A 57,671-nucleotide genomic window follows, 5' to 3' on the forward strand; every position below is an offset into this window, starting at 1 on the left:
CGGCGCCGCGAGGGCACCGTAGGGAAGCAGCAGGGAAACGATGGCCAGCGCGGCCAAGAGGTGTCTGGCTCGAAGAACCTGCACGCACGCTCCGGGGAAGTCGGCGGCCATTATGGGGAAGGGCGCGAAAGCACGGCAAGGGAGAGGGGGTGCGGGAGTCCACGGTTGGGCGCTCGCTCTACCGCCAAGTGGAAATTGGCGACCCTCACATGTGGACTTCTTTTCACTGCGGTCCTCTCAACGCCCAAGATGCCGATAACACCTGGGCGCATCATGAGGGGTGCCCCTGACAGCCGTGGAGGAAACTTCGATGAGAGCGGTGGTGCAGCGGGTGCTGGAGGCATCAGTGACGGTGGACGGGCAACGGGTGAGTGACATGGGCCCCGGCCTGCTGGTGCTCCTGGGCGTGGGCAAGGGCGATACGGAAGCGGACGTGGCGTGGATGGTGGAGAAACTCGCCACGCTTCGAATCTTCGAGGACGCCGCCGGGAAGATGAACCTCTCCCTGGAGGACACCTCCCGTCAGCTCATCGTCGTCAGCCAGTTCACCCTCTACGGAGACGCGCGCAAGGGCCGGCGCCCCAGCTTCATCGACGCCATGGAGCCCGCTGTCGCCAAGGCCCTGTACGAGCGCGCCTGCGAGGGCTTGCGTCAGCGCGGCCTCACCGTGGGCACCGGCATCTTCGCGGCGGACATGAAGGTGGCGCTCGTCAACGACGGGCCCGTCACCCTCCTGCTGGACAGCCCGGCGCCAGCGCCGCCCAAGCCCTAGATTCGGACGGTGCTGCCCTTGGTGACGAGCGCGGCCAGGCCCTGCTTGGCCATCGCCGCCTGGCGGATGTGCGTGGTGAGCGCGCCCAGCTCCCGAATCCAGCTCGCCGCGCGCGGCCCCAGCCCGGAGAAGGCCACCGTCAGCGGCGGCGGCTGAGGCAGCTTGCCCAGCCAGTAGCCAAGCACCTCGTCCTTCTCCGGCAGCGACGGCAGCTTCATGCGCTCCTGCTCGCGGGCGATGAGCCGCTCCAGCTTGCGCGGCAGGTTCACCTGCCAGTGCGCCACCGCTCGGGCCGGGCGCCAGGCCCAGTCGGCGAAGGCGAAGCGCTCAGTGGGGAAGTACTCGCCCCGGCCCTGGGTGACGAAGACGCGGTCCGGGGGGAACTCCGGGAAGGGGTCCCAGTGCCCCGCCAGCAGCGACGCCAGCCCCATGTCCGCCAGGGGCCTGAAGCGGAAGCCGTCGCGCACCTCGCGCGCGCCCTTCGAGTCCCAGTACGGGTAGTGGGGCTCCTCCAGCATCAGCGACAGGTGCAGCGCCTCGTCCCAGGCGTCCGCGTAGCCGGCGTGCTGCGTGCCCACCTCCCAGCCCGCGGGGCCTTCCTTCCAGGGGAGGAAGGCGAGCCGGTCCACCAGGTCCGACCAGGGGTCCGTGTCCACCGAGCCCAGGCCTCCGGGCACCGCCGTGGCCAGCATCCGCTCGCAGAGCATCCGCGCCTGCCCGTCGCCCAGCGTCTCCAGGAGCGACTCCAGGGCGCCCGTCGCATCGCCCATGGCGCGCGCCAGGAACGGGAGCACCTGCTCGTGGAAGAACCGGTCGTTGATGGGCCGCAACACCACGTCCATGGGGTCCCCCCTGAGGACAGCCCCTCAGGGCCGTGCGTCTTCCTGGATGATGAGCTCGTGGATGGCCGCGGCCGTGGTCGCCTCCAGGATGGAGGCCCGGAAGCGGGGATTCTTGAAGAGGCGGGAGATGCGAGCCAGCGCCTTGAGGTGCACGCCCGCGCTGTTCTCCGGGGCCACCAGCGCGAAGAACAGGTGGGTGGCCTTGCCGTCGATGGCCTCGAAGTCCACGCCCGCCCGGGACACGCCGAAGGCCGCCTGGAGCTGCGACATGCCCTGCAGCTTGCCGTGGGGGATGGCCACGCCCTCGCCGATGCCGGTGCTGCCCAGCTTCTCCCGCTCGCGCAGCACCTCCACCAGCCGGTCTTCCTGAAGCAGGGGGTGGGCTCGCACCAACGTGGCGCTCAGCTCGCGCAACACCTCCGGCTTCGTCCGCGACTGCATGTCCGCGATGACGGCTTGGGGGCTGAGGAACTCGGCGATTCTCACTGACGCTCCCGCGCTGGCGCTCCTGAGATGGCGGCAATTACTCCTCACCCTCGATTCGCGCAAGGGTCGCCTGTCGTCCTGGCCCCACGGCCGCTCACTGCGCATCAGGGCCCGGGGGGCCTTGGGTTCGTCCCCAGGCCACCCTCCCCGGTCGTCCCTGGGGGCGATATGCGGCCGCGGGGCCGCCGTTTCCCGCCGTGAATCCTCGAATCAAAGCAGAAAGGGAGCGACCGCCATGAAGCGAACTCTGTGCTCGAGCCTTGTCCTGATTTCGGTGTGGGCCACCGGCTGCGCCACCACCGCGTCTCCAAGGGGCATGGCCCTGGGAGACGCCGCCGAGGAGTCCCTGCTCCTGCAGGGCGACGCCATCACCGGCCCCAGCTCCACGCTGAGCATCTCCGCCAACTCCATGCACGGCCGCTACCGCAGGGACCCTGTCTCGCTCGAATGGGACTACCAGAAGCTGACCGGCGCCGTGGGCCACCGGGCGACGCGGCTGGAGCTGGCCGAGGGGGACGACACCCGCGTCTGGGGCACCTTCGGCGGGCTGGCGGTGGACCTCACCGAGGACGGCACGTACCTGCACGGCCGCGTGGGGCCCTGCGCCTACGTGCTGAAGCGCCAGGGAGACACCCTGGCGGGCATGCGCGAGTGCGGCAGCGCGCTGGAGAAGGACGTCACCCTGGCCTTCCCCGCCGCGCTCCACCAGCGCCCCCTGGGAGAGCGGGCCGCGCTGATGACGCTGGCGCTCGTCAACGCGCGCGCCCCCCTGGCCTCGACCTCGATAACCGTCGCCAGCATGGCGGGTGATGCTCGCAACGAGCAGAAGCGCATCGCTTGCAAGAAGTTCTACTGACGAGCCGCCGGGCGCATGTCGCGGACCAACGCCCAGGGCGCGCTCCATCCCCCGGGGGAGGGGTGGAGCGCGCCGTCTTTTTCCGGCCGATATGCCCTTCGCGCGCCGTCGTTCTTGGCGACGGATGCGCCAGCCGCCATTCCGGGTGGCTGGGGGGACACCAGTGCACGTGGCCGACCACGGGCGCCGGAGACAGCATCCATGAAGGAACGGCAACGCCCCCGTCACACACCGGACGGGGGTGTTCGCGCTCCGCCTCCTCGAGGGGGGTGGCGGAGCGCGACTCTTCCTCACCGGACTGGCGGACGGACTCAGGTCCCCACTGCGACGGCCAGGGCCGGCGGCTCGTGGGGCTCGATGAGGCCGTACTGGCCATCCTTGCGCCGGTAGATGATGCCCAGCGCGTCCGACTCCACGTTGTGGAAGACGTAGAAGTCGTTGTTCATCAGGTTCATCTGCATCACCGCCTCGTCCACCGAGAGCTGCTTCACGGTGAGCTGGGTGGCGCGCACCACGCGCGTCGCGGCGCTCGCGGCGGTGTCGACAGGGTCCGCGGCTGTCGTCGTCGTGGACGGCTCCGCCGTGGACTGCGCGGCGATGGCGGCCAGCTCCTCCACGTCCGGCACCTCGAAGACGGCGTGACGCACCTTCAGGTTGTTCACCAGGTCCTGACGGTGGTGGACGCGTTCGCGGCCGTGATGCGTCTTCAGCTTGTCCCGGTAGCGGCGCAGCTGGCGCTCGATTTTGTCCATCGCCAGGTCGATGGACGCGTACATGTCATCGCTCTCCGCCCGCCCGCGCAGCACCCAGGCGCCGGATTGGATGGTGATGTCCGCGTGGTGGACGTAACGCTCCAGGTACAGCACGACGTGTGCCTCTCCTGCTCTGTCCAACAGCTTGTTCACCCGTTCGACCTTCTCGCGTGCGTATTCCTTGAGAGAATCCGACGCCCCGAAATGACGGAAGGTGATGTTGAACTGCATGCGTGGCTGCCTCCTAGGGTGAGGGGAGCTGCGTGACAGATCAGAAACTTCTGACCCCGGGAAAGCAACCCGTCCCCCCACGTTGCCTCTTCCCGAGCGCACCACGCGTCCGGGGGCTGACAACCCGGCGTCGCTGGCCCGCATTGATGCGGGGCACCAGACTCTTCAACCCCTCGAAATCACGCGTCGGTATCACGCGCCGCGCCATGCGCCGGGTATCTTGAGACACGGGCTCAGGCGAGCAGCCTGCTCACTGCACCGCCACCACCTGCTCTTGCGAGTGGAAGTAGGAGCCCCGGCAGGAGGCCACGCCCGTGCACTCCGTCACCTCGCCCTGCACGGTGCCGCTCAAGGTCAGCAGATGCGTGGCCGCGCCCAGCTGCGAGGGAACAGTGAAGGTGATTTTCCCGCCCTCGCGCGTGACGGTCATCCCCGCGGTGACGGTGCCGCCCTCGGGCAGGAGCGTGGCGGCGGCGCCGTTGAGCGACTCGGTCGTCGGGGTCCACTGGAACGAGTACGTCTGGCCCCGCAGCAGTCGCGTCGCCGTCCCCGTGAAGGTGCGCTTCGCCTGCCCCTCCTTCATCGTGAGGGTGACGGTGGCGCTCGCGTCCTGGAAGACGATGCGCGCATCCGTGGGCGGCAGCGCAGCCCAGGCATCGGGGTCGAAGTCGAAGAAGGCCCGCGTGGGCAGGCACACGTCGCGGCCCGCGGTGGCATCGACACCGCCCTGCTCCAGCTGCATGACCTGGCCGTTGAACGTCGCGGTGGCGCCGTCGTTCAGGCGGGTGCAGCGGTCTCCATCCGCCTGGGAGAAGGTCACCGTGACGCGGTGGGAGCCCGGGGCCTGCTCCACTTCGAACAGGTCCACGTCCGCGTGCGCGTACGTGAGCGAGCGGTCCGCGAGCCCCGCCAGGTCCACGGTCTCCGTGGTGAAGTCGTCACCACAGCCCGACAGCAACCCGAGCGCGACCAGGACTCCCGACACCGCGCCAAAAGGGAAACGAGAGGAAGAGTGCATACGGGTCGCACCCTATACCCACCGCCCCGCCCCACTGGGGGCAGAACGGCGCCGGGCCGTCACCTTTCCCACCCCCACGCCTGCCCGCCTGTCTGCTAGCCCGCTTGCTGGAGGAAGCCCTCCAGCCGAGCTTTCACTTCCGGCCACTCCGTGTCGATGACGCCGTAGTACACGCTGTCGCGCACCACCCCGCCGCGCACCAGCACGTGGTTGCGGAGGATGCCCTCGAGCTTCGCGCCCATCCGTTCAATCGCCGCGCGCGAGCGGGCGTTGCGCCGGTCCGTCTTGAGCTGCACGCGCATGACGCCGAGCGTGTCGAAGGCGTGGCTCAGCAGCAGGTATTTGGCCTCGGTATTCACGCGCGTGCGCCACACCCGGCGGCCCAGCCACGTCCAGCCAATCTCCAGCGTCCGGTGCTCTCGCTGGATGTCCAGGTAGCTGGTGGTGCCCACGACAGCCCCCGACTCGCGCTCCACGATGACGAAGGGGCGCTCCGTGCCCCGCTCCGCCGCGCCGAGCGCCCGGGTGATGAAGCGCTCCACGTCCTCCAGCGAGCGCAGCACCACCGAGAAGTTCGTGAAGATGTCGTCCTCGCACAGCGCGGCCAGGGCCGGGGCGTGCCCGAGCGTCATGGGCTCCAGGCGCACCGTGCGCCCCTCCAGGACGACGGGCGGCACGACGAGGGGCACGAGCTCCCGGCGGGGGGCGTCGGCATCCGAGGGAAAAGAAAAAGGGGCGCTCATGGCGCCCCCGAATCTCATCCCCCGGCAGGCCCGGGGAAAGAGCCACTTGTCACGGACTCAGTAGTACCGCTTGCGCTTGCTGCTCGGGAGGATGCCCAGCACCTCGCGGTACTTGGCCACCGTGCGCCGCGCGATTTCGGTGCCCTGCGAGCGCAGGAGCTCCACAATCTTCTGGTCCGAGTACGGGTTGCGCGCGTCCTCCTGCGACACGAGCTGCTTGATGTGGTGCTTCACCGCCTCGCTCGCGGTGTCCTCGCCGGACACGCGGGAGATGGACGAGTTGAAGAAGTACTTCAGCTCGAAGATGCCCTGCGGCGTGTGCACGTACTTGCTCGTCGTCACGCGGCTCACCGTGGACTCGTGCATGCCGATGTCCTCGGCCACGTCCCGGAGGATGAGCGGCTTCAGGTGGGCGATGCCCTTGTCCAGGAAGTCCTTCTGGAACTTCACGATGCTCTCGGTGACTTTGTAGATGGTCCGCTGCCGCTGGTGGATGGAGCGGATGAGCCACACCGCGCTGCGCAGCTTGTCCTGGATGAAGTCCTTCGTCTGGCCCGGGCCCACCGCACCCGTCTTCAGCGCGTTCCGGTAGGTGCCGGAGATGCGCAGCTTGGACAGGCCGTCGTCGTTGAGCACCACCGTGTACTCGTCCCCCATCTTGTAGACGAAGACATCGGCGGTGATGTACTGCGCGTCGTCGCCGCTGAAGTTGCGGCCCGGCTTCGGGTCCAGCTTGGGGAGCAGCTTCACCGCCTCCACCACCTCTTCCAAGGTGACCTTCAGGTCCTTGGCGATGGCGGGCAGGTTCTTGCTCTCCAGGTACTTCATGTGCCGCTTGATGATGAGGCCCAGGAGCGGCGCGTGCGGCTCCTTCATCCCCTGCAACTGGATGAGCAGGCACTCCTGCAAGTCGCGCGCGCCGCAGCCGCGGGGCTCCAGCATCTGGATGCGCCGCAGGGTGCGCTCGGCCACGTGCATGGGCACGTCCGCCTCGTTGCACAGGCGGATGAGCGGGTCGCCCTCCACGTCCGGCAGCTTCAGGTAGCCGTCGTCATCCAGGTTGCCGAGGATGAGCATGGCGACGCGGCGCTCGGCGTCGTTCAGGCGCAGCGTGCCGAGCTGCTCCTGGAGGTGGTCGACCAGGTCCTCCTTCTTGACGAGGTTGGCCTCGAACGACGGAAGGTCGTCCGTGGCCACGTTCCCCTTGTTGGAGGCGGTGGTCTGCTCGTTGAACTGGTAGCTGTTGAGGTACGCCTCCCAGTCGATTTCCGGGGGGCCGTCGCCGTCCGCCTTGAACTCCGTGGCCGTGTCGCTCGTGGCCGCCGGCATGTCCCCGTCGCGGGGCATCTCGACGTTGTCCGCCTCCAGCGACGCTTCCCCGGGCTCCTTGTCCCCCACGTCGCCCGGTGCCTGCTCGTCCGGCTGTTCCAGGAGTGGATTCTGATCCATCTCCTCGCGGACCTGCTCCAGCAGCTCCATGCGGGAGAGCTGAAGCAGCTTGATGGCCTGCTGGAGCTGGGGCGTCATCACCAGCTGCTGCGCAAGCTTCAGGCTCTGTTTGAGTTCCATCGCCATGAGACAGGGTCTCCCCGAGTGATTCAGCCCCTACACAACACGGGACCAATCAAAGACCGTGCCAACGTAACAAGGCACCCTGACGCCGTCTAGTGGTGCAATCGTGGTCCCTTGCTTGCATATTCAAAATTCCACAAGGAAACCAACAGCTTACACGCACTGAGCGTGATTCGGCCGTGTTGACCGGACGACGCAAAAGCGAGGCCAACGCAGTCTATGCATTCGGTTGGCCGAAGGCCAGTCGTCCTCACAAGGGCTGCTGGAGGCGGAACCGTTCTCCCAGGTAGACGGCTCGGGCTCGGGGAGAGGCGGCAATCTCGGCGGGCGTCCCCTCTTCGAGGATCTGCCCCTGTGTGATGATGTAGGCGCGGTCACAGATACCCAGGGTGTCCTGGACGTTGTGGTCGGTGATGAGGACGCCCAGTCCACGCTCGCGGAGCAGGAAGATCTGCCGCTGCAAGTCGCCCACGTTGATGGGGTCCACGCCGGCGAAGGGCTCGTCGAAGAGGATGAAGCGCGGCTCGGGCAGGAGGCTCCGGGCAATCTCCGCGCGGCGGCGCTCGCCACCGGAGAGGGTGCCGCCCAGGGACTCGGCGACATGGGTGAGCCCGAACTCCTCCAGGATGGCGGTGGCGCGCGTCTCGCGGGCGCGCTTGTCCAGGCCCTTCTGGAGCTCCAGCACGGACAGGAAGTTGTCGCGCACGGTGAGCTTGCGGAAGACGGAGGCCTCCTGGGGCAGGTAGCCCACGCCCTTGCGAGCGCGACGGTGCATGGGCAGGTGCGTGAGGTCCTCGTCGCCGATGCGCACGCGGCCCGCGTCGGGCGTCACCAGGCCCACCACCATGTTGAAGCTCGTCGTCTTGCCGGCGCCGTTGGGGCCCAACAGGCCCACGACTTCGCCCGGGGCCACGGTGAAGGAGACGCCGTTGACGACCTGGCGACCGCGGTAGGCCTTCTTCAGGCCATCGGCGTACAGCTTGCCGTCGCTCATCGTGGAGCGGCCTCCTGCGGCTGCGCGGGCGTCGTGCGAGCGGGCGCGGCCGTGCCCTTCCGCTTGCCGGGCGCGGGGGCCGACGGAGGAGACTCGAAGATGATGACGGCGTTCTCCACGTCGAGTCGCTCGCTACCCAACGTGAGGCGCACCTTCGTCCCACGCATGTACGTGGTCCCCTGGCGCGCCTCGGGCGTGCCCGTGACGACGAGGACTCCGCTGGCCACGTCGTACTCGGCGCGCTCGCCCCGGGCCATGCGGTCGCCGTCCACCGCGTTCACTCCGCCGGTGCACACCACGCGCGTCACCACGCGCGTCGAGGCGAAGTAGGCAATCATCCGGTCGCACTTCAAATCCAGGGTGCGGTGCTTCACCTTCACGTTGCCGGTGAGCGTCGCCTGCGACTTGCCGCCCTCGATGAGGTCGGCGTTGATTTGAACCGGCTCCTTCAGGTCCACCGGCCCCAGCGGGCCCTGGCTCGGGCTGGCCGCCGTGCTACCCGCATCCGCGCTGACGGGCGGCGTCCCGCCATCCACGGGCGTGGCGGCGACGGCGGGCAGGGGCTGCGCCACGAAGAACGCCATCACGAGGAACTCAATCACGCTCAGCCGCTCCCAGCACGGTCTCCACCGAGCCTTCGAAGTTGAATGTCTCATCCGGGAAGGACAGTGAGAAACGGTCCGCCCGCAGTCGGTACGCCGGCCCTCGCACCTGCACGCCCTCGTTGCCATGCGCGCCCTTCTGGACGGCGTCGTAGGTCAACCGGGGCGTGTTCACCACCATCCCCTCACCCGTGCGGACGACGACGCCCCCCGAAGCCACCAGCTGCTTGGACGCGAGGCTGCCCTCCATATTCGGAGCGCTGATGTCCATGCCCGCCGACGTGCCCACCGACATGCCCTCCTCCGTGGTGCCCGGGGGCATGCGCAGCGTGGCATTGGTGGCCTGCACGTCGCCCCCCGCGCGCTGGTAGGTGAGCTGCTCGGCCTCGCCCGACAGCGTGAGGCGCTCGCCCTCGTAGGACATCAGCCGCGCGCCATGGAGCACCACCTGGGGCGGGGGCTGCTGCGGGGGCCCCTCCGCCGAGCGACGCGGGGAGCACGCCGCGACGAGCAGGCAGGCGGCGAGGAGTCGGACGGACAGGCGCGGCACGGGTGCCTTCTATCACCGGGCGGTGGCGTGCGCCGCCTCGACGAGCACGGGTTGAGGAGCCGCGGGCGGGCGCGTCTTCCAGCGCTGGTGCATCCACACCCACTGCTCGGGGGTGCGCCGGATGGCCGCCTCGATTCGCGCGGACAGGGCCTGGGTGAGCTCCAGCGCGGCGACTTCGCGGTCCTCGCTGACGGGCACGGGCACCTCCTCCATCGACAGCCGGTAGCCCCCACCCTCCACGCGGTGGCAGAAGCCCGTCACCACCGCCGCGCCCGTGCGCACCGCCAGGTCCGCCGCGGCGCGAGGCGTGGCCGCCAGCTCTCCGAAGAAAGGCACGAAGAGCGACTGCACCTTGGTGTCCTGGTCGATGAGCAGGCCCAGAATCTCGCCGGCCCGCAGCGCCCGCAGCATGGCCCGTGCGGCGCCGTCCTGGCCGCGCCAGATGCTGCGCACCCCACCCCGCGCCCGGAAGCGCTCCACCAGCACGGTGAGCCGGGGGTCGGTGGTCTCCTTCGCGATGCTCTGACTCGGGTAGCCCGCGCGGGCCACGCGGCGGGCGAGCAGCTCCCAGTTGCCCACATGGCCGGAGATGAAGACCACGCCCTTGCCCCGCGCCAGCGCCGCGTCCAGCACGGCCCGGTCGGCCTCGGGCCAGGCCACCAGTTGCTCCAGCCCCCTGTCCAGGGCGCCCGTGCAGGCGACCTCCAGCGCGGCGGCGCCCAGATGCCGGAAGGAGGCGCGGCCCAGGGCCTGCCGCTCCGCGTCGGACTTCTCCGGGAAGGCCACGGCCAGCGACTTCAAGGCCTTGCGGCGCTCCCCACCGGCCAGCGTGTAGGCAAGTCCGCCCAGGCGGAAGCCCAGGGAGCGCGCCCAACCCAGCGGGAGGGGTTGAAGGCACAACAGGACGCTCCGGATGAGCAGGTACCGGAGGAAACGTTTCAGGCGCTTTGCTAAGGGGGGATGCTCCACAGTCGCTCCATACCCCATGCGCGAATACAACTTCGACGGGCTCGTCGGTCCTACCCACAACTATGCTGGCCTGTCGCCCGGTAACCTGGCGTCGCAGAGCCACGTCGGAGAGCCGAGCCATCCCCGCGAGGCCGCGCTCCAGGGCCTGGAGAAGATGCGCTTCGTCTCCAGCCTGGGCGTCGGACAGGCGGTGCTGCCTCCCCAGCCGCGCCCCTCGCTGCGCGCCCTGCGCGCCCTGGGCTTCACCGGCACGGACGAGGAGGTCATCACCCGCGCCGCGCGCGAGGGCGAGCACCTGCTGCGGCTCACCTCCAGCGCCTCCTCCATGTGGACGGCCAACGCCGCCACCGTGGCCCCCAGCACGGACACCGTCGACGGCCGCGTGCACCTGACGCCCGCCAACCTGTCGCAGATGTTCCACCGCGCGCTGGAGGCGGACACGACGCACTCGGTGCTGCGCTCCATCTTCTCCAACGAGAAGCACTTCGCGGTGCACGCGCCGCTGCCGCCCGGCAGCCACTTCGCGGACGAGGGCGCGGCCAACCACACACGGCTGGCCACCCCGGGCCACCCGGGCGTGCACCTGCTCGCCTGGGGTCGCAGCGCGTGGCAGGACGTCCCCGGCCCCAAGCGCTTCCCCGCCCGGCAGACGCTGGAGGCGAGCCAGGCCCTGGCCCGACTTCATCAGCTCGACTCGCGCTGCGTGCTCTTCCCGCAGCAGCACCCGGAGGGCATCGACGCGGGTGCCTTCCACACGGACGTGCTCGCGGTGGGCAACGAGCGCTTCCTCATGCTGCACGAGCTGGCCTTCGTGGATTACCCGGGCCTGCTCCAGGTGCTGCGCGAGAAGCTGGGGCCGGACTTCCGCGCGGTGGTGGCCAGCAGCGCGGAGCTGCCGCCCAAGGACGCGGTGAAGGCGTACCCGTTCAACTCGCAGGTGCTGACGCTGCCGGATGGGACGATGGCCATTGTCGCCCCGGTGGAGAGCCGCGAGACGCCCGCCGCGCGCGGCTTCCTGGAGCGCATCCTCGCCGAGGACACGCCGGTGAAGGCCGTGCACTACCTGGACGTGCGCCAGTCCATGAACAACGGCGGAGGCCCCGCGTGCCTGCGCCAGCGCGTGTGGCTCACGGACACCGAGCGCCGGGCCATCGACGCCGACGTCTTCTACACGCCGGCCCTGCACGAGTCCCTGGCCGCCTGGGTGCGCCGTCACTACCGCGAGGTGCTGCGGCCTCGCGACTTGCAGGACCCCCACCTCGCGCGCGAGACGATGACCGCGCTGGATGAGCTGACCCGCATCCTCAAGCTGGGAAGCATCTACGACTTTCAGCAGTGAGTGACGCCAGCCCGCTTGCCTGCCCCAGTGACGGGACGGCGGGCGCCCGGCGGATGGCCCTGGTATCGAGGGGCATGGGGTGTGGTGGTCGGAACCGTCGGGGTGAGCACCTTTCTCTCAAGGAGGTGACGCCCCGTGATTCCGGCATCCATCCAGCACTATCTGCAACGCAGCCGCGTCTTCTATGAACGCTACTGGCACCCGCGCGCCGTCACGGCACAGGAGCTGGCGGAGGCACTCCACGTCTCGGGTTGGCGCGTGGCCAAGTCCGTCATCGTCATGGCGGACCGACAACCGTGGATATTCGTCGTGCCCGCGGCGGGCACCGTGAACCTGGCGCGTGTCCGCGAGCTTCTGGGCTGTCGCACGGCGAGGCTCGCCACGGAGCGGGAGTTCTCCGACCACTTCCCGGACTGCGAGCTGGGGGCTGAACCGCCCTTCGGTGAGCTGTATGGGCTGCCGGTGGCGGTGGACGAGACGCTCAGCCTGACGGAGCACCTGCTGTTCCGCGCGGGCTCCCACGAGGAGGCCCTGGAGATGCGCTTCCAGGACTTCGCCACGCTGGAGTGGCCGCTGGTGGCCTCGTTCATCCACGAGGGACTGCAGCAACCCGTCCCGTCGGTGGTTCCCATCACTCCGGTGTTCATGGAGCAGGAAGCACCGATGCCCGCCTGACCCGATGTCCGCGGGCGCTAGGGCTCCACGGGCGGCTCTCTCGGGCCGCCCAACAGGTGCTCCAGCTCCTGCGCCCTCGGGTCGTTCATCAGCTCCTTGCGACGCGTGTCCACCCGGGCCTTCTCGGCGGACTCCAGGCGCGACACCCACGCCCGCGCGGCCTCGCGGGAGTCGGGCGGCAACAGGCTCAGGCCCTCGCGCACCGAGCGCGCCGCGGCGTCATAGCGACGCAGCGTCTCCTGCAACCGCGCCACCGCGAAGTACGCGTCGGGGCTCGGCACCAGGCGCGCCGCCGTCTGTCGTCGCTCGACGGCACGCGACAGCAGGCCCTCGCGCTCCAGGCCCTCCGCCTCCATCGACAGCAGCAGTGCCCGCTGGCGGTAGTCGGAGATGAGGCCGCCCACTGACTGGAGCGTCTCGCGAGCCCGCCGCGTCAGCCCCGCCTCCATCTGCCAGGAGGCCAGGGTGAAGGCCAGCTCCACATTGGCCGGGTGACGGGCCCGCAGCGCCTCCACGGCCCCGAGTGAGGCGTCCCGCTCGCCCTGGCCCTTGAGCACCTCGGCGCGCAGCAGCGCGGTGTCCAGTCGCTCCGGCTCGCGACGCTCGACCTCCACGCAAGCGGCCTCCGCTTCCGGCAGCTCCTTGCGCTGCAGTCGCAGCCGAGCCTCGCGCGCCCAGAGCTCCGTCACGCCGGGCTGTCCCTCGAAGTGCTCGCGGGCCCAGGCCCCGTAGGCCAGCGCCAGCTCCTGCCGTCCAGGCGTATTGTTCAGCGAGTCGATGAGACGGCCCGCGACCTCGGCCGAGGCCGGCGTCATCGCCGACAGGTCCTCCACCGTGTGTGCCCGACGCACTGCTTCGCCCAGGAGCGCGCCCGTGTCTCCGGCCTCATGCGCCAGCCGGTACTCCAGGAAGCCTTGCGAGCGTCGCCCCAGGGACAGCAGCGCGCGGCCCGCCACGCGATGGGACACGGAGTCCCGAGGCGCCAGGTACAGCGCGCGGTTGACGAAGGCCAGCGTGTCTCCCGCGCCTTCACCGCCGCGCGAGGTGTGGGCCGAGGCCACCAGTCGGTACAGCAGGTAGTCCGAGGGGTGACGGTCGATGAGCTCCAGGCCCTTCGCATGCACCGCGTCCACGGGTCCCCGAGCGGCGACGAGCGCCGCCAGCTCCGCCTCCGCGTCAACGAGCCGATGCGCCCCCGGCACGAGCGCCAGCAGCCCCACGCCCGTCAGCACGGTGGCCGAGCCCAGCAACACCGGCGAGGGTGTCAGGCTGACCTGGGCCCCCTCCGTGGCCTTCCCGCGCTCGCGAGGACGTGCCACCGCGCCCAGCACGAGCAGCGTGGCCACCGCGCAGGCCGGAAGCTCCCAGCTGAAGTCGAAGAGGTTGTGCAGTCCGAGCGCGGCCACACCCGACAGCACCGCCAGCTCCAGCGCGTCCAGGTCCTCGCGGCGCAACAGCCGCACGAAGCCCCAGACGGCCACGGCCAGCAGCAACAGTCCCGGGAGCCCCAGCTCCGTCGCGGCCTGGAGCACCACGTTCTCGGGATGCGTGAGGGTGTTCGGATTGGGCTCGGACTGGTAGCGGGGGAAGGCCGCCTCGAAGGCGCCGCGTCCCATGCCCAGCACGGGGAACTCCAGCGCGGCCCGAGCCATCATCGGCCACAGCGACACCTTGGACTGGCCCAGCTTCTCCAGGCTGTCGGCGGAGCGCGCCTCGGCCCAGAGCTGGTCCGCCGCGACGTACGCGCCCACCGCCAGCACCGCCAACAGGCCCAGCAGGGCGGCGGTGCTCCGGGCCCATCGGGGCGGGCCGCCCTCGCGACGCTGACGCACCAGCCACAGCATCAACAGCGCCTGGCCAAAGAGGAAGAAGACGATGCCACCGCGCGACAACGACAGCACGACGCCCAGGCCACTGGCCCCCGCCGCCAACGCGAAGGGCAGCGCCTTCGAGCGGGGACGCGTGGTGAGTGCCAACCCCACGCCCACCGAGGCCGTCAGCCCGAGGAAGCCCGCGAGGTGGTTGGGGTTGGCGAAGAACGTCACCAGCGTGGGCCGCGCATGCACCCAGGGCCGCAACCCGAAGAGGGAGTGCACGCCGAGCAGTCCATGGCCCAGGCCGACCACGACGACCGCCGCGCCGCTGAAGGCCACCACCGCGAGCAGGCGCCGACGGCTGTCCCGGGCCCGACACACCTGGACGGCGGCGAGGAAGGTCAGCAGATAGGCGAGGTGCTTGGACAGCTCGCGCCACGTGGCCGAAGGGTCCAGCGACACCGGCCGGGCCCCCGTGAGGCCCAGCGGCTCCAGCGCGAACTCGCGCAGCGCGGCGGACTCCGGACTCAGCACTCGCAGCACACCCTGCGGCAGCGGAACGAGCTGCACCGCGCACAGCACCACGCTCGCCGCCAGGGGCACGGCCAGCAGGGGGAAGCGCGGCGATTGGCCCTGGCGACGGGCTCCGATTCCAGCCAGCAGCGCCGCCACTCCCGCGAGCCCCATCAGCGGCCAGGACACCCACCGCGCCGCGCCGCCGAGCGCCAGCGGACACACCACGACGAGCGCGGCCAGGGCCGCTTCAGCGAGCCGGGTGTACCGGGAGCAGCTGCGATGAGAGGAGGCCATTCGGGGCGAAGGGCGGTGAGTATGACACGGGCTTCGGAGGCCTCTTCTTTCCAGCCTGTGTTCCCCCTGCCTGGTGGCTGACAGAGCCGGCAGGCGCGGAGCCCGTGGGCCCACGCGCCGCGAGTCCCGGGCAGAAGCCCCCTGGGGGCGAGGGCTTCGTGGCCCCACGAGTCGAGGCCCGCACACGGGGAGCCGCCTCGGAGCGGCGCACTCCCCGAGTGACCTGGTGCTCCCTGCTTCAGCCGCGTGACTGTCGGGCGCTGAAAGCCACCCCGCCCCAGGGACTCAAGGCCCCCAGGCTCGCCAGCCCCGCCGTGCACACCCGCCGGGGCGAGCGAGCGGGCCCGCCCGGCATCCATTCATGCACGTCCGGGCCCGGAGTTGGCTTGCATCCGGAAGACCTTCTGGCATGTTCGCCGCACCCATGCGCCGCTTCCTCCTCACCGCCGCCCTCCTCTGCTCCACCCTGTCCGGACTCACCGGCTGCAAGGGGGCCTGCCGCGAGCTGTCCGAGAAGCTGTGCGACTGCTCCATCAACTCGGTGGAGAAGGAGCTGTGCCTCCAGGACGCCGCTCAGGAAGAGAGCCGCGTGGAGCCCACGCCCGAGGACGAGGTCATCTGCGAGGAGAAGCTCGCGGGCTGCGACTGCAAGAAGATTGAAACCCCCGAAGGCAAGCGCGAGTGCGGCATCGCCCGTGAGGGCGGCATCGACTGACTCGGGGTGGCTCAGGCCCCCGGCACCACGGGCCTCGTCGCGCCAGCACCGTCCGCGTCCACCCAGGGCTGAAGCGCCTTGCGCACCCTGGAGCGAAGCGGCGTCTCGACGTACCGGTGCACCAGCACGGACGCCGGCACCGCCAGCAGCAGCACCGAGCCCAACCAGCCCAGCGGCGTGTTCAGGTCCACCCAGGGCGACAGCACGCGCTCCAGCTTCATGGCCGCCTCGCCCGCGGGGTACTGGAGCAGGTACAGCGCGTAGCTCGCCGCCCCCAGGTGCACCACCAGCGGGCGTGACAGCCCCCAGCCGAGCCACCCTCCCCCACGCGCCAGCCCGTACACCAGGAGCCCCGACGCGGGCGCCAGCAGCGCGTTGTGCATCAGCGGGTAGGGAATCCGCTCCCCCGCCGCGCCAGCAGCCACCAGCAGCGCCGCGCCCAGCGAAGCCAGCACCACGCCCGAGCCCTTCGCCCCACCCGCCGCACGCTCGCGCACGAAGCACCAGCCCAGGAGCACGCCGAAGAGGAACTCCGGCAGCCGCGCCAGCGGGGTGAACTTCATCACCGACAGCCACAGCCCGCCCGAGTGCGCGTCCAGCGTGCCCGGCCCATCCGGCCGCAGCACGACGTAGAGCACCGGCGGCACCAGCCCCAGCACCCAGACCGCGCCCATCAACACGGGCAGCCGGGAGGGACGCAGCGTGGGCAGCCACCGCGCGAGCCGGGGGAAGACGGCATAGAAGAACCCCTCCACCGCCACGGACCAGCCGGGGGGATTCCAGTACAGCGCCAGCCGGGGCACCCATGCCTGCACCAGGGCCAGCGTGGCCACCGCGCCCACCGTGAGCTTCACCGCGGCGAGCTTCCAGCCGTTGTCCGTCACCGACGCCAGCACCGTGGGCGGTGCGGACAACAGGAAGGTCAGCAGATAGACGGGATAGACGCGGGCCACGCGAGCGGCCAGGAAGGCGCGCGTCCCCGTCTCCATCCGTCCGTCGACGTCCAGGTAGTTCCAGGCGAGGACGAAGCCTGACAGGACGAAGAAGACACCCACGGCGGAGTAACCCGCGCCGATGAAGTTCCGCAGCCACTCCGGCGCCGGCTCCAGGGCCGGGCGCGCGAAGTGGAACAGCACGACATGCAGGGCCGCGAAGAAGCGCAGCCCCGTCAGGGCCTCGAGTGAACCACCTCGGCTCACCGGCGGCCGATGCCGTAGTACGTGAAGCCCAGCTCGCGGATGCGCACCGGGTCGAACACGTTGCGGCCATCGAAGATGACCGGCGACTTCATCAGCGACTTCATGCGCTCGAAGTCCGGGTGGCGGAACTCGTTCCACTCGGTGACGACGAAGAGCGCATCCACGCCCTCCAGCGCCTCGTACGGCACGTTGGCGTAGCGGATGCGGTCGCCGAAGACGCGCTTGGCCGTGTGCGTGGCCACCGGGTCGTGCGCAATCACCGAGGCGCCCTTGCCGATGAGGCCCTCGATGACCTCGATGGACGGCGCCTCGCGCATGTCGTCCGTCTTCGGCTTGAAGGCCAGGCCCCACACGCCGAACTTCTTGCCCTCCAGCGAGCCGCCGAAGTGCTTGGCCGCCTTGTTCACCAGCAGCTTCTTCTGCCGCTCGTTGGTGCGCTCCACGGCGCGCAGCAGGTCCAACTCCAGACCGAACTCACGCGCGGTGGCGCCCAGCGCCTTCACGTCCTTGGGGAAGCACGAGCCGCCGTAGCCCACGCCCGGGAAGAGGAACGGGTAGCCGATGCGCTTGTCCGAGCCCAGGCCCTTGCGCACGAAGTCCACGTCCGCGCCGACCTTCTCGCACAGCGCGGAGATGTCGTTCATGAAGGAGATGCGCGTGGCGAGCATCGCGTTGGCGGCGTACTTGGTCAGCTCCGCCGAGCGCGTGTCCATGAACAGCACGGGGTTCTCGGTGCGCACGAAGGGCGCGTACAGCTCGCCCATGACCTTGCGGCCGCGCTCGGAGTCCACGCCGATGACGACGCGGTCCGGCTTGAGGAAGTCGTCCAGCGCGGCGCCTTCCTTGAGGAACTCCGGGTTGGAGACGACGTCGAACTCGATGCTCGTCACCTTGCGGATGGCGTCGCGCACCTTGTCCGCGGTGCCCACCGGCACGGTGCTCTTGTCCACGACGACGGTGTACTGCTTCATCGCCTTGCCAATCTGCTCGGCGGCGGCCAGCACGTACTGGAGGTCGGCGTCGCCCGTCTCGCCCTCGGGCGTGCCCACGGCGATGAAGACGACGTGCGCGTTGGAGACGGCCTCCGGCAAATCGCGCGTGAAGAACAGGCGCTTCTCGCGGACGTTCTTCTTGATGAGTTCCTCGAGACCGGGCTCGTAGATGGGCACCTCGCCCGCCTGGAGCATCCGAATCTTCCGCTCGTCGATGTCCACGCAGGTGACGTCGTTGCCCGAGTCCGCGAAGCAGGTGCCCGCGACCAGGCCGACGTAGCCGGTTCCGATGATGGCGATACGCATTGAAAGAGTCCCAGTGGGGAGGTGTCTTGACCAGAACTCATACGCCGGGACGCGCTCGGAAAGAAAGCCCGTCCCCGGGGCCAGGACAGCGGCCGGGCAGCCTCACTGCCCCGTGAGCAGACGGCGCACTCTTTCCAAGCCTCTGAGAGCCGAAGTGCGGCCGGGGGTGCTGACTGGACCCACCACCGTCCTGTCCAACAGCTCCCGAGTGGCCCGGCGCAGCGGAGGCAGGGCGGCGGTGGCCTCCGGAGCGGCCTCCGGGAAGAGCCGGGCGACGATGGACAGCGACGTGTAGAGGGCGCGCTCCAGGCGCCACTCCGCGGCCCGGGCGAGCAGTGCGGGGATGTCGAGCGGACGGGAGTACACGCCACCCATCCACTTGGCGCCGGTGACGAGCTCTCGCAGGTCGATGAAGGAGAGCCACGGTACGTCATACCCCTGACGTGCGTGCTCCAGGCACACGAGGAGGACGGAATCCTCCAGGTCGGCCCGGAACATGGAGGGGCCGTAGACCTTCATGGGCTTGGCGCGCTCGATGATGCCGGCGGTCTGCTCGCGGCGCTGGGGACCCAGGATGTCGGAGTAGAGGTAGATGGCGGTGCGCCCGTCGGAGACGAGCTTGCTGGCGCCGCTGTGGGAGGTGTCCGTCTCCGGCCTGAACTCGTGGTTGGAGAGGAAGCCGGCGAAGCCGTCCACGTCCATGCGGCGCATGAGGAGCTGGAGGTCCAGCACGGGGCGGAAGCCGATGTGCGGGTAGAGGGCCTCGGCGAAGGCGGCGGAGCCCATGAGCACCAGCTTGCGGCCTTGCAGCTCGTCGACGACCTGCTTGAAGTTGACGAGCTTCATCACGTTGTCGTTGACGGAGCCCTGGTAGATGGCGAGCAGCCTGTCGCGGGCCCACTCGGGCGCGGCGGTGGCGCCCAGGCGGTACTCCAGGTTGTACGCCGCCAGCGGGGCCAGGCCCTGGGCGATGGCCCAGTCGACGTACTCCTCCCAGGGCGCGCCCTTGAGGGCACCTCGCGGTGGTTCGAACGAGGCGAGGACGCGGAAGGTGTCGAGCAGGCTGAGCGGCATGGTGGCCCCCTTTAACGGGCCCACCGCATCACCTGCAATCACTGCCTGAGCCCCAGGGGACGACGGCGTGGTGGACAGAGGACAAAGACCCGTCCCTGGAGGGCCGAGGGTCACCTGTCAGGCAGGGGCCGTATCGCGGTGTCCAGGCGCCGGAGCGCATAGCGGAGCATCGCCCCCGGCTCGGGCGCCAGGAGCAGCTTCGCCGCCATCCAGCGGGGCCGGCTGCGCACCAACTCCGTCCCCAGCAGTCGTTCTTCCGTGAAGAACCTTCGAGCGAGCCCCCGCTGCCACCGAGGCGGAGCCAGGGCCTCCAGCGCGTCCGCCGGCACCGCCGCCCCCAGCAGCCGGCTCGCCACCTCCCAGCCGTGAAACACGAGCTGGGGCAGCCCCGTGCCTCGCGCGCCATCGACGACGCGGCCCCAGTCCAGGCCCCGCGCCGCCAGGAGCTTCAAGTCGAACAGCCACGCCAGGCGCTGCAAGAGGTGGTGGCTCGCGTGGAGGGCCAGGTACACGGCCTCGTCCTCGGGAGCGAGCCACCGCACCCGCTGCCCCTCCAGCGTCCCCTCCACCGCGCGAGCCACCAGCGCGTCGCCTTCCAGCGTCCGCCCCCAGCCCGCGAGGGCGCGGAAGTGCAGCTCCACCAGCCCTGCCTTTCCCTCCAGCTCCAGGTGGTGCGAGTCCACATCCGCGTGGCGCCCATCGCGCGTGGGCCGCGCCGTCAGCCCCAGGCCGGTGAGGACGCGCGCTGCCGTCTCGACGTCACCTCGGGACACGAGCAGATCCACGTCGCGGGTGGCGCGCTGTAGGGGGTCTGGATACAGCCTCAGCGCCAGGCCGTAGCCCTTGAGCGACACGGGGACGATGCCCTCGACGGCCAGCGCCTCCAGGCTGCGCTGGAGCAGCGCCTTGACCTGGAGCGAGCGGGCCGCGCCCGTCAGCGACTCACGGCGCAACAGCGCGCCTGCCTCTGGAGGCAGCACCCAGCCCACTTGCGCCACCGCGTGAGCGACGAACCCGGCGAGCCCGTGACGGACGGCGCCTCGCACGAAGGCCAGGGCCTCGTCCCCCTCGGGAGCGCTTCTCTCGGGGGGATGGGGCCAGGCGCGCAGCAGCGCGACGAGGGCACTCGACGTCGTCATCGCCGCAGGACGACGACACGCGCGGGGTCGGCGTCCGCCACCGCCAGGAGCCTCGCGGCGCGTTCGGCCACGGCGTCCGCCACCAGCTCCAGCGCCAGCTCCTCGTCCCGGTCGATGGCGCTGCGACCGTCTCTCCAGACGAGCAGCAGCGAGCCGAGCACCACTTCCTCGTCCTTCACTTCCAGGGACAGCTCGTAGGGCATGGACAGGCCCGCGGCACGCTGGGTCTCGAAGACGACGCCGTCCATGAGCCCTTCACGCAGTTGCTGGAAGCGCAGCTCCTGGCGCGACACGTCCAGCACCTCCGCGAGGACTCGCACGGCGCCCCAGACCTCTTGCAGCGACCGAGCCTCGCGCACGGCGCCGATGACGTCCTTCACCAGCGAGCGCAGGCGGATGTTGCGCTGGCGGCGCTGCTGCATGTCGCTGGCGCGCCCCAGGTCCAGGTAGCCCAGCTTGCGCATCATCACCGCGATGACCACGCCCATGCCACACAGCAGCATGGCGCTCTGCGCGCTATTGGCGAAGTGGAGGCCCAGCGCCGTCAACATGAAGAGACCGCACAGCGCGTACAGCACCAGCACGGTGGAGCGGTGGCTGAGCACCATGCGGCTCATCACGCGGTGGTGGATGTGCTCCTTGTCCGCGCTGAACAGCGGGCGTCCCAAGAGCGACCGGCGCACCACCGCGAGCAGCGTGTCCATGATGGGCAGGCCCAGCGCCATGATGGGAACGAGCATGGCCACCGTCGTACCGCTCTTGGTGCTCGTCTTGATGGCCACCGCGGCCAGTACGAAGCCGAGGAACATGCTGCCGGTGTCCCCCATGAAGATGGAGGCCGGGTTGAAGTTGAAGACGAGGAACCCGAGGATGGCGCCCGCGAGCGCCGCCATCAGCAGGCACAGCAGCACGTCGCCCCGCGACAGCGCGAGGATGAAGTTGGTGCTCACGCCGAAGAACGCCACGCCACCCGCGAGCCCGTCGAGCCCATCAATCAGGTTGAGCGCGTTGATGACGCCGACCATCCACAGGACGGTGAAAGGAAGGCTCAGCGCGCCCAGCGTCAGCTCGGGGCCGAACGGATTCGCGATGACCTCGATGCGGAAGCCCAGGTAGTAGAGCCCGAGCGCCACCGCGAGCTGCACGCTGAACTTGAGCCGAGCGCCCGCGCCCCGGAGGTCGTCGTAGAGCCCGAGCGCGGCGATGGCCGCGCCTCCCGTGAACAGGCCCGAAATCAGCTCGGTGTGGAGCCGGAAGTGGTGCCCCACGCCGGAGTCCACCAGGAACAGCGCGCACAAGGGAGTGAAGAAGCCCGCGACGATGCCGATGCCACCCAGCCGAGGGATGGGCCGGACGTGGACCTTGCGACTCGAGTTGGCCTGGTCCAGCCAACCCCACGCCAGCGCCTGGTTGCGCACGACGTACGTGAGCCCCAGGGCCACCATCAGCGAGACGAGGAACGCGACGAAGAAGGTGATCATCGAGAGGGGCCGCTCCCGCCATGCTGACGGTGAGCGTCACGGCGCGTCAATGAGCGTTCCTGTGCGACACCGGAATGTCGCCCGAGTCGTCCCCCAGCGAGCAACCGGGCGGGCTTCGCTGGGGCCTCGACGTGTCAGGGCTGACCTCGGCGCCACGCGCGCGAACGACGTGTCGCCCCTGGCCCGCTCGGGGCCTTCGGAAAGAGGACGCGCCCCGCCGACCCTGCGGACAGGCCCTTCGCTGTCCGCTGTTGACGCCCCTGGGACGGGGGACACAATGCACCCACCACCCGCATGCACCCCAGGCCTTCTCTCCCCCCACGAGCCCCCGAGCGTCCTCCCCGCGGAGAGACGCGTTGAGCTCCGCCACCGCTTCCGTGCGGCGCATGGATGGGCTGGATGTCCTGCGAGCCTTCGCCATCCTCGGCGTGCTGGTCTTCCACGCGCCCTCGTCCGTCCTGGACGCCGTGCCGCTCCCGGTCCGCTTCGCCTTCGCGCATGGGTGGATGGGCGTGGACCTCTTCTTCGTCCTCTCGGGCTACCTCGTCGGTCGGCAGGTCTTCGCCGAGGATGGCGAAGCTCCGCTGGGCTCCCGGCTGCGCGCCTTCTGGCTGAAGCGCTGGATGCGCACCCTGCCGCTGTACTTCGTGGTGCTCGCGTTCTACGCACTCAAGCCGTGGACGGTGGGCACGCCCTTCGTGGGCGGAGGCTGGCACTACGCGCTCTTCCTCCAGAACTTCACGATGCCGCGCGACTTCGTGCAGAGCTGGTCGCTGTGCGTGGAGGAGCACTTCTACGTCGTGCTGCCGCTGCTCGCCTTCGCGCTGGGGGGCCGACGCTGGCCCGCCTGGGCCTGGCTTGCGCCGGTGGTGGTGAGTGTCGTGGCGCGCTGGCTGTTCTCGCGGAACCTTCCGGCGGGCCAGCCCATGACGGACCTCGCCACGCTCGCGCCCTGGTCCACCGAGATGCACCTGGATGGGCTCGGCATCGGGGTGTTCCTCGCCCGGACCGCGCCCACGTGGAGGAGCTGGTCCAGGCACTGGCGGACAGCGTGTGCCGTCGCGGGAGCAGGCGTGCTGGCGCTGACGGTGGGGCGCTACGGCGCCATCGTGACGACGTCGAGCCACGTCTGGATCTTCGTCGGGCTGGCGGTGGGCTTCGGTGGAGTGCTCGTGGGCATCGAGTCCCTCCAACTCCCACGCGGCCTGCGCTGGGGCGTCTACCAGACCGCCCTGCTCTCCTATGGCGCCTATCTCTGGCACGGGCTCGTGTTGCGCGTCATCGAGCGGATGGATGTGCGACTGGGCGCCTGGGGGCTGGACCTGCTCGCGTTCCTGGCGCTCACCCTGCTCGTGGCGTGGGTGACCTATGTCACGGTGGAGAAACCCTTCCTCAAGCTGCGAGACTGGCTGCTGACCCGCGGGGTGCTTCCGCCGGACGTCCTGTCTCCTGGCGAATCGAACGCCTTGAGTGCGGGCCTGAACGCGCGCAAGCCCTCTGTGTAGGAACACCATGGCACGACTGAGGGACCAACTGACGTCGCTGAGCCAGCTTCGGTACCTCGCCTGGAGGGCGCTGCCGCTAGGTCGCGCTGTGACGGTGAAGCTGCGCTCGGGCGAGCGACTCTCGCTGAGGCCACCTCCCGCCGAAGACCTGGAGACGGCGTACGAGATGTTCGTGGCCGAGGTCTATCGCCCTCCCTTTCCCGTGCAGGCGGACACCACGCTGCGCATCGTCGATGTCGGAGCGAACTGTGGGCACTCGCTCTTGTTCTGGGCGCGGAACTACCCGCGCGCGCATCTCGTCGCCTTCGAGCCCCACCCTGTCCACCTGGCCATGCTGGAGCGAAACCTGACGCTCAACGCCCTGGCGCCCAGGGTGTCCCTGCACCGCGCGGCGGCGGGGGCGAGCCCCGGGGAGATTGCCCTGCTCGATGCGGAGAGCCGCTCCTCCGTCGTGGACGCGACGCAGGGGCGCACGCTCCGGGTGCCGCTGGTCGACTTCTTCGAGACGGTCGGCAGCGAGCCCATCGACCTGCTCAAGATGGACATCGAGGGAGGCGAGTACGCCTTGCTGGGCGACCCACGGTTCGCGCGCCTGCGGATACGCACGCTCGTCATGGAGTGGCATCGAACCCGGGAGCGGCCGGACGGCAAGGCCTGGTGCGAGCAGACCCTCGAAGCGCTGGGCTATGAAGTCACGCCCGGCATCTGGAGCGGCGAGGTGAACGGGCTGCTCTGGGCGCGGCCACGTGAGTCCGAGGCTCGTCGATGAGCTCAACGGGCGTCACGCTGGTCATCCCCACGTACAACGGAGCGCGGCGAGTCGAAGCGCCGCTGCGCGCATTGCTGGAGCAGACGGCAGAGAGCGACCACTTCGAGGTGGTCGTCGTGGACAACAACTCCCAGGACGGCACCGCGCGCGTGGTGGAGGAGAGCCCGGTCGTGGAAGGGCTGCGCCGTCGAGGCGTGGACGTCCGCGTCGTTCACGAGGCGCGCCAGGGACTCCTCTTCGCGCGGCTGTGTGGCATCCAGAGCGCGCGTCGGGAGGTCATCTGCTTCCTGGACGACGACAACGTCCCCGAGCCGAACTTCGTTACCGACGGACTGGCGCTCTTCGAGGACGTGAGTGTCGGAGTGGTGGTCTCACGCATCTATCCCCGCTACGAGACACCACCGCCGCCAAGCATCTCTCGGCGTGAGCACCTGCTCGCCATCAACCACCGGATGGGAGATGACCTCATCGACTTCGGAGCGGGGGCCACGCTCGCGCCCACGATAGGCGCCGGGCTGTGGCTGCGTCGCGAGGCCGTCCTGGAGTCCGTGCCCTGGCAAACGCCGGAGCAACTCATGCCGGACCGGCTCGGCAACCAGCTCCTGAGTGGAGGAGACATCGAGCTGGGCTTCCTTCTCGGCAAGGCGGGCCACCGCCGCCTCTACTCACCCGTGCTGAAGGTGTGGCACCTCATCCCGCCTTCTCGATTCGAGACCCGGTACTTCCTGCGGCTCATCGTGGGCGTGGTGCGCAGCGAGAAGACGCTTGAGGCACGTCACCTGGGGCGACGCACGGGAGCGCTCTCCCGGCTGAAGGACTGCGCGCGCCTGGTGGGAGCAGGGCTCGCGAGTCCCGCGCTGGCGTTGCGCGGCGACCCGGTGCGCGAAATCCTGTTCGTGCTGGCGAGCCGCTGGGCCCAGGTGCGGGGGCCGTATCCCCATCTCCACGAGACGCGTTGAGCAGCCCGTCCCCATGGCGCCCCAGTCTCGTCCCACATTGAGCGAGTGTCTCGAAGGCCGGGGAAACAACCTGGACTTCCTGCGCTTTGCCGCGGCCACGGGCGTCATCGTCAGTCACTCCTTTCCATTGGGAGAAGGACCCAAGGGAGGTCCCGAGCCGCTGACTGTCTTCACCCACGGCCAGGTCTCGCTCGGCCTGGTCTGCGTGGCGGTGTTCCTGGTCATCAGTGGACTCCTCATCACCCGAAGCTGGGAGCGGAGCCGCGATGTCCGAAGCTTCCTCCTGGCGCGAACGCTGCGAATCTTTCCAGGGCTGGCGGTGTCGCTCCTGCTGACCACGTTCGTGCTCGGCGCCGCGTTCACCACCCACCCGTTGGGCGAGTACTTCACCGCGCCGGACACGTACCGCTTCCTGCTGCGCAACTTCACCCTCGTCAATCCGCAGTGGAACCTGCCCGGGGTGTTCGAAGGGAACGAGTATCCCAGCGCCGTCAATGGTTCGCTGTGGACGCTGAAGTACGAGGTCGGCTTCTACCTGCTCGTGCTGGGATTGGGAGTCACGGGGCTCTTGCGCAAGGAACTGGCACTGGCTGGATGGTGTGTCACGGCGGTGCTGTCCTTCTTGCACATCGGCCGGCTGGGTTTCTGGCCGGTCCTCGGGCTCTACTTCGGAGGGGGCCTGGTGCTCTACCTCTGGCGAGAGCGCGTGAGGATGAGTCCATGGCTGGCGGCGACCTGTGTCGTGGTGCTCATCGCTGCGTCAATGGCGGGCAAGGGGTTGCCTGTCGCCATTGGGTCCTGTGGCGCGTACCTCGTGCTCTACCTCGCGTTCCTCCCGAGCAGGCTCGCGCGCTTCGGGCGCCACGGGGACTTCTCGTATGGCCTCTACATCTACGCCTTTCCGGTGCAACAAGCCGTCACGGCCTTGCTCGGTGGCCCCATGCCGTGGTGGTGGAACGCGACGCTGTCCCTCGTGGTAACGCTCATTCTCGGGATGATGTCCTGGCGGCTCGTCGAAGCGCCCGCGCGCGCCTTTGGCAGCAAGCAGCATCATCCCGAGCCGGCTCCCTCCTAGAGCACTTCCCACGCCTCACTGAATCAAGTGCTCCAGCGCAGCAGTGAGCGCATCTGACTCACGGCGGACCAACCGCCCCCCCGCATAGAAGAACCAAGCCACGCCAAGACAAACGAGCGTCACGACACCCCACGAAGCAAGGGTCCCCTTGAGCAATACGAGGGCCGCCGCCGCGGCCCCCAGCGCTCCGACGACGCAGCGCAATGCAGCTGTTCCGCGCATCTTCGTCACGAGTCGAACGCCGCCATCCGACAGCAACTCCAGACGAGACTCGATGTTCGTCCCAATTCGCGACACCAGGTACTCCCCCAAGGGAATGTCACGGCTGATGATGATCCGTTCGCCGCGCTTGCTCCCTCGGTACCATCCGCCGCCACCTGCTTGATGCGGACCTGATGGCACCTTGAAGGGACCGACCCAGCCCGCCAACCGGGCTTCCGTTTGTCCCTTATCCCCCGTGACGTGCACGGCCCGCTCGATGTGTAGCTGAAAGAGACTCATGCGCCGTGGACCTCACTTCAGAAGCGTTTGCAGCCCCACCGTCTCCGCACGGTAAGAACTCGCCCCCATACCCCATCCCTTCCCTGACCCGATAATGAGCGTCTTGGCACTGGGGCTCCAGGAATACGACACCGATATCATTGGAAGGTCGAGGTTCAAGGTGTCTGACACTCCCCCGAAATCGCTCGCATTGCTCGCCGTCGTCATGACGATTCCCATACTCACTCCCGCCGTCACGCCCACGGCCGTTGCTCCTGAGTCCTGCTCGGGGTCGCTATAGAACTCCGTAGGAGAACCATCCGTCCGGTCCGTCTTGGAGAAGATGCCTCCCGTAAAGGTCATCGCCTGCTCGGACTCCAAGGTTTGATTATCGACAAACGTCATCAACTGCCCGGAGCCTTGCCCCGAACTCTTGAGACTCAAGGTCTCATAGAGATAGTCGACGACCCATGTGAAACCCGCGCCGAACGACATGCCCAGGCCGACATTGCCGTCCGGGTCCGAGAAGCCCACGGGGTTACCATAAGCGTATGAATAGATGGGGACACTCCGTCCTGACTTGGCTTGTCCCTCGACCCATTGAGGCTCCCTCATCATCAACTCGGCGCCCAGGTACCGCCCGCTGTTCGGCTCGTAGAACCGGTTCCAGTTCTCGAAGAAGCCGGTCTCCTCGTCGTGGTACTGCCCCGGGAAGCGCAGCGGTGTCCACACGGGCGTCGCCCCCGCCTGGAACCGCCGGTACTCCACGCTCCCCAGCGCTGCATCCTGAGTAGCGCCCGAGGTCGACGCGGACTGGAATCTCACCTGCGCGGTCCCTGTGGAGCTCGGCACCACCCACCGGGAGACAGCTCCTCCCGCCGTCACATTCGACATCAGCGTCGACGGACCATCCACCCCGTTCAGCAGGGTTCCACCACTGTCCGCGAGATAGACGCCGCTTCCTCCCTGCACGTCCAGGATGGGGAACCGGGCCCGCATCTGCGTCACCAGTGCCCCCGAGTGCGGAACCTGTGCCGTCGCCATCAGCGCATCCTGCCCCGTCGCCAGCACGGGCGAGTCCGCCACGAGCGTCGTGCGATTGACGTGCCCGTAAGGGTCGTAGTCCGCGACGCCTGTCACGCGCCGATAGGAGTCGAGAGCCAGGACCGGCTTCCCCAGACCATCCGCCACCAGGAAATAGAGCCCACAAGGCGCGGGCACCCCGTTTCGAGGGCAATCCCCCTCGAAGTCCTGCATGCGCTGCCCGGCCTGGTTGAACCCCACCTTGAAGAAGCCAATCGGCTTGCCGGCAAGCCAGATGTACTCGTCATGGACCGGCTTCGCGGTGCTCGGATTGAGCGTCGTGTTCCCCCAATCCTCGAGCAGTCGCGTCCCCTCGTGGAAGTACTCGTCTTCAAGGACACCTTCCGCGGTGCAGACGTCATAACGCTTCAGGCGCCTGCGCCCCGCGGAATCATAGAAATACTCGTAGCCACGATCCTCGCTGTCCGCCACCTGGCGATAGACGGCGCCAATCGCCGCATGCTTCCCATCCGTGGTCGCATCCAGCGTCCATGCATGGAAGGGTGACGAGACGTTGTCCGTCCGGTTCTTGTAGGTCGCAATCCGGTTCACACGGCCATCCGGGTCGTATGTGAAACGCTGGGTCACACCGAGCCGGGGCGGGCAGACCGAGCCTCCACACTCCGCCCCCTCCAGGTAGCGCGAGGTCAACTGGTCCACGCGCGAACCGCCGCTCGCGTACTCCCCCTTGAAGCGCCATCCCTCCTGCACATCCAGCAGCCGGTTCCCACGCGCATCGTACTGGTAGGCCCGGCTCCCAAAGGCACCGCCCGCCGTCGCCGAGGCATTCGCGACCCGATGCGCATGCTTCAACTGCAGCCGTGCGTCGTAGCCCGATGCCCCGCTGCTCGCCTCCGCATAGCGAACCGAGGTGGGCGGCCCACTTCCCGTCTCGAGGATGCAGGTGTCCTCCTGGAGGAGCTGGTCTGCCTTCCAGGTGTAGGCTCGCTTGAAGATGTCCCCCAGCGCGCCACCCGCCTCCAAGCGAGACACGGTGAGACCGAAGAGCCGTCCCGTCGTATCACCACCGCCCGCGAACGCGGCGCTGCTGCAACTGGACAAGGGCTGGTTCGTCCCGCTGATGTGGTACTCGACCCGGGCCTTCTGCGCTCCAGCAGCCGCTTTCGGCGCGATGAGGACATAGGAACGAACCCCACCAAACGGCTCCCACCGGACATCCTCCACGATTCGCAGCGACTGGTTCCATGCCACGCCGCTGAAGAGCACGACGTCCACGGACTCAATCTGGTGGGAGCGCCCCGTCTCGCTCGAGAAATAGTTGTAGCTCAGGATGCGCCCCCCCGGATACGCCTCCGACAGCAACCGCCCCGCGTTGTCGTAGTAGCGCGCCGAGCTCGGGACCAGGCGATTGCCAGACTCGTAGCAGATGTCCGTGCGAGGCGGGATTCCGGGCAGCGGCCTGTTTCGAGCGACGTTCACGACATTGCCGTGCGAGTCATACCGGAACCAGGTGTCCCCCAATGAATCCGTGAGCGCCTGAGCGCGTCCCATGGCCTTCGAAGGCCAGGAGGGCGCAAAACCGGGGCATCCCCAGGGAGGCGTCAGCGTCCGGTCGTAGAAGTATTCAAAGAGTGTCTTCCGGGACTCGACGCTCCCCACGAATTCGACGGCCTCCGACTTCAGGAGCCGCTTCATCTGGTCATAGCTGTTCTCGACCCACTGCAGCGGGGTGGCGGCGGCCATGGCCGGCGTCTGCTTGCGGATGAGATTCCCCGCCACATCGTACTGGTAATGGAAGCGCCCACGGCCCACGGGCCCACCCACGCTCTCCGCCGGGCCCGAGCCCCAGGGTGCATCGACCCGTACGACATTGCCAAAATCGTCGTGACGGAACCCGAGCAGCGGCTGAGTACACTGGCTGCAATCCCCCACCGTTCCGCTGCCCCTCGGGCATCCCTGGCGAACACCCTCCAGGTTGCCAGCCTTGTCATAGGACAGGCACATCTTGACCGCCTCACCCGTCGAACTCGAGCCGTCCACCGGCTCCAACAACCCGACGAGTCGATTCAACCGGTCGTACGCGAAGGCCTTGCAGTGAGGACTCGCGGGCTGGCGAGGAACTCCCTCTCCCAGGCTGTTGGGGTCGAAGCCTCCACACCAGGGCGCGGGGTCGACGGCCTCCGGCTGGTAGGGCTGCCCCAACCCCACCCGGTTGCCCTGGGTGTCGAAGAGACTCGTCTGCGTATACCGGAGGTCCGACGCGAGGGCTGGTCCAGCCGCGCCCCAGGCTTCGAAGGTCTGCCGTTCCAGGGGGTCCCTGTCATAGAAGCGGGTGCGCCGTATCTGGTTCGTCTCGTCCCGGTAGGTCTCGCTGCGCAGCTTCCCCAGGTGATAGGTGTAATCGACGCGTTCGGTATGAGTCACCCCCGTTCGCCATCTGGACGTGGCCTTCCACTGCAACAGGGTCGTGAGCTGACCGCCCATGCAGCCCTGGCCGGGCAGGGTGTTCTTCCGGAAGCACAACACCTCGTAGCGCCCATCCGGATGTCTCACGTAGTCACCGTGCGTGGCGTTGTCGTCGTAGCCATACTCCGTCGTCGCCTGGAGCTGCGTGTCTCCGGCCGCGGCGATCTTCCGCACCAGCCTCCGACCCTCGAACTCGAACCGCGTCGCGGTTCCATTGGCATCCGTCATCTGCAGCAGCCGACCACGGGCGTCGTAGTCGTCATAGGTGGTGACGACGGGCGTGGACCCACAACCCGCCGGATAGACGCTCTTCGACTTCAGGTGCCCTGCACGGTCATCCACGGCGGTGGCGTCCCAGTAGTCGTAGGTGGTGATGGGGACGACCACCCCCGCCGTGCACGCCGTCGACGTGAGTCCCGCGACCCCACAAGGTCCCATCACCGTCCGGATACGCCCCTGTGCGTCCGCCACGGGCTGCGCCGCGCACACGTCATGCGTCAGGTAGTAGGTACCCACCGCGCGAGCCTCCCGGCTCCAGGAGTTCGACGCGGGAGCGACCGTCATCGTGTAGCCGCTGCGCACGACGCCCAGGAGCCGATTCGTGATGGGGTCGTATTGACGCCGCACCTCCACCTTGAGGCTGGGGTCGTCAGCACTGAAGGCGGAGGCCACCGAGTCGGACTCCACCAGTTGTTCGAAGGCACGCCGCACCGCGGGGCGGCCCGCTCCACCGTAGAGATAGGTGTACTCCTTCTCCAGCAAGGCCGAACCTCCGTCCGGAGTCGCCGCCCCAAGAAGGACCTTGCGCAGCTCCGCGGGAGGCAAGAAGGCCTTCCCCAACATGCTCGGGGCCAGCTCCTGCTGGTAGATGGTCCGTCCTCCATTGGGATGGAGCACGCTGCCCGCGGCCTCCACCGTACGCACGACGTTCACCTCGAGCGGCTTGACGTTCCAGGAAGACTGAGTGGCGGGAAACTCCACGCCAAGACAGGGGACATCACATTGAACGGTGGTCATCTGGTTGGATAGGACAACGCCCTGGTCCCCCACCGGGTCACTGCCCGCCAGCCGCGTCCTGAACCGCGACATGACCTGGTTCACGAAATAGCCACTGCCATCCCCCACGCTTCGACCATGGGTGGTGAAGTACTGGTCCTGATTCGTGCAGGACCCCGTCGCGGAGAAGACTCCCGGCGCACACCCGTTCGCCTCCGCTGTGATGAAGTAGCGATTCTTCGCGACGGAGTCACCCAGGCCATCTGAGTCCTCCAGCACGGTGCCTCGCGCCGTGAGCACCTGGTGGACGACCTGCACCCCATCCTTGCGAATGCTCCAGACGCCCGCGTCTCCCTCCCGATAGGCATATTCCAGCGTGGAGCCCGTCACGGGGCCCCCGCTCTGATCCGGCCACTCCACTCCCGACAGCAGTCCCGCCACGGGCTGGAGGCCACCATCGGTGGAAAGCGGCTCGTACTGATAGGTCACGACGGACGGCTCGACAGTGCCATCCCGGCCCACGACGTCCACCGAGCTCAGGACGCACTCGTGCGTCTTGTAAACGAGTTCGGGAACCCGGGACGGGAGGCGCTGATAACGAAACACCATCCGGGCCCCATTCGCCGCGCTCACGGACCTGAGCAACTCGGCATTCGCTCCCACGGTCTGGGAGATTTCCTGAGGGGTTCCCTGCCTGCACTCGGAGGGGAGTTCATAGGACAGGCGCGCGACGCGCCGGTGGCACGAAGCCGCAACGTCCGCACCCGCGTCCTCCACATACTCAACGGGACAGGAGGACTCATCGTATTGAAGCGACTCGATGTAGCGCAGCCGCCAGATGCCGGCCCCAGGCGGCCCGTTCGGGTCCTCCTGCATGTAGACGTAGCGCCCATCCTTGGCATGGACAATCAGGTCTCCATCCACCAGTTGAAGGCGAAAGTCCTGCAGCGAGCCATTCGAGCCAAAGCAGCCATTCTGCTCGCAGAAGTCGAACGTCACCTTCGTGCCCGCGGGTCCACCGTAGACATCCCAGTAGAAGCCTCCACAGACCTCACCCACGGGACACGGCAGGCCAAGGTCCTCCCTCAACTCGATGTGACTATGGAAGTTGTGCGTCCAGCGCAGCCTCGGCTTGACGGGATTGGAAGTGGCCGGTCCCGCGACGTTGCCGAAGGGGGAGACCACCCCGCTTCCCTCCCATGAGCCCAGGGACGGACCCGCCATGCGTCTCAGCGAAATCGAGCCGAGCGGCCCCTTGAGGGAGACATCGACGTGTGAATAGCTGGGCTTGAGCGCCCCGAGCGTGACAGGGCTCTCCACGGAAGCGCCATACTCCCCTGGACCCGCGAGCGGTGGCTGGGGACTGACGGTGAGTTCATCCACCTTGTTCGACAGTTCCTCGTCGGTCAGGACGCCATCGTCATCCACGGCCCATGCACCCACCGCCGAGAGCATCCCTCCCACCAGGACGGCTACGACTGCCCGGCGCATCCGGAATCCCCGCCAGCTCTCTGTCTTTCGCGACATCCCAACCCTCGCTCACACAAACGTTTGGAGATACTTCGCCCCACGCGCCCATTCCGGGACACGCCTCGCGTCCTCGGTCAGACGTCCCGTCACTCAGATGCCTGTGTCTTGGCGCCCTACAAGAAAGCCTGGCTTCACCCGCCGCTGGATGGAGGTCTGCAGACGGACTCCGTCGAACCCGGCACGATGCTCACGCAACGCCATCCCGACGGACACTTCACGTCCTGCTGACACCACTCGCTACAGACGCGCCCCGAGCCACCCGGTCCCCTCACCTGAATGCACACTCCACTCAGACACTCCGCACCGCCGTGCTGAGCACAATCCTCACCGAGTGTCTTGGTCGCGACCTGCTGCGTCGGAGCGGGTCGCCATTCGCGCACGACTGGGCTTGCTTCCTTCACGGCCTCTGGCTGCGGCTCAGGCCCTGAATCGCACCCCAGGAATCCCAACATGGCCAGAGCCGCCGAGGCGACCACGCCTCTCCAATGCCCACGCAGCCGCCTCTCGCAACCGACACGGCCACCGCCCGTCCGAACCATCTTCCCTCTCCCCTGAGCCCGCATTCCGTCTCTCCGCGGAATGGCCCTACGACAGCCAAGTGTTGAGCACTCTACAGGCTCATCCTGACACTGGCGATAGGGAAGACACACAATTTCTCGATGTAAGAATCATGCCGGAGCCATGAGCAAACCATGACTTGGCACGGTGCCTGCGATACGGGGGCCCAGGCCAGACAGCCTCAAGTCCGCCATTGATTCAGGAATTACCAGCAATACCCAGCCAATCAACTGGGGTTGATGGCCGTTCTCCCCCTGGGGTTGGCGACTTCATCGGCGGCTCGGCGAGCAGGGCCGCGCCAATGGCTCCCGACAGCTCTCCCAACTCCGCCATCAATACCGGGGGCTGACGCTCGGGCATGAAGATGTGGGGGCGCATGGCCTCGTGCAGCCGGTCCGCGTATTCCTCACCCAACCTCGTGCCCAGGCCGCCTCCCAGGATGACCGCATCCACGTCGGTCAGGTTGATGGCCGAAGCAATCCCCACCCCCATCATCCGCAGCGCCCGGTCGATGAGCTTCGTGGCCAGCCCGTCCTTTTCTTCCAGCGCCTTCTTCCAGATGCTGCTCGTCAGGCGCATGCGCTGCTTCTTCTTCATCAGCTCGAAGAGGACCGTCTTCTCGCCCTCCTCCTCGGCCTTGCGCGCATCGCGCTCCAGGCTCGCACGCCCGGCGTAGGCTTCCATGCAGCCCCGGCGGCCACAGCCACAGCGCGCCCCGTCTGGCTTCACCACCATGTGGCCGACTTCACCCGCCGCCCCACGGCCCCTCCAGGGCACCCCGTTCAACACCAGCCCCCCGCCCACGCCCGTGCCCCACCACACGCCCAGCACCGAGCGATAGGGCCTCCCCGCCCCCAGGCGATACTCCGCGGCGACCGCCACCTGGACGTCGTTGCCCAGCACCACCCGGCCGTGCACCAGGTCCGAGAGGTCACTCGCCATGGGATAGGGCTCCGTCCATCCACGCCCCACGTTGCTCACCCGAGCCAGCGTCCCCGCATTCGCGTCCACCGCGCCGGGCGCTCCCACGCCCACGCCCGCGAGCCGCCGCGAGGACAGCCCCGCCGTCACCGCCGCTTCCTCCAGCGTCCCATACATCTCCCGGACCACCTCCCCCGGCTTGCCCTGCACCGGCGTCGGATGGCGGGCATGGCCTATCGGCTTGCCTGTCTCATCGATAATGACCGCCTCTATCTTGGTTCCCCCCAGGTCGATGCCACCCCAAGCCTTCACCGTGCCACGGGTCGGCACTCCACGGCCCTTCTCCGTTCCCACCGAGCGAACCTCGTCCATGTCGTGCCTCCGGCAGCCACGCGCATGCGCACGTCCCCTGGAAGATGCGCAGCCTCGGCTCGACTTCCGTCACCCGCTCGCCAGGCAGGTCGTCGACATGGCGGCGGAGAGCGTACGAGCGGGCGAGGACACGGATGCCGCTTGGGAGAGCGGTCCTGCGAGTCCGCGGACTACCGCCCCGTGAGGCGCCGAAACACCTGCGTCACCGCCAGCTTCGGAAGGAAGCCCAGCAGGTACCGCCAGCGCGGCACCTCCAGGTGGAACGGCAGGCCGCGCCGATACAGGTCCAACGCGAGGTCCATTCGCCGGTGCTCGACCATCACATGCGAGACGTGCCGCGTGGCATAGAGCAACATCTCCAGTCGCTCACGCCTCCGCTCGGCCCCGCCCGGATAGCGCCCCAGGCGCTCCTGCATCAACTGGTACGCCATGCCCTGGTGGCTCGACTCCAGCATCGTCGACTCGGAGCCGTCGTGCCTGCGGTAGCCCACCATGACCGGCGTCCGCACCCACGCGAAGCCCGGCTCCGTCCCCAGCCGGAACAACAGGTCATAGTCCTCCGCGACGATGCGCAGCGGCGTGAAGCCCTCCACGCGCTTGAGCGCCTCCGTCCTCACCGCCAACACGCAGGCCGTGCGCGGAGTCCGGTCCAGCGCGCTCGCCAGATAGTCCGTGAACAGCGAGGCCCGCACGGGCTCCCGAGCCACCCGGGCCAGCTCCTCTTCATCACGGAAGGTCACCGACGTGCCCATCACCACCATCGGCGCGCCGTGCTCCTCCAGCACCTGCCGGTAGGACGCCAGCGTCCACGGGAACCACAGGTCGTCGCTGTCCAGGAACACCACGTACGCACCCCGGGCCGCCTGGATGCCCCGGTTGCGCGCGGCGCCGGGGCCCGCGTTGGACTGCTGGAGCACCCTCACCCGCTCGCCCAGCCGCGCGAGAACCTCCAGCGTGTCGTCCTGGGAGCCGTCGTCCACGACGAGCACCTCGTAGTCCCGCTCCTCCTGCGCGAACACGGAGGCCAGCGTCCGCTCCAGCAGCCGCGCCCTGTTGTAGGTGGGGATGACGACGGAGAAGAAGGGCATGTCAGAGCCGCGTCCGCAGCCCCATCTCGGAGATGCGCAGGAAGGTGGCGAGCTGCCGCCGGTACTCCGGAAGCGCCATGCGTCCGCGCAACAGCGTCTGCGTCAACACCAGCGAGTTGTACGGCAGCGTCCCCACCAGGATGGCGCGCAGCATCCACTCGCGCAGCCGGCCGTGGTGCTTGCGGAAGTAGGCCACCCGCGTGCGCCACAGCTCGATTCGCACCTTGTCAGGCCCCGTGGCGGACGGACGGAACGAGCGGCTCGTCAGGTGTGTAATCACCGCCTCCGGACAGAACGCCACCTCCCAGCCCGCCTGCCATGCCCGGACGCACCAGTCCGTGTCCTCCGTGTTGCCCAAGGGAGACAGCTCCTCGTCGAGCAACCCCACCTCCGCCAGCGTCTCCTCCCGCACGACGATGCAGGCCCCCAGCACCCAGCTCACCCGCGCATCCTCATGGCCGTACTGCGCGGGGTCGATGTCCTTGTGCTTCAGGAAGTGCAAGGGACGCGGCAGGAACACGAGGTCGAACAACTGCCCGGACAACGACATGGGCCGGAAGGTGCAGTTCTGGATGGTGCCATCCGCGTTCAACAGCCGCGCACCCGCCATGCCCACGCGCGGATTCTCATCCATGAAACGGACGAGCGAATCGAACGCGTCCTCATGGACGAGGGTGTCGTCATTGAAGATGCAGAAGTAGCGCCCTCGCGCCTGTCGCAGCACCTGGTTGTGATTGGCGGAGAAGCCCTTGCGCGCGGAGTTGAAGAGCCAGCGCACCTGGGGGAAGTCGCGTCGCATCGCCTCCACGCCGCGACCGTCCGTGGCGTTGTCCACCACCCACACCTCGAAGGTGCACTGCCGCGTCGTCTCGTACAGCGTCCGCAGGCAGTCGTGCAGCAACTCCGGGTTGCTGTGGTTGACGATGGAGATGACCAGGTCCGGCTTCGTCATCGGATGCCTCACGTCCCTCTCATGACACCGGGCTCGCCGGAACAACCCGAGCGGCCCGCCGCGCTCGGACAAACGCGAGGATGTCTCGCAACTCGCCCAGGAGCGAGAGCGTCCCCGGCAACAGCTCCCGCACGAGCACCAGCACCAAGAACACCGCCGTCCCCACCGCCCAGCCCGACAGCCCGCCATCTCGAATCCACAGGTGCACCACCAGGAAGGCCGCCGACACGAGCAGCCCCACGGTCACCAGGGGCTCCACCACCTGGAGCACCAGCCCGCGCAGCGCCGGGTTGAGCCGCGACACGCGCCACGCCGTCACCCAGACCTCCACCAGCGACACCACCAGGCCCACGGGCCCCACGCTCGCCAGGCCGAAGCGGTGGATGGCCCAGGTGCCGATGCTCCACTTCACCGCGCCCACGCCCACGACGACGGCCAGCCGCTCCCAGGGGCGGCCTCCCGCGTTCTGCGCGGTGGCGAGCAGGCCCGTCAACACGATGAGCAGACACTCCAGGCTGAACCACTGCACCAGCGGTACCGCGGCGGCCCACCGCTGGCCGAAGAACAGCGGCACCAGCACGGGCATCCCGAGCACCGCCACGGGGAGCGTCAGCAACAGCACCGCGGCCAGCCGCCGCAGCGAGGTGCGCAGGTACTCCGCGAAGCCCTCGGGGTCATCCTGCAACCGGCAGTAGGCAGGGAAGGCCACGCGGTTGAGGACGACACTGAGCATCATCGGCGTGGAGGCCAGCGCCCAGGCCCAGTTCACCAACCCCACGGCGTCCTTGCCGAGCACCTTCCCCACCACCAGCGGCACCCAGCCCGCCACCACCGCCGCCACGAGCGGAGGCAGCTGGAAGGCCAGTCCGAAACCCAGGAGCCGCCGCAGCACGTCCATCCGGAACGTTCCGCGCGGGCGCCACGGCGAAGCCCAGGCGATACACACCAACCCCACCACGCCTCGAACCAGGGCCCCCAGCGCCAGCGCCCACGCCCCCAGGCCCGCCGCCGCCATGGCCAGCGTGCTGGCCACCTGGGCCACGTTCTCCGCCAGCTCCGCCCGCGCGATGGCCGGAAAGGCCAGCCGCCGCTCCAGCGCCATCAGCGGAATCACGCGCAGCGAGGACAGGAACAACCCCAGCGCCATGGCCCACACCATGGGCACCGCCCCTTCGCCCAGGGCGTAGCCCTCCGTGAGCTGGGGGGCCAACGCACAGACGACGGCGACGATGACGGCGGTGAGCGCCTGGTGGCACCAGAAGATGGTGAACGTCTCATCCCGCGTGGGCTCGTGGGGCTGACGCACCAGCGCCGCGCTCAGCCCCAGGTCCCCCAGGAACACCCCCAGCGAGGCCGCATAGGCGACGATGCCGAACAGGCCGTAGTCCGAGGGAAACAGCAACCGGGAGAGCGCCAGGGCGCTCACCACCCGCAGGCCCTGCGAAGCCATGGTCCGCGCCACGAGCACGACCATGCCCTTCAGGGCACGGGCCTTGACGTCGCCAGTGTCCACGTCAGGTGCGGCGGTCGCGGTCATCGCAAGGGGGACAGCCCGCTCCCGGGCATCAACGACGAGGGCCGACCCACGTGGACGGCGCCCGCTCGATGCTACCGGGGCCGTCCCACCCCCACAAGCAATGCAGGGGCGTCGGGACAGTGGGCCAGCGGCTCGACTGCTCGGGTGCCCGCCCATGTGGTTGCCACCCAGGAAGCCCCGGGGCTACGGTCCGCCGCGCATGTCACCGAGCCACTCCCTCTTCCAGTTCCTCAAGCGCGAGGTGCTCGTCAGCGAGCACGAAGTCTTCCACCGCACGCTGCGGGACACGCTGGTGGGCTCGTGCGACAGCGTGCTCGATATCGGCTGCGGCTCAGGCTCTCCGCTGAAGAAAATCTCACACCTGTTCTCGCGCACCGTGGGCGTCGATGGCTACCCGGCGAGCATCGAGCGCAGCCGCGCGGCGGGCATCCATCAGGAATACCACTGCATGGACCTGCTCGAGGTCGGCAAGCACTTCGCGCCCAAGAGCTTCGATGCGGTCATCGCGCTGGACGTCATCGAGCACTTCGAGAAGCCCGAGGGATATCGGCTGCTGGAGATGATGGAGTCGCTCGCGCGCAAGCGCGTCGTCGTCTTCACCCCCAACGGCTTTCTTCCCCAGGACGAATGGGACAACAACGTCCATCAGGTCCACCGCTCCGGCTGGGAGGTCTATGACTTCGAGCTGCGCGGCTATCGCGTCACCGGCATGAGCGGCTGGAAGCCCCTGCGCGGTGACTTCGCGCTGCCACGCCTCCGCCCCGCGCGACTGGGCAGCCGGCTGTCCATCCTCACCGAGCCCTTCGCCACGCGCTTTCCCCAGCACGCCTTCCAGCTCCTCGCCGTCCGCGACCTGGAAGCCTCCTGAGCCGTGACCTCCTCCGGCGACGCACGGGGCGATGACAGGCCCGTCTCGTGGCACCTGCTCACAGGGGAGTATCCACCCCAGCCGGGCGGCGTCAGTGATTACTCCCGACTGGTGGCGCAATCCCTCGCACGGGCCGGACAGCAAGTGCATGTCTGGGCTCCTGGCGACCTGGAGGTGCGCGAAGAGCACGGCGTCACCCTTCACCGCATCCCGGGACTCTTCACACCACCGGGGCTCGTGCGCCTGACACGTGCGCTGAGCCACCACCCTGCGCCACGTCGGCTGTTGCTCCAGTACGTGCCCCATGCCTTTGGCCTGAAGGCGATGAACGTGCCCTTCTGCGCGTGGTTCGCCGCGCGTCGCCAGGATGAGCGCTGGGTCTTCTTCCACGAAATCGTGTACCCCTGGAGCCTCTCGGCCGCGCCACGCCATCAATTGCTCGCGGGTGTCACCCGGGTGATGGCGCGACTGGTGGGCGAGGTGGCGGACCGCGCCTTCGTGTCCATTCCCTCCTGGGCGGAGCACCTGCCCTCGCGCCTCCGCCACCGCGCGGAGTGGTGCCCCGTTCCCAGCAACATCCCCACCGAGGTGCCAGCGGCCTCCCTCGCGGCGACGCAAGCGGCGCTGGGCGCGGGCCCGTGGCTGGGACACTTCGGCACCTATGGCTCGCACCTCCGCGGGCCTCTGGCTGCCGTCCTGGTGCCGCTGCTTCGCGCGGACGGACAGCGCAAGGCGCTGCTGCTGGGCCGAGGCAGTCAGGGGTTCGCCCAGGAACTGGGAGCCCGCCATCCGGAGCTCGCCTCACGATTCCAGTCCCGAGATGCCCTGGCCCCCGAGGACCTCGCTGCACATCTCGCGGCCGTGGACCTGCTGGTCCAGCCGTACCTGGATGGCGTGAGTTCGCGCCGCTCGACGACCATGGCGGGAGTCGCCCTGGGCCGTCCGGTCGCCACCCAGACGGGTCACCTCACCGAGCCCATCTGGCGGGAATCAGGCGCCGTCGCCCTGGCGGAAGGCACCACTCCAGAGGCGCTCGTCGCCCTTTCGGAGCGGCTGCTGTCCCAGCCCGAGGAGCGCGCGGCATTGGGCGCACGCGCGGCCCGGCTGTACCGCGAGCGCTTCGCGCTGGAGCGCACCGTGGAAACCCTGCTGCGCACGCCCCCGTGATTCCCGAGCCGCGACGCCGTCCTCGTGGCATCGTCTCCAACACCTCTTCACTCGCGCACTCCATGGCCCTTCACGCTCCAGGGAACCTCCCGTGACGTCCTCCGCGCCCCTCCGACTCGCGGTGCTCATGGACCCTCGCGAGGAGGGCTGGCACAGCATGGACCTCGTGGGGGAGTCACTCCTCGACGGACTGGCCGCCTATCCGGACGAAGTCTCGGCGCGAGCGCTGCGCCCCGCCCTGCCCTCCATGGTGCGTCGGCTCCCACGTCTGGACTCACATCGCGCGGCTTTCAACGCGGACCGCCTCCTCACCCGTTTCGGGCTCTATCCCGCGCGCGCACTGCTGGCACGGCCCCGGTTCGAGGCGTTCCACATCGTGGACCACTCCTACGCGCAGCTCGTCCATGCGCTCCCTGCTTCACGCACCGGCGTCTATTGCCACGATTTGGATGCGTTCCGCTCCGTCGTGGAGCCGCACCGTGAAGCCCGCCCCGCGTGGTTCCGCCTGATGGCGAGGACTCAACTCCGTGGGCTCGAACGCGCCGCCATCGTCTTCCACAACTCCCAGGCCGTGCGCGCGGAGCTGCTCGCCCATGGGCTGGTGGACCCGGCTCGCCTCGTCTGGGCGCCGCTCGGCACGGCTCCCGAGTACCGCGAGGAGCCCGCTCCAGGAGACCACAGTCGGGACGTGCTCGCACCCCTGGCGGGCCGGCCCTATCTGCTCCACGTGGGCAGCGCGATTCCTCGCAAGCGTCTGGACGTGCTCTTCGACGTCTTCGCCGCGCTGCGCTCCCGCCACCCTGACTTGTGCCTCGTCCAGCAAGGGGGCGCCCTGGACTCGGCGCAGCGGGAGCACGTCGCGCGACTCGGCATCGGCGACGCCTTGTTCCAACCTCCGTTCCAGCAGCGCGCCACGCTCGCGGGCCTGTACCGCGGCGCGAAGGCCGTGCTCATCACCAGCGAGGCAGAGGGCTTCGGACTCCCGCTCATCGAGGCCCTCGCCTGCGGTGCCCCCGTGGTGGCCAGCGACCTGCCCGTGCTTCGCGAAGTAGGTGAGGCCACCTGCCTCTACTGTCCCGTCGGAGACCTCTCCGCGTGGACCGAGACGGTCGACTCGCTCCTCACCGGACGCATGTCACCTCCACCGCGCTCCGCCCGCCTCGCCCGCGCGGGACAGTTCACGTGGACGGCCCACACGCGCGCCATCCTGGATGCGTATCAGCGACTCCCCCGCTGACTCACAGGAGCGAAGGCAGCGTGACGTGGTGCTCGATGAACGCACCCGCGCGGATGTCGATGGAGCTGCTGTGAGAGGCCTTGCGGCCATGGCCCCGCACTTCCAACCGGTGGGTGCCCTCGGGCAGCTCCAGCACATACTTCTCACCGTGGCTCTTGCCATCCACGAACACCTCCTGGAGCGGAGGCCCGTTCACCTTGAGCACCACCGTGCCCATTCCCCCAGGCGCGGTCTTCTGGACACGCGCGCGAGGCGAATCGCGGCGGGCCGCGCGCGTCCGGGCCTGTGACAGGAAGGCCCAACCACCCACCAGGACCACCAGCGCCAGCGCGCCGCCCATCAACAGCTTGCGTGAGCGCAGCGGGCGCAAGGCCTTGTGGTCCAGCGACGTCGCCTCCAGCAACATCGTGGGCGTCACCAGGACATTCGTCGGACGGTCGGACTCGGAGATGGCCGCACGGCGGCCTCGCCCTCGGCGCCCTGCCTTTCCCTTCATCAAGGGAAGGGCCTGGAGCAGCTCCGTGGCACGGACGTCCGGAGGAAGCACGGAGAGGCGGGTCGCCCCTTCGGAGAACCCCGCGAGGACCAGCTTCAGCTCGCGACGCACGGCCTCCGCGGACGCGGGACGCGCGGACGGCTCCTTCGCCAGGAGCCTCATCACCAGGGCCTCCAGCGCGGAGTTCACCTGCCGGTGCTTGGAGAGCGGCGGCGGCGGCGTGCGGACGTGGTGCACGACGATGGCCATGGCCGACTCGCCCTCGAAGGGCAGTCGCCGCGTCAGCAGCTCGTAGGCGATGACCCCCACGGCATACAGGTCCGTCTGCGGACTGACTTCATGCCCACAGGCCTGCTCCGGCGCGATGTACTCAGGCGTCCCCACCATGGCGTTGGCGTGCGTCTGCGGCGTGCTGCCGAACGGCGCCTCACTGCGCTTGGCGATGCCGAAGTCGAGCACCTTGACGGACTCACTGCCGTCGGCCTCGCGCACCATGAAGACATTGCCCGGCTTGAGGTCGCGGTGGATGACGCCCACGCCATGCGCCGCGGCCAACGCGCTCAGCAGCGCGTCCAGAATCTTGATGACCTCCGCTTCCAGCATGGGGGCACGCTGGTGGATGACCTCATCCAGCGGAGTGCCCTCCAGGTACTCCATCACCAGGTACTGCCCCACGTCGGGGATGGTGCCAAAGCCGATGATGTCGATGATGCCGCGATGACGGATGGCCGCCGCCGAGCGCGCCTCCGTGGCCAGGTCTCGCGCCCGGCCGACCTCGACGAAGTCCGGGCGGATCACCTTGATGGCGACCCTGCGTCCGATGACCGCGTGCTCTCCCTCGTAGACGATGCCCATGCCACCGCGACCGATGCGACGCTTGATGAGGTAGTCGCCCACCTTCGTGCCCACCAGCACGTCGCGGGTGACGGACTCCTCCCACTTCATCGCCCGGGCCGCGTACGCGGCGGGAACACCCTCCACCAGGGGCCGCACGGGCTCCGACACCTGATGCCGCTCACGCTTGAACGTGGCCTCGTCCGTGTCCTCTTCCGAGTCCGGGCGATACGCACCGGCCCGCGCCACGACGCCGCCTCGAAACACCTCTTGCGGGCATACCGTCACACCCGGTCGATGGTCCGCCCCACAGCGCGGGCATTTTCGAGATGGGCTCATCGTCCCGTCCATCATCGCCCGGCACGCCCGGTGGAAGCCATCTCACTGAAACCCGATGCGGGTCCGTATCAGACCGCTTTCCTGGGTTCACTCATCTGGCTTGATTTCTCCGGTGATTGACGGGTCCGGAGGGCTCTGCTTCGGTCACAGGCGCGTGCGCGTCCTCTTCCTCAATCCCGTGGGCATCCTCGGTGGCGCCGAGCGCGCGTTGTTGGACCTGATGGCCTGCCTGCGCCAGTTGGACCCGGGGCTGTCCCTCCTCCTGCTCGCGGGCTCCGAGGGACCGCTGGTGGACGCGGCGCGGACCCTGGGCGTCGACGCCAGACTCCTCCCGCTTCCGCGGGAGCTGTCCACCCTGGGCGACAGCGCTCTGCGGGGTCCTACCTCCTGGGAGACGTGGCGCTTCGCGCGCAGCCTCTTGCCCGCGCCCGCGCTGCTGGCCGGTTACGGCCGTGCGCTGCGTCAGGAAGTCGCGAGCCTGCGTCCGGACCTGCTGCACTCCAATGGCATCAAGACCCACCTGTTGAGTCCCGTCACGGCGGGCCTGCCGCTCAAGCGCGTCTGGCACATCCACGACTTCTTGAGTGAGCGGCCCCTGGTGCGGCGCGCGCTGGGCACGCTGGCGCCACTGGCATCGGCGGCCATCGCCAACTCGAACGCCGTGGGTGAGGACGCGCGCGGGGTGCTCGGCCGGGTGCCCGTGCATGTCGTCTACAACGGCGTGGACACGGAGCGCTTCGCCCCGGGTGTCCCGGCGGACCTGGACGCACTCGCGGGAATGCCCCCCGCTCCTCCAGGCACGCTGCGCGTGGGGCTGGTGGCCACCTATGCGCGCTGGAAGGGACAGGGCGTCTTCCTCGAAGCGGCGGCGGCGCTGACGCGTCTGGAACCGACGATGTCCGTGCGCTTCTACGTGGTGGGCGCGCCGCTGTACCAGACGCCGGGCTCCCAGTTCACCGAGGCCGAGCTGCGCCAGCTCATCGACCACTGGAAGCTCTCCGGACGCGTGGGGCTGGTGCCCTTCCAGACGGAGCCCGCCGCCGTCTACCGCGCCCTGGACGTCTTCGTGCACGCCAGCACCCGGCGGGAGCCCTTCGGACTCACCATCGCGGAGGCCCTGGCCTGCGCGCGGCCCGCCATCGTCTCTCGCGCGAGCGGCGCGGCCGAGGCCCTCACCGACGGCACGGATGTCCTCACTGTTCCACCTGGAGACTCACGGCCCCTGGTGGCGGCGCTGAGACGCCTGCTGACGGACGCGCCGTTGCGTGAGCGATTGGGCGTGGCGGCTCGGCGGACGGCCGTGGAGCGCTTCTCCCGCGAGCGCTATGCGCGCGAGATTCTCGACGTGTACCGGACGCTGCTGGACAAGCGCTGAGTTGACCGCCCTCGGGGGCTCTGGTTTGGTCCCCCGCTCATCGGAGCACCCGTGCAGCGGCCTCGCAGACTCGTCACCGTCTCGCACTCGTACGTCGTCACCCTCAACCGGCGCCTCGCCAACGAGCTGGCCCGCGTCGGCGGAGCGGCATGGGACGTCACCGCCGTGGCGCCCCGCTTCTTTCACGGCGACCTTGGCCCCATCCACCTGAAGCCCGGCCCCTACGAGGCGGCGAAGGTCGAAGGCGTCCGCGTCTTCCTGAGCCGCTCTCCGCACGCCTTCGTCTATGGCCCGGAGCTGCGCGAGCACCTCCGAGGCGCGGACCTGGTCCATGTCTGGGAGGAGCCCTACGTCCTCGCGGGCCTCGAGGCGGCGATGCTCACCCCTCGCCACGTACCCTTCGTCTTCAGCACGTTCCAGAACCTCTCCAAGCGCTATCCCCCACCCTTCGCCCAGTCGGAGCGCTTCGTCGTGCGGCGCAGCGCGGGCTGGGTGGCCTGGGGCGAGACGGTGAAGGACAACCTGCTCGGTCGACCGGGCTATGCGTCACGCCCCACGCGAGTCATCCCCGTGGGCGTGGACACGGAGCTGTTCCGCCCCGACCGCGCCTCGGGAGCAGCCGTGCGACGCGAGCTGGGCTGGGAGAGCGATGGGCCTCCCGTGGTGGGCTACCTGGGACGCTTCGTTCCCGAGAAGGGCCTGTCCCTGTTGATGCGGGCGCTGGAGCAGCTCCAGAGCCCCTGGCGCGCGCTGTTCACGGGAGGAGGACCTCAGGAGGCGGAGCTGCGCGCCTGGGCCGCGCGCCAGGGAGACCGCGTGCGCGTGCTCACCGGTGTGTCCCATGACGGCGTACCGCGCGTACTCAACGCCATGGATGTGCTCTGCGCGCCCAGCCAGACGACGCCCTGGTGGAAGGAGCAGTTCGGCCGCATGCTCTCCGAAGCCTGCGCGTGCGGCGTGCCGGTGCTGGGAAGCGACTCCGGCGAAATCCCGCACACCGTGGGCGACGCGGGGCTCGTGCTGCCGGAGGCGGATACCTCCGCGTGGACTCTCGCGCTGGGAGCGCTGCTGGAGAGTCCGGAGCGACGACAGGAGCTGGCCACCCGAAGCCGCGAGCGCGCCGTCACCCGCTTCGCATGGCCCGTCGTCGCCCGCGCGCATCTGGACTTCTTCGACGAGCTGCTCGCGCGGCGCTGAGGCTCAGCCTTCCCGCTCCATCACCTGGACGAGCGAGGCGGCCATGTCGTCCCAGCTCCACGCGCGGAGCTTCTCGGACAGGGCCGCCACATGCGGAGCCCAGGTCGCCTCGTGCTCCCGCCAGGACTCCAGCGCGCGGACCAGTCCCTCCACGTCATCCGGGTCGTCCAGCAGGAGTCCCCGCAGCGCTGCCGGGTAGCGCTCCGCCACGCCCGCCGAGCGGCTCACCAGGGCGGGCAATCCGGCGCACAGCGCCTCGTGCACGCCGAGTCCGTAGGCCTCGTAACGGGTGGGCGCCACCAGCAGGTCCGCCGCCGACAGCAGCGTGGGGACATCGCGGCGGAAGCCGAGGAACTCGATGCGCTGGGACAAGCCTCGCACCCGCGCCTCGTGCTCCCATGCCTCGCGCTGCGCGCCCACGCCCACCACCTTGAGGTCCACGCTCCAGTCTTCTCGCGCGCACAGCCGCGCCCAGGCGTGGAAGAGGGAGTCGAAGCCCTTGCGGCTGTCACCGAGCGCCCCCACGAAGAGGGCCACGCGCCGCTGCTCCGCCCAGCCCAGGGCCGTACGCGCCGCGCGCTTCTCCTCGGGCGACACCGGATGGAACCGCTCCGCGTCGCTGCCGTAGTAGACGACGTGCACGCGCGCCTCGGGCACTCCCGTGGCCGCCACCAGGTCCGTCCGAGTCCGCTCGGAGTTGGCGATGATGAGGTTCGAGCGCCACAGCGCCTTGCGCTCCTCGCGCACGAAGTGCTCGTGACTCACCCGGCCCTTGAGCCTGCGCAGCGCGCCGCCCACCGGCTCCGAGACATAGGCCCCGTGGACGTAGTGCACCCAGTTGGCGCCAGGGACGACGCAGTTGCCACCATTGGCCAGGACGCGGCCTCCCTCGGCGCGCGTGCGCAGGGCCCAGGCTCGGCCCAGGGCGTCCAGCAACGGCTCGCCCAGCAGATAGGAGTCCGCGGGCTTGGGCACGCGCACGAAGCGCACGTTGGGGAAGCCGAGCAGCTCGTCCGCCACGCGGTGCGCCACCAGTCGCACGGGGCCGCCTTGTTTCGCCAGCCAGAGGGCGAGCGCGAGGTTGGCCCGGTCCATGCCACCGGTGGCTACGAAGTCACCGGCGATGAGCGTGTAGGGTCTTCGCATGAGTCCAGGCGCCAAAGAGCGCCGCGTTGAGCAGCCAGAACTCCATGCCCACCTGGCTCGTGAAGAAGGGATAGCTGAAGGTCAGCGCCAGCGCGCCCAGGTTGTACGCGAAGATGACGCTTCCCCACAGCCAGAACTCCTCGCCCAGGTCCTCTCGACGCCGCGCCATGCGCAGCACCCACGTCATCGTCACGAGCATCCCCAGCGGATAGAGCACTATCACCAGCACGCCGCCGTCGTAGACCCACGCCGTCCACTGGATTTCCGCCCACAAACCCGGGTGCTCCGGGTCGGAGTTGTCTCCGAAGTACGCATTGGGCATGCCGTAGCGGCCCAGGCCCGCGCCCAGCGGATACTCTGGCAACAGGTGCTCGAAGGTCCCCTCCAGGAAGTGTCCCCGGTTGCTGCGGTAGACCTCCTCGGGCCGCGCGGCGAACAAGGAGTCCCAGCGCGACTGCACCGCGTCGCCACCCACCGCGACGGCCCAGCCGAAGGCGAACACGGCCGCCCCGCCCACCACGGCGAACAGCTTCGCCAGCCGCGCCACGCGGCCCGTGAGCGTGAGCATGAAGGCCAGCGCCGCCAGACAGACGACGAGCATCAGCGCAATCGCGCGAACCTGGCACAGGTAGAGGCTGAGCAACCCCAACAGGATGCCGCCAGCGCTCAGCCCGCGCGTCAGCCCGCGACGCGACGACAGCAGGAAGCCGCTGCCAAGCAACACCGCGTAGAACGCGCCCGTCGCCGCGCCACCCGGCATGTCCGTCAGCCCCATGGGCCGGAAGACACGCTCGCCGCTCGCTGTCTCGAACTCCAGGCCACGCAGGTACGACTCCCCTTGAGCCTGCACGGCGGAGGAGAGCGCGGGCTGGAAGCGGCCCGGGAAGTAGACCTGGAGCACGCCCACCGTCGCGCTCGCCGTGTTGAAGAAGAACAGGAGCGCGAGCGTGAGGCGGAATACCTTGGGGTCGATGGACAGCCGCGTCACCCAGAGCAACGGGGCGATGATGGAGAGCTGGATGCCGAGCTGCGCCGCCGCCCCGAGTGGACTGACCGTGCCCGGGTTGAAGAAGTTGAGCGCGGTGATGCCCAGCGCGCCCATCACGAAGGGCAGGGCTGGATGTCTCAGGCCACGTCCCGGCACCAACACCAGCAACGCCAGGCTCATACCGAAGGCCAGGATGCGCACCACCACGCGCAGCGGGGAGATGGCCTCCACCAGCAAGGAGACCTGACAGGTCATCAGCAGGAGGATGAACAGCGGCACCAGCTTGCTCGACGACAGCAGGCCCGTCCTGGGTGCGGCCTTCCGCTCCGTCCTTGGAGGCGCGGAGGTCACCACCTCCAGCGGCGCGTCCGGAGCGCGCCGCACGAACCTGCGCCCGAGCACGCCCGGCCCCTGGAGCCCCGGTCTCACCGGGAGCGGTGGGCGCGGAGCACTCACGCGGCCACTCCGGGAACGGACACGACGGAGCGCAGGTCCTCGTCCAGGCTCGCGAGGAAGGCCTCAGGCGCGCAGAGCATCGCCGCGCGAGCGGGCCCGCCCGCGCCGAGCCTTCGCCGGGCCTCCGCGTCGACCACCAGTCGCAGGAGCGCGGAGGCCAGCGCACCAGCTTCTGGCGCGACGAGCCTGCCGCACGTCTCGTCCACGATTTCCAAGGGGCCGCCCAGCGCGGTCGTCACCACGGGAAGGCCCGCCTGGAGCGCCTCGACGAACGCGAGACCGAAAGGCTCGGGCGACGTGTTGGGCTGACAGTGCAGGTCCGCCGCGCGCAGCAACCGGGGCACGTCCGAGCGCTGCCCGAGGAACCGCACCCGCCCCTCCAACCCGAGCGCCTTCGACTGCGCGACAAGACCGTCCAGATACCGCGTCTCCTCCTCGCGTTGCGCGCCCCCCGCAATCCACAGTCGCCACCCTCGCGCCTCGCGCATGCGGCCCAGGGCCTCGAGCAACAACCGATGCCCCTTCCACGCCTGCATCCGGCTGGCGTGGATGATGACCACGTCGTCCTCACCCGCGCCCAGGTCCGCGCGCAGCAAGGTCCGCTCCGCTGCCTCCGGCACGCGCGCGGCCTCGGGGACCAACGGGTGCCTCACCCGGTACGAGGCCCGGGGATAGACGCGCTCCAGCGAGCGCGCGGTGAAGGCGCTGTTGGACAGCACGAGGTCCGGAGGAGTGACACTTGCCCAGCGCTCCAGCCAGTGCGCACCGGAGAGCGCGTCGTGCTGGAAGAACACCAGCGGGACGCTGTACGCGCGCGCCACCGGGCCGAACAGCGCCTGGGGCCAGGCCGCGTGACAGACCACCGCCGAGTACTCGCCCTGCTTCAGCAGCGCCCCCAGGGCCCGACGCGTGCGCCACACCGTCCAGGGATGGCCCACCCTCGCGTGCCCCAACAGATGCACTGTCGCGCCCGCGGCGCGCAGCTCGTCGGCCAGGCGGCCCTCGAAGCACAGCGCATACTCGTGCACGGTGCCTTCCGGGTGACGCGACGACACGCGCGCCAGCGAGACGAGGAAGGACTCGATGCCGCCGTAGAGATTGCCACTGTAGACGTGCAGCGCGCGCATGACGGGCCTCAGGCGCTCCCCGACGCCGCATGACGCTGGGGCACCTCGGAAGGCCCCTCCACCACCGGCACCGGACGCCCCAGCGCCTCCGAGTACAACGTGAGACTGCGCGTGGCCATGACGTCGTGCCGCAGTTCCGCCTCCGCCCGCGCCCGCGCGCCGCGCCCGAGTTGCTCCGCCAAGCCCGGCTCCTCCACCAGTCGCCGCGCCGCGCGCGCCAGCGCATGCGCGTCTCCCACCGGCACCGTCAGCCCCGTCTCCTCATGCCGGCTCACCCACGGCACCCCCGAGTGCGCAATCGCGGTGTTCAGCACGGGCAGGCCGCACGCCATGGCCTCCGCCTGCGACAGCCCATACGCCTCGCTGCGCGCATTGCTCGGAAACCACAGCGCGGTGGCCGCGCGATACGCACCGGTGAGCGAGTCCGGAGGCAGATAGCCCGCCCACGTCACGCGGTCCGCCACGCCCAGCACCTTGGCTCTCGCGCGTGCCTCCTCCTCCAGCGGCCCCACGCCCACCACCATCAGCCGCCCGGGCACGTGCGTGAGGGCCTCCAGCGCGGTGAACAAGCCCTTGTAGTAGACAAGCCGCCCCACCACCAGCCACAGCGGCTCGCCCCCGGCTTCCTGGCGCCAGTGCGCCTCCGCCCTCAGCGCCTCCGCGGACGGCTGGAGATAGGGGCCCAGGTCGATGCCCAGCGGCAGCGCACGCACCTTGCTCCGGAACATCCTCAAGAGAGGGGAGCCGTGCACGTACGCCTCGCTGTCGGACAGAATCCGGCGCGCGCGCGTGTACAGCAGCAGCTCGAGCGGACGGAACAGCGCGCCCGCCACCCGCTGCCGGATGATGTCGCTGTGGTGGGTGATGAAGACGGCCGGGAGCCGGGGCACGCAATCCAGCGCGAGCAGCATGGTGGGGTTCGGCACGTGCAGGTGCACCACGTCCACGCCCCGCGCGAGCATCCGCCGCAACATCCCCGGCAGCTCCGGCAGCACGTCCATGCGCGCCACCGAGGCCCTGCGTCCCAGCCGCACCACGCGTACCGCGCCGTCCCACTCCTCACGCGTGGGGCTGCTGCCCCGGAACTCGTGACTCGTGTTCCCCGGGTCCATCGAGTGGTTGGCGCACAACACCTCCACCTGGGCGCCCTGCGCCGCCTGCGCGCGGGCCAGCGTCTGGACGTGGCTTTCGATTCCACCCGACGCGGGCGGATAGAACTTGCCCAGGTGCAACACCCGCAGGCCCGCTCCCACCCGGGGCGCGCTCACGACTGCGTCACCCCGTCCTTCGACTCCTCGGCGTACTGCCCGTAGCCCTGGTAGGCCAGATACGAGTCCCCGTAGCGCGGCGCCTTCAGGTCCACGTCGTTGAGGATGGCGCCGTACATGCGCGCCTGCACGTCCGCCAGCGAGCGCAGCGCGCGCCGCGCCGACTCGCGGTTCGTCTTGCCTGCCTTGAGCACCAGCACCACACCGTCACACTGCGTGGCCAGCACCGCCGCGTCCGCCACCGCGTTGAGGGGCGGGCTGTCCAGGATGACGCGGTCGAACTTCCCCGCCGCCGCCTTCAAGAGTTCCGCGAAGGCGCGCGTGTGCAGCAGCTCCGCCGGGTTGGGCGGAATGGGGCCGCACGGAAGGACGAAGAGGCCAGGCACCTCGGTGCTCTTCACCGCCGCGTCCAGCGTGCCCTCGCCCACCACCAGCGAGGAGATGCCCAGCTCGTTGGGCACCCCGAAGGCGCGGTGCAGCCGGGGCCTGCGCATGTCCGTGTCCAGCAGCAACACCCGGTTGCCGCTCTGGGCCATGGCCACGCCCAGGTTGATGCTCGTGGTGGACTTGCCCTCTTGAGGTCCGCTGGACGTCACCACCAACGTCTTGAAGGGCGTGTCCGGCGACATGAACAGGAGGTTGGTCCGGATGGCCCGGCAGCACTCCGCCACCGAAGACTTCGGCTCGCGGTGCACGTAGAGGTCCCGGTCCTTCGGCGCCCGACTGCCCTCGATGCGCGGCATCACGCCCAGGAACGCCAGCCCCAGCCGCTCCTCCACGTCCGCCTGCGTGGCCACGCTGTTCTCCAGCAGGTCGAGCAGCAGCGCCACGCCCAGGCCCGCGAGCAGCCCCATCACCAACCCCACCATCAGGTTGCGATTCACGTTCGGCTTGATGGGCGCGAACAGCGGCCGGGCCGGGTCCAGCACACGCACGTTGCTGGTGCGCAAGAGGCCCGACAGCTCGATGTCCTTGAGCCGCTTGAGCACCAGCTCGTAGAGCCGCTGGTTGTTGTCCGACTCGCGCTTGAGCCGGTCGTACTCGATGGACTTCTTGTTCACCTGGAACGCCTCGGCCTTGGCGTCGTCCAGGAGGCGCACCAGGTTCTTGCGCTGCGCCTCCGCCTCCGACAGCTCCGTCTCCGCGGAGCGCACCAGGTTGCGCAGGCTCTTGAGGAAGTCGCCCTGAATCACCGCCAGCTTGCCCTGGCACTCCAGGAGCTTCGGGTGCTCGGGCAGGTAGCGCTCGGACAGCTCCGCGCACGCCACGCGCACGTCCGTGTAGGCCTTCTTGAGGTCCTGGATGGAGCCGTCCTTGGCCCCCGGCAGCGCCTCCGCCCACAGCTCGTCCTCGGGCGACGCCTTGCGCAGCTTCTGGATGGCCTCCACTCGCGCCTGCATCGCGGCGATGCGGGTGCTCACCTCGGTGAGGTTCAGGTTGTAGCTGTTGATGCGGTCGCTGACGATGCTCATCCGCGACTCCAGCGACGTGGACAACATGTCCGCGTCCTTCTTGAAGTCGTAGACGGCCATCTCGCTCGCCTTGGACTGGTTCTCCAGGTCCTCCAGCCGCCCCTCCAGCCAGCTGCGCGCGTCCTCTGTCATCCGCAGCTTGAGCGCCAGGTTCTCCGCCATGTACGCGCCGGCCACCTCGTTGGCGAGCAGCGCGGCGCGCGGCGCGTCCAGGTCATCCACGGCGATGTTCATCACCCGCGAGTCCTTCGCGGGCAGCACGCGGATGCGCGACTGGAGCAACCCCACCGCGTCCGCGCCCTGCATCGCCTGCACCCGGGCCTTCTCGTCCTGCAGCCCCAGAAGCCCCAGGAAGCCCGCGTCCGTGGACAGCCCCAGCTTGTCCACCACCCGGCTGGCCACCGCGCGCGAGGTGATGATTTCGCTCTGCGTGGCGTAGTACTCCTTGTTGAACCAGTAGTTGCTGCGCTCCTCGCCCATGACCTCCTTCACCTCGCCGTCCAGGAAGCGAGGCGCCGTCACGTCGATGATGAGCGAGGTGCTGGCGGAGTAGATTTTGGGCTGGCGCAGCGTGTAGACGGCCGACAGCGCCGCCACCACCACCGCCACGCCGAGCACGACCCACTTGCGTCGCCACAGCGCCCGCGCGCGGAGCATCAATCCCGCGGGCGTCGGGCCGCTGCTACCACCGGCCGGGTCGAACACGGTTCCTTCCACGTCTTGTCTCCTGGAGCCTGGATTGCTTCGGTGCGGCCCCGTTCCGGCGGATGCCGGCCCCGACCTTCACCCACACCCGTGAAACAGCCATCGAGCGTGCCGTGTCCGCCCCGGGTTGTCCATCGTTCCGCCGTCGCCTGGAAGCTCCCCGTCCACCCTTCTTCCAGGGTGGAACGCGCGCATCCCGGCGGCCTGTGCTAGGGAGCGCGACGTGAGCTTCCCGCACTCCGTCATCATCCCCTTCGACCCCTCCACCGTGGACGCCGCCTCCCACTTCGCCCGCGCCCTCGCCGGCCGCGCTGAAGTGGTCCTCGCCGGAGACGGCCAGCCGGACGTGGCTTCGAGGCCCGGGCTGCATGTGCTCAGCGTCCAGGGAGGCAAGGGCGCGTCCATCCGCGCGGCCCTGCCCCACGTGACGAGCGCGGTGACGGTGCTCCAGGACCCGGATGCGGCCTACGCGCCGGACGCCTACGAGTCGCTGATGGGCCCGCTCCAGGCGGACACCGCGGACGCCGTCTTCGGTCGCCGGGGCGCGCCGGGCCTGAAGCCGGAGCTGTGGGCCGAGCACGCCCTGGGCCAGATGACCCGCTTCGTCACGGATGTCGCGGTGAACGACCCGCTCAGCGGCGTGCGCGCGTTCCGCACGGAGGCCCTGCGCTCCGTCACCCTCACCAGCGACGACGACGCGGTGGACGCGGAGCTGGTGGTGAAGCTGGCCGCGCAGCTCTACCGCCTCACCGAGGTCTCCCTGCCGCCGATGCAGGCCGTGCCCCGCCGCCCGCGCGCCGCGCGCCTGTCGCAGCTGCGCACGCTGATGCGCTACGCCACCGTGCGCGACGATGCGGACAACCAGCACGAGGGCTACACCACGCTGGAGCGCATGGACGGCGCCACCCACTACAACCAGTGGCTGGGCCGCCGCTTCCGCGCGCACCTGGGCCGCCGCGTGCTGGAGATTGGCGCCGGCATCGGCACGATTACCCGCGAGCTGGAGTCCGGCGCGGAGCTGCTCATCGCGCTGGAGGTCGACCGCTTCTACGTCGACCGCCTGAAGAACCTCTTCCGGGGTCGCCCCCACGTCCGCCCGTACCTGTCCGACGTCGCCCTGGCGGACTGGGAGTCGCTCAAGCAGGAGCACCTGGACACCATCGTCCTCTCCAACGTGCTGGAGCACATCCCCGACGATGCGTCCGCGGTGCGCCGCTTCCGCCAGATTCTGGCGCCCGGAGGCCGGGTGCTCATCCTCGTCCCCGCGCTGGAGCAGCTGTTCGGCAGCATCGACGAGGCCGTGGGCCACTACCGCCGCTACACCCCCGCCACCCTGCGCGCCGTGCTGGAGGAGAATGGCTTCGTGGTGGAGAAGCTGGAGTGGATGAACCTGGTGGGCATGCCCGGCTGGTTCGTCAACAGCCGCCTCCTGCGCCGCCGCTCCGTGCCCAAGCTCCAGCTGAAAATCTACGACACGCTGGCCCCGCTGTTCGCCCGCGCCGAGGCGAACGTGAAGCTGCCGGTGGGCATGAGCCTCTTCGCCGTGGCCCGCGTCACCGGAGGCGAGGCGTGAGCCTCCCCGTCAGCCGCTCATCGACGACCCGGAACACCCCGAGGAGCGCCGCACCGTGAGCGTGGCGCCAGGACCCGCCACCGAGTCACAGCCCGCTTCGGAGTCCTCGGCTCCCGGCCCCACCGGGGCGCCTCTCCTGGCCTCCCGAGGCGCCCCTCGCGCGGTCTGGGTCGCCCTGGCGGCGCTGTATGTGTTGTTGTTTCCGTACCACCCCAGGCTGCGCTCGCCCAACGAGCTGTGTCGGCTCTGGCAGAGCATCGCGCTGGTGGAGCACGGCACTCTGGACATCAACCAGGTGCTGCGCGCCCGGGGCTATGTGGGCGACCTGTCCGTGAAGGACGGGAAGTACTACCCCAGCAAGGCTCCGCTGCTCTCGTTCGCCGCCGCGCCGGTGTACGCCGTGCTGCGCGCAGCCTCCGGCCCGGAGCCCGTGCCCGAAGTCCCGCTCGTCTTCTTCTCCCGCCTGTGGCTCACCGTGCTGCCCACCCTGGGCCTGCTGTGGTTGGTGCGGCGCTACCTGCATGCCTGCCTGTCGGCGCCCGTCGCGGACGCCCTCACCGTGACGTACGGCCTGGGCTCGCTGGCGTTCAGCTATTCGCTGTTGTTCATGAGCCACCAGACGACGGCGGTGCTGCTCTTCGCCGGCTTCTTCGCGCTGTGGCGCTGCGCGCGCGGGGAGTGGCGCGAGCGGGGCTACCTCCTCGCGGGCGCGTGCGCCGGCGCCACGGTGGCGGCGGAGTACACCGGCGCGCTGGGCGTCCTCGGGCTGGTGCTGTACGCCACGCTCACCTTCCTCTTCCGTGACGCCCCGGCCCGCGAGCGCTGGAAGGGCCTGGGCCGCGCCGCCGCGCTCGCCACGCTGGGCGCGCTGCCCTTCGTGCTGGCGCTGATGGCGTACCACCAGGCCACCTTTGGCCACCCGCTGACCAGCGGGTACAAGTACCTCAACGACTCCGGCTACCAGCCGTGGCACCTGGGCGGCTTCCTGGGCATCCGCACGCCGGACCCGCGCGCCTTCACCCTGTCGCTCGTGTCGCCGCTGCGCGGGCTGTTCACCCTCGCGCCGTTCCTGCTGCTGGCCATTCCCGGCCTGACCCGGCTCAGCTTCCGTCGCGGCGCGGACGCCCTGGCCGAACCCCGCGCCCTGGCGTGGATGACGGCGGCGCTCGTCGCCGGCTACCTCTACTTCACGTCCTCCTTCTCCTATGACTCCTGGGGTTGGACGACGGGCCCGCGCCACCTCACCGGGCTGATTCCCTTCCTCCTGCTGCCCGCGGGCCTGTGGCTGGAGCGGCTGCGCACGGGCGGGCGGACGTGGGCCCTGGGTATCGCGGCCATGCTGTGCGGGGCAGCCATCCTCACCACGGGCCTGGCCACCTTCGTCAATTACATCCCAGACGATGTGTCGAACGTCCTGGGAGGTCTGACATTGCCCCTGCTGAGCGCGGGCTTCTACCCGCCCTCCGTGCTCTCCTTCCTGGGCGTCCCCCAGCCAATCGCTGGCATCCTGTTCCTGGGTGCACTTGGCGGTGTAACACTTTGGGTCCTCGCGGTGCTGGCGACGTCTCCTGGACGGCGCGGCCCCACCCTGGCGGCGCTCGGCTCCGGGCTCGCGACGCTGCTCCTCCTGGCCACCCTGCACCACGGCTTCACCCGGGACGATGACGCGGACCATAAAGCCACCCAATTCCTGAAATCCGTGTGGCTCGCACCTCCCAGCGGGGCAGTGTCCTTCTGGCCCCACCAGGGTCGTTAGCGCTTCGGGACTTTCAAGCTTCATCGCGATTTCAGCGAATCACAGACGTACAAGCAGACCTGGCATGGGTGGGAAACGCCCTCGCAACTTTTGCGATGTCCGCAAAGGCTTGTCAGCCCAGGCGCGTCAGCGTTCACCCAGCGTCAAAGACAAACGGCCGGGAACATTGGCGCGAGGGCTCCCGGAAAGCAGGCCCACGACTTGCTCAGGTGCACCCCGGCATTCGTCCCGCCGCGCGTCGGCAAGGAGCCGTTGGTGCGTCCCCCGTCCGTCATTCCGATGTCGCGAAACCTCCGCCATGCCTCCCGGGGCATGGCGCTGTTGATGGCCCTGGGCATCATCGCCTTCATCAGCGCCGCCGTCGTCGTCTCCCTTCGCAAGGTGGCGGCGGAGAGCGCGCTGCAGGCCCAGGAGCGCCGCAACCGCGAGGCCCACTTCGCCGCCGAGGCGGGACTGGCCGAAGCCCGGGAGACGGTGCGGCTGCTGCTCGGAGGCAACCGCAGCTTCGGACCTGTCTTCCTCGCGCTGGGCAACGCCTACAACAACACGGGACTCAATGGCTACGTCCAGGGTGAGGCGGGCCTGCCCAGCACCGCCGCCGTCCCCTGGTACGAGGTCATCGGCTGGACGCCCTACTCGCTGGCGGCCGCGTCCTCCGGGACGGCCATCGACTCGGACATCGCCGCCGCCAACCAGGAGCTGACCGGCCCGGACGGCACGCGCATCTTCGACTACCCCACCCAGGAGCGACTCTTCTACCGGGTCTTCCTGGTCGACGACAACGAGAGCGACGGCAACCGCACCACTGACAGCAACAACCGGGTCTGGCTGGTGGCCGTGGGTGAGGTCCGGGGTCGCGACAACACCCAACCCCAGCGCGTCATCATCCGCGCCCTCATCACCAGCGGCCTGGGCGCCGGCGGCAGCTGCAGCCCCGAGGACGCCAACGGCTCCGCCAACAACGGCGAGTGCTGACCCCTTCTCTCTTCCTTTCCGCTCCCTACCCCAGGACTCCCGCCATGCCGCGCTTCAGCAGCCTCATCATCGCCGCGCTGGCCCTCACCGTCCCCCTGGCGGCAGTCGCCCAGGACGGAGGGACCGCCTCCTACAACCCCTGCATCGACACCACGGGCGAAGACAAACAGCCTCCCTTCACCGCGGATGCCGGCACCCCCAGCGCCATCATCCTGACGCCTGACGGGAAGCTGCGGCTCAACACCAACCGCAGCGTGCTGGACCCGGAGCGAATCATCCTCCCGTTCGACCAGGAGCTGGAGGCGCTCATCGTCCACGACAACGCCGGCGGTGGCGCCTCCAACACCCTGGGCTGGTTCTATTACGACGACCTCGTGAATGGCGGGTACATCGACGTCAAGCTCCCCGAGGACAACAACGACGACGTCCTGCTCGACAGGGACAACAACGGCGTGCCGGACTTCCACGAGGACCTCTACAACCTGAGTCCCAACCGGTACATCGGCCTG

The 57,671-nt window shown here is 69.2% G+C and carries 47 protein-coding genes (2 of these 47 running past the window's edge); 18 read left to right on the top strand and 29 right to left on the bottom strand.

Annotated features, from left to right (window positions below; translation table 11 throughout):
- Positions 1-84, bottom strand: partial view of a D-alanyl-D-alanine carboxypeptidase/D-alanyl-D-alanine endopeptidase gene (dacB, locus tag LZ199_RS18245; protein WP_253994991.1) — the start only. The gene continues 2,199 nt to the left of window position 1, outside the view; 84 of the gene's 2,283 nt are visible here — the first part of the coding sequence; its start codon is at positions 82-84; its stop codon lies off the left edge, out of view.
- 226 nt (positions 85-310) lie between these two features.
- On the opposite strand from dacB, the gene dtd reads away from it, so the two are divergent.
- Positions 311-772, top strand: coding sequence for a D-aminoacyl-tRNA deacylase (gene dtd, locus LZ199_RS18250; protein WP_253994992.1), 462 nt, complete (start codon positions 311-313; stop codon positions 770-772).
- Here the strand turns inward: dtd and LZ199_RS18255 are convergent.
- Entirely contained in the window at positions 769-1,614 is an 846-nt protein-coding gene (locus tag LZ199_RS18255) for a hypothetical protein (RefSeq protein WP_253994993.1), read from the bottom strand. The genes dtd and LZ199_RS18255 overlap by 4 nt on opposite strands.
- A gap of 24 nt (positions 1,615-1,638) precedes the next feature.
- On the bottom strand, positions 1,639-2,100 hold the full coding sequence (locus LZ199_RS18260; protein WP_253994994.1) for a PTS sugar transporter subunit IIA: 462 nt from the start codon (positions 2,098-2,100) through the stop codon (positions 1,639-1,641).
- A gap of 235 nt (positions 2,101-2,335) precedes the next feature.
- Between LZ199_RS18260 and LZ199_RS18265 the strand changes: the two genes are divergently transcribed.
- On the top strand, positions 2,336-2,956 hold the full coding sequence (locus LZ199_RS18265; RefSeq protein ID WP_253994995.1) for a hypothetical protein: 621 nt from the start codon (positions 2,336-2,338) through the stop codon (positions 2,954-2,956).
- Between the two features lie 311 nt (positions 2,957-3,267).
- Here the strand turns inward: LZ199_RS18265 and hpf are convergent, their stop codons facing one another.
- From hpf to LZ199_RS18305, 8 genes are all read right to left on the bottom strand, one after another.
- Positions 3,268-3,939: a ribosome hibernation-promoting factor, HPF/YfiA family gene (gene hpf / locus LZ199_RS18270; RefSeq protein WP_253994996.1), complete on the bottom strand. Its 672-nt coding sequence runs from the start codon at positions 3,937-3,939 to the stop codon at positions 3,268-3,270.
- Between the two features lie 250 nt (positions 3,940-4,189).
- Positions 4,190-4,957: a hypothetical protein gene (locus LZ199_RS18275; RefSeq protein WP_253994997.1), complete on the bottom strand. Its 768-nt coding sequence runs from the start codon at positions 4,955-4,957 to the stop codon at positions 4,190-4,192.
- Between the two features lie 95 nt (positions 4,958-5,052).
- Positions 5,053-5,700, bottom strand: coding sequence for a GNAT family N-acetyltransferase (locus LZ199_RS18280; protein WP_253994998.1), 648 nt, complete (start codon positions 5,698-5,700; stop codon positions 5,053-5,055).
- A gap of 57 nt (positions 5,701-5,757) precedes the next feature.
- Positions 5,758-7,275, bottom strand: a complete 1,518-nt coding sequence (gene rpoN, locus LZ199_RS18285) for an RNA polymerase factor sigma-54 (protein ID WP_253994999.1) — start codon at positions 7,273-7,275, stop codon at positions 5,758-5,760.
- Positions 7,276-7,522: 247 nt separating this feature from the next.
- On the bottom strand, positions 7,523-8,266 hold the full coding sequence (lptB, locus tag LZ199_RS18290) for an LPS export ABC transporter ATP-binding protein (protein ID WP_253995000.1): 744 nt from the start codon (positions 8,264-8,266) through the stop codon (positions 7,523-7,525).
- On the bottom strand, positions 8,263-8,868 hold the full coding sequence (locus tag LZ199_RS18295) for an LptA/OstA family protein (RefSeq protein WP_253995001.1): 606 nt from the start codon (positions 8,866-8,868) through the stop codon (positions 8,263-8,265). The genes lptB and LZ199_RS18295 overlap by 4 nt, the downstream gene beginning before the upstream one ends.
- Positions 8,861-9,409, bottom strand: a complete 549-nt coding sequence (locus LZ199_RS18300) for a hypothetical protein (protein ID WP_253995290.1) — start codon at positions 9,407-9,409, stop codon at positions 8,861-8,863. The genes LZ199_RS18295 and LZ199_RS18300 overlap by 8 nt, the downstream gene beginning before the upstream one ends.
- 21 nt (positions 9,410-9,430) lie before the next feature.
- Positions 9,431-10,387 (bottom strand): lysophospholipid acyltransferase family protein, encoded by a 957-nt coding sequence (locus LZ199_RS18305; protein WP_253995002.1) that lies wholly within the window; start codon positions 10,385-10,387, stop codon positions 9,431-9,433.
- Between the two features lie 16 nt (positions 10,388-10,403).
- Here LZ199_RS18305 and astB point away from each other — a divergent pair, with 16 nt between their 5' ends.
- Together astB and LZ199_RS18315 are read left to right on the top strand one after the other, a co-directional pair.
- The gene (gene astB, locus LZ199_RS18310; RefSeq protein ID WP_253995003.1) at positions 10,404-11,726 is read left to right on the top strand and encodes an N-succinylarginine dihydrolase; all 1,323 of its coding nucleotides are present in this window, start codon (positions 10,404-10,406) and stop codon (positions 11,724-11,726) included.
- 135 nt (positions 11,727-11,861) lie between these two features.
- A complete protein-coding gene (locus tag LZ199_RS18315; RefSeq protein WP_253995004.1) occupies positions 11,862-12,401 on the top strand; it encodes an aminoacyl-tRNA deacylase in 540 nt (179 codons plus the stop codon).
- A gap of 17 nt (positions 12,402-12,418) precedes the next feature.
- Here LZ199_RS18315 and LZ199_RS18320 read toward each other — a convergent pair whose 3' ends face one another.
- Complete coding sequence (locus tag LZ199_RS18320; protein WP_253995005.1) at positions 12,419-15,025, bottom strand: O-antigen ligase family protein; 2,607 nt, start codon at positions 15,023-15,025, stop codon at positions 12,419-12,421.
- 409 nt (positions 15,026-15,434) lie between these two features.
- On the opposite strand from LZ199_RS18320, the gene LZ199_RS18325 reads away from it, so the two are divergent.
- Positions 15,435-15,740, top strand: a complete 306-nt coding sequence (locus LZ199_RS18325; protein ID WP_253995006.1) for a hypothetical protein — start codon at positions 15,435-15,437, stop codon at positions 15,738-15,740.
- Positions 15,741-15,751: 11 nt separating this feature from the next.
- Here LZ199_RS18325 and LZ199_RS18330 read toward each other — a convergent pair whose 3' ends face one another.
- The 5 genes from LZ199_RS18330 to LZ199_RS18350 form a co-directional block, all read right to left on the bottom strand.
- A complete protein-coding gene (locus LZ199_RS18330; protein WP_253995007.1) occupies positions 15,752-16,939 on the bottom strand; it encodes an acyltransferase family protein in 1,188 nt (395 codons plus the stop codon).
- Positions 16,936-18,237 (bottom strand): UDP-glucose dehydrogenase family protein, encoded by a 1,302-nt coding sequence (locus LZ199_RS18335; protein WP_253995008.1) that lies wholly within the window; start codon positions 18,235-18,237, stop codon positions 16,936-16,938. The genes LZ199_RS18330 and LZ199_RS18335 overlap by 4 nt, the downstream gene beginning before the upstream one ends.
- A gap of 102 nt (positions 18,238-18,339) precedes the next feature.
- Positions 18,340-19,311, bottom strand: coding sequence for a nucleotidyltransferase family protein (locus tag LZ199_RS18340; protein ID WP_253995009.1), 972 nt, complete (start codon positions 19,309-19,311; stop codon positions 18,340-18,342).
- A 110-nt stretch (positions 19,312-19,421) separates the two neighbouring features.
- Entirely contained in the window at positions 19,422-20,450 is a 1,029-nt protein-coding gene (locus LZ199_RS18345; protein ID WP_253995010.1) for a nucleotidyltransferase family protein, read from the bottom strand.
- Positions 20,447-21,931: an MraY family glycosyltransferase gene (locus tag LZ199_RS18350; protein ID WP_253995011.1), complete on the bottom strand. Its 1,485-nt coding sequence runs from the start codon at positions 21,929-21,931 to the stop codon at positions 20,447-20,449. The genes LZ199_RS18345 and LZ199_RS18350 overlap by 4 nt, the downstream gene beginning before the upstream one ends.
- 356 nt (positions 21,932-22,287) lie before the next feature.
- On the opposite strand from LZ199_RS18350, the gene LZ199_RS18355 reads away from it, so the two are divergent.
- The 4 genes from LZ199_RS18355 to LZ199_RS18370 are packed head-to-tail and all read left to right on the top strand — an operon-like array spanning position 22,288 to position 26,239.
- Positions 22,288-23,436: an acyltransferase family protein gene (locus tag LZ199_RS18355; protein ID WP_253995012.1), complete on the top strand. Its 1,149-nt coding sequence runs from the start codon at positions 22,288-22,290 to the stop codon at positions 23,434-23,436.
- 7 nt (positions 23,437-23,443) lie between these two features.
- On the top strand, positions 23,444-24,205 hold the full coding sequence (locus LZ199_RS18360; RefSeq protein ID WP_253995013.1) for an FkbM family methyltransferase: 762 nt from the start codon (positions 23,444-23,446) through the stop codon (positions 24,203-24,205).
- Positions 24,202-25,164: a glycosyltransferase gene (locus LZ199_RS18365; protein ID WP_253995014.1), complete on the top strand. Its 963-nt coding sequence runs from the start codon at positions 24,202-24,204 to the stop codon at positions 25,162-25,164. Before LZ199_RS18360 ends, LZ199_RS18365 begins: the two co-directional genes overlap by 4 nt.
- A 13-nt stretch (positions 25,165-25,177) precedes the next feature.
- Entirely contained in the window at positions 25,178-26,239 is a 1,062-nt protein-coding gene (locus LZ199_RS18370) for an acyltransferase family protein (RefSeq protein WP_253995015.1), read from the top strand.
- A gap of 15 nt (positions 26,240-26,254) precedes the next feature.
- Here LZ199_RS18370 and LZ199_RS18375 read toward each other — a convergent pair whose 3' ends face one another.
- The 6 genes from LZ199_RS18375 to LZ199_RS18400 all read right to left on the bottom strand — a co-directional run bounded on the left by LZ199_RS18375 (position 26,255) and on the right by LZ199_RS18400 (position 38,183).
- Complete coding sequence (locus LZ199_RS18375; protein ID WP_253995016.1) at positions 26,255-26,740, bottom strand: hypothetical protein; 486 nt, start codon at positions 26,738-26,740, stop codon at positions 26,255-26,257.
- A 12-nt stretch (positions 26,741-26,752) separates the two neighbouring features.
- The gene (locus LZ199_RS18380; RefSeq protein ID WP_253995017.1) at positions 26,753-32,752 is read right to left on the bottom strand and encodes an RHS repeat-associated core domain-containing protein; all 6,000 of its coding nucleotides are present in this window, start codon (positions 32,750-32,752) and stop codon (positions 26,753-26,755) included.
- 759 nt (positions 32,753-33,511) lie between these two features.
- A complete protein-coding gene (locus LZ199_RS18385) occupies positions 33,512-34,606 on the bottom strand; it encodes an ROK family protein (protein WP_253995018.1) in 1,095 nt (364 codons plus the stop codon).
- Positions 34,607-34,776: 170 nt separating this feature from the next.
- Positions 34,777-35,694, bottom strand: coding sequence for a glycosyltransferase family 2 protein (locus tag LZ199_RS18390; RefSeq protein ID WP_253995019.1), 918 nt, complete (start codon positions 35,692-35,694; stop codon positions 34,777-34,779).
- Position 35,695: 1 nt separating this feature from the next.
- On the bottom strand, positions 35,696-36,646 hold the full coding sequence (locus LZ199_RS18395) for a glycosyltransferase family 2 protein (RefSeq protein ID WP_253995020.1): 951 nt from the start codon (positions 36,644-36,646) through the stop codon (positions 35,696-35,698).
- 19 nt (positions 36,647-36,665) lie between these two features.
- Positions 36,666-38,183 carry an oligosaccharide flippase family protein gene (locus tag LZ199_RS18400; protein ID WP_253995021.1) on the bottom strand — a complete coding sequence of 506 codons (1,518 nt, stop codon included), beginning with the start codon at positions 38,181-38,183 and terminating at the stop codon, positions 36,666-36,668.
- A 199-nt stretch (positions 38,184-38,382) separates the two neighbouring features.
- Between LZ199_RS18400 and LZ199_RS18405 the strand changes: the two genes are divergently transcribed.
- The 3 genes from LZ199_RS18405 (at position 38,383) to LZ199_RS18415 (ending at position 41,455) form a co-directional block, all read left to right on the top strand.
- Positions 38,383-39,051 carry a class I SAM-dependent methyltransferase gene (locus tag LZ199_RS18405; RefSeq protein ID WP_323389794.1) on the top strand — a complete coding sequence of 223 codons (669 nt, stop codon included), beginning with the start codon at positions 38,383-38,385 and terminating at the stop codon, positions 39,049-39,051.
- A gap of 3 nt (positions 39,052-39,054) precedes the next feature.
- Positions 39,055-40,218, top strand: coding sequence for a glycosyltransferase family protein (locus LZ199_RS18410; protein ID WP_253995023.1), 1,164 nt, complete (start codon positions 39,055-39,057; stop codon positions 40,216-40,218).
- Between the two features lie 127 nt (positions 40,219-40,345).
- Positions 40,346-41,455 (top strand): glycosyltransferase, encoded by a 1,110-nt coding sequence (locus tag LZ199_RS18415; RefSeq protein WP_253995291.1) that lies wholly within the window; start codon positions 40,346-40,348, stop codon positions 41,453-41,455.
- Between the two features lies 1 nt (position 41,456).
- On the opposite strand, the gene LZ199_RS18420 is transcribed toward LZ199_RS18415, so the two are convergent.
- Positions 41,457-43,034, bottom strand: coding sequence for a serine/threonine-protein kinase (locus LZ199_RS18420; RefSeq protein ID WP_253995024.1), 1,578 nt, complete (start codon positions 43,032-43,034; stop codon positions 41,457-41,459).
- A gap of 244 nt (positions 43,035-43,278) precedes the next feature.
- Between LZ199_RS18420 and LZ199_RS18425 the strand changes: the two genes are divergently transcribed.
- Together LZ199_RS18425 and LZ199_RS18430 are read left to right on the top strand one after the other, a co-directional pair.
- The gene (locus tag LZ199_RS18425) at positions 43,279-44,499 is read left to right on the top strand and encodes a glycosyltransferase family 4 protein (protein ID WP_253995025.1); all 1,221 of its coding nucleotides are present in this window, start codon (positions 43,279-43,281) and stop codon (positions 44,497-44,499) included.
- A 51-nt stretch (positions 44,500-44,550) separates the two neighbouring features.
- Complete coding sequence (locus LZ199_RS18430) at positions 44,551-45,696, top strand: glycosyltransferase family 4 protein (protein WP_253995026.1); 1,146 nt, start codon at positions 44,551-44,553, stop codon at positions 45,694-45,696.
- A gap of 3 nt (positions 45,697-45,699) precedes the next feature.
- Here the strand turns inward: LZ199_RS18430 and LZ199_RS18435 are convergent, their stop codons facing one another.
- Genes LZ199_RS18435 through LZ199_RS18455 form a run of 5 tightly spaced genes read right to left on the bottom strand, consistent with a single transcriptional unit; the run spans position 45,700 to position 52,870 of the window.
- Positions 45,700-46,842, bottom strand: coding sequence for a glycosyltransferase family 4 protein (locus LZ199_RS18435; protein WP_253995027.1), 1,143 nt, complete (start codon positions 46,840-46,842; stop codon positions 45,700-45,702).
- Positions 46,811-48,286, bottom strand: coding sequence for a hypothetical protein (locus LZ199_RS18440; RefSeq protein ID WP_253995028.1), 1,476 nt, complete (start codon positions 48,284-48,286; stop codon positions 46,811-46,813). Before LZ199_RS18440 ends, LZ199_RS18435 begins: the two co-directional genes overlap by 32 nt.
- On the bottom strand, positions 48,283-49,413 hold the full coding sequence (locus LZ199_RS18445; RefSeq protein WP_253995029.1) for a glycosyltransferase family 4 protein: 1,131 nt from the start codon (positions 49,411-49,413) through the stop codon (positions 48,283-48,285). Before LZ199_RS18445 ends, LZ199_RS18440 begins: the two co-directional genes overlap by 4 nt.
- Positions 49,414-49,421: 8 nt before the next feature.
- Positions 49,422-50,681: a glycosyltransferase gene (locus LZ199_RS18450; protein ID WP_253995030.1), complete on the bottom strand. Its 1,260-nt coding sequence runs from the start codon at positions 50,679-50,681 to the stop codon at positions 49,422-49,424.
- On the bottom strand, positions 50,678-52,870 hold the full coding sequence (locus LZ199_RS18455) for a GumC family protein (protein ID WP_253995031.1): 2,193 nt from the start codon (positions 52,868-52,870) through the stop codon (positions 50,678-50,680). The genes LZ199_RS18450 and LZ199_RS18455 overlap by 4 nt, the downstream gene beginning before the upstream one ends.
- Positions 52,871-53,081: 211 nt before the next feature.
- Here LZ199_RS18455 and LZ199_RS18460 point away from each other — a divergent pair, with 211 nt between their 5' ends.
- The 4 genes from LZ199_RS18460 to LZ199_RS18475 form a co-directional block, all read left to right on the top strand.
- A complete protein-coding gene (locus LZ199_RS18460; protein WP_253995032.1) occupies positions 53,082-54,431 on the top strand; it encodes a methyltransferase domain-containing protein in 1,350 nt (449 codons plus the stop codon).
- Between the two features lie 55 nt (positions 54,432-54,486).
- Positions 54,487-56,187: a hypothetical protein gene (locus tag LZ199_RS18465; protein ID WP_407667215.1), complete on the top strand. Its 1,701-nt coding sequence runs from the start codon at positions 54,487-54,489 to the stop codon at positions 56,185-56,187.
- Between the two features lie 255 nt (positions 56,188-56,442).
- Complete coding sequence (locus LZ199_RS18470; RefSeq protein WP_253995033.1) at positions 56,443-57,162, top strand: hypothetical protein; 720 nt, start codon at positions 56,443-56,445, stop codon at positions 57,160-57,162.
- A 44-nt stretch (positions 57,163-57,206) separates the two neighbouring features.
- On the top strand, positions 57,207-57,671 hold the beginning of the coding sequence (locus tag LZ199_RS18475) for a pilus assembly protein (protein ID WP_253995034.1). The gene runs 3,978 nt beyond the window's last position; 465 of the gene's 4,443 nt are visible here — the first part of the coding sequence; the start codon lies at positions 57,207-57,209; its stop codon lies off the right edge, out of view.

The sequence above is a fragment of the Myxococcus qinghaiensis genome (assembly GCF_024198215.1).
Taxonomy (GTDB): Bacteria; Myxococcota; Myxococcia; order Myxococcales; family Myxococcaceae; genus Myxococcus; species Myxococcus qinghaiensis.

Bases quoted from the DNA above. Each gene is read 5' to 3' on its own strand.
- LZ199_RS18395 (WP_253995020.1), bottom strand. From the start codon at position 36,646: ATGACGAAGCCGGACCTGGTCATCTCCATCGTCAACCACAGCAACCCG.
- LZ199_RS18280 (WP_253994998.1), bottom strand. From the start codon at position 5,700: ATGAGCGCCCCTTTTTCTTTTCCCTCGGATGCCGACGCCCCCCGCCGG.
- LZ199_RS18360 (WP_253995013.1), top strand. From the start codon at position 23,444: ATGGCACGACTGAGGGACCAACTGACGTCGCTGAGCCAGCTTCGGTAC.
- LZ199_RS18350 (WP_253995011.1), bottom strand. From the start codon at position 21,931: ATGATCACCTTCTTCGTCGCGTTCCTCGTCTCGCTGATGGTGGCCCTG.
- dtd (WP_253994992.1), top strand. From the start codon at position 311: ATGAGAGCGGTGGTGCAGCGGGTGCTGGAGGCATCAGTGACGGTGGAC.
- hpf (WP_253994996.1), bottom strand. From the start codon at position 3,939: ATGCAGTTCAACATCACCTTCCGTCATTTCGGGGCGTCGGATTCTCTC.
- rpoN (WP_253994999.1), bottom strand. From the start codon at position 7,275: ATGGCGATGGAACTCAAACAGAGCCTGAAGCTTGCGCAGCAGCTGGTG.
- LZ199_RS18445 (WP_253995029.1), bottom strand. From the start codon at position 49,413: ATGCGCGCGCTGCACGTCTACAGTGGCAATCTCTACGGCGGCATCGAG.
- LZ199_RS18340 (WP_253995009.1), bottom strand. From the start codon at position 19,311: ATGCCGCTCAGCCTGCTCGACACCTTCCGCGTCCTCGCCTCGTTCGAA.
- LZ199_RS18365 (WP_253995014.1), top strand. From the start codon at position 24,202: ATGAGCTCAACGGGCGTCACGCTGGTCATCCCCACGTACAACGGAGCG.
- LZ199_RS18255 (WP_253994993.1), bottom strand. From the start codon at position 1,614: ATGGACGTGGTGTTGCGGCCCATCAACGACCGGTTCTTCCACGAGCAG.
- LZ199_RS18405 (WP_323389794.1), top strand. From the start codon at position 38,383: ATGTCACCGAGCCACTCCCTCTTCCAGTTCCTCAAGCGCGAGGTGCTC.
- astB (WP_253995003.1), top strand. From the start codon at position 10,404: ATGCGCGAATACAACTTCGACGGGCTCGTCGGTCCTACCCACAACTAT.
- LZ199_RS18370 (WP_253995015.1), top strand. From the start codon at position 25,178: ATGGCGCCCCAGTCTCGTCCCACATTGAGCGAGTGTCTCGAAGGCCGG.
- LZ199_RS18385 (WP_253995018.1), bottom strand. From the start codon at position 34,606: ATGGACGAGGTTCGCTCGGTGGGAACGGAGAAGGGCCGTGGAGTGCCG.
- lptB (WP_253995000.1), bottom strand. From the start codon at position 8,266: ATGAGCGACGGCAAGCTGTACGCCGATGGCCTGAAGAAGGCCTACCGC.
- LZ199_RS18320 (WP_253995005.1), bottom strand. From the start codon at position 15,025: ATGGCCTCCTCTCATCGCAGCTGCTCCCGGTACACCCGGCTCGCTGAA.
- LZ199_RS18265 (WP_253994995.1), top strand. From the start codon at position 2,336: ATGAAGCGAACTCTGTGCTCGAGCCTTGTCCTGATTTCGGTGTGGGCC.
- LZ199_RS18345 (WP_253995010.1), bottom strand. From the start codon at position 20,450: ATGACGACGTCGAGTGCCCTCGTCGCGCTGCTGCGCGCCTGGCCCCAT.
- LZ199_RS18400 (WP_253995021.1), bottom strand. From the start codon at position 38,183: ATGACCGCGACCGCCGCACCTGACGTGGACACTGGCGACGTCAAGGCC.
- LZ199_RS18275 (WP_253994997.1), bottom strand. From the start codon at position 4,957: ATGCACTCTTCCTCTCGTTTCCCTTTTGGCGCGGTGTCGGGAGTCCTG.
- LZ199_RS18390 (WP_253995019.1), bottom strand. From the start codon at position 35,694: ATGCCCTTCTTCTCCGTCGTCATCCCCACCTACAACAGGGCGCGGCTG.
- LZ199_RS18380 (WP_253995017.1), bottom strand. From the start codon at position 32,752: ATGTCGCGAAAGACAGAGAGCTGGCGGGGATTCCGGATGCGCCGGGCA.
- LZ199_RS18375 (WP_253995016.1), bottom strand. From the start codon at position 26,740: ATGAGTCTCTTTCAGCTACACATCGAGCGGGCCGTGCACGTCACGGGG.
- LZ199_RS18435 (WP_253995027.1), bottom strand. From the start codon at position 46,842: ATGCGAAGACCCTACACGCTCATCGCCGGTGACTTCGTAGCCACCGGT.
- LZ199_RS18415 (WP_253995291.1), top strand. From the start codon at position 40,346: ATGGACCCTCGCGAGGAGGGCTGGCACAGCATGGACCTCGTGGGGGAG.
- LZ199_RS18335 (WP_253995008.1), bottom strand. From the start codon at position 18,237: ATGCGTATCGCCATCATCGGAACCGGCTACGTCGGCCTGGTCGCGGGC.
- LZ199_RS18325 (WP_253995006.1), top strand. From the start codon at position 15,435: ATGTTCGCCGCACCCATGCGCCGCTTCCTCCTCACCGCCGCCCTCCTC.